Below are 57,671 nucleotides of genomic sequence, written 5' to 3'. Positions count from 1 at the left end.
CCGAGGCTGGAGGTATCGGCGACCACCGCCTTGACCTGCTCATAGGGGATGCCGAGCTCCTCCGCCGCGACCAACGACAGCGACGCGCGGGAACCACCCACATCGACCGTGCCGACGGCAAGCGAGACCGAGCCGTCCATGCCGATGTTGAGGTCGGTGCAGGTCTGGCCACCGAAATTGAACCAGAAGCCGCAGGCCATTCCGCGGCCCTGGTTCTTGCCGAGCGGCGCCTTCATGTGCGGATGGTTCTTCACCGCCTCCAGCGTCGGCCCGATGCCGATCGGGCCGTATACCGGTCCATAGGACGATCTGGTGCCTTCCTGCGCCGCGTTCCTGATCCGGAACTCGACAGGGTCCATGCCGATCTCCTTGGCCAGCTCGTCGACCGCACTTTCCACCGCAAACGCCGCCATCGGAGCCGACGGCGCGCGATAGGCCGCGGTCTTGGGCCGGTTGACCAGCACTTCGTAGCCGACCGTCCTGACGTTCTCGAGCTTGTAGCAGGCAAAGGCCGTCATGGCGCCGATCTCGGCCCACGTGCCGGCATAGGGGCCGCAGCTATAGCGCAGCGTCGCCTCGGCCGCCGTGATGGTGCCGTCCTTGCGGGCGCCGATCCGAACATCGATCGAGGTGGCGCTGGTCGGGCCGGAGGCGCGGAACACCTCGTCGCGCGTCATGACCAGCTTGACCGGCCGCCCGGCCTTGCGTGACAGCGCCAGTGCCACCGGCTCGGCCCAGACATGGGTCTTGCCGCCGAAACCGCCGCCGATCTCCGAGGAGGTGACGCGCAGCTTCGAGGCTTCCATGCCAAGCAGTTGGGCGCAGTGTTGGCGGTAGACAAAATGGCCTTGCGTACAGACCCACAGGTCGGCGGTGCCGTCGGAGCTGACATTGGCCACGCAGGCATGCGGCTCGATATAACCCTGGTGCGTCTGCTCGGTCTTGAAGGAGCGCTCGACGAGGAAGTCGGCCTGGCCGAAACCTACGTGGATGTCGCCATGGCCGTACTGGGTGCGTTTGGTGACATTGGAAGGCTTGCGGGGCTTTTGCTCGAGGCCCTCGGTGAAGATGGCGTCGTTGACCAGAGGTGCGGAGTGCTTCATCGCCTCGTCGACGTCGGTGACATGCGGCAACACCTCGTAGTCGACCTCGATCAGCTTCAGTGCCTGCCTCGCCGTGCGGGCATCGACCGCAGCCACCGCGGCCACGGCATGGCCGTCATAGAGCGCTTTCTTGCGCGCCATGCAGTTGTCGAGGATGTCGTACATGGCGGCATCGCCGTCGGTGAGGTCGGGCAGGTCGGCCGCGGTGATCACGGCCTTGACGCCGGCGAGCTTCTCCGCCTTCGACGTGTCGATCTTCCTGATCGTGGCATGCGCATGGGGGCTTCTGAGAACGCGCCCGACCAGTTGCCCGGCCATGTTGAAGTCGGCGCCATAGCGTGCGCGGCCCGTCACCTTGTCGACGCCGTCGGGACGGATGGGACGCGTGCCGACAGAGGTGAAATTGCGTCCGGAGTAACGCGGATCGAAATTCATCGTCATACTCCCTTCATCACGCTGGCGGCGTCCTGAACGGCACGCACGATCTTGTCGTAGCCGGTGCAGCGGCAGAGGTTCCCGGCGAGGCCGAAGCGGATCTCCTCCTCGGTCGGATCGGGGTTCTTGGCCAAAAGGTCCTTCGCCGCTATCAAAAAGCCCGGCGTGCAGACGCCGCATTGGAGTGCGGCGTGCTCCAGGAATTTCTGCTGCAGCGGATGCAGCCTGTCGCCATGCGCCATGCCCTCGATGGTCTCGACGTGCCGGCCCTCGGCCTCCGCGCCGAGCACCAGGCACGAGCACACCAGCCGATCGTCGAGGATGATGCTGCAGGCCCCGCAGTCGCCGGTGCCGCAGCCTTCCTTGGCGCCCGTCAGCCCCAGGCGATCGCGCAGGACATCAAGCAGCGTCTCGTCCGGCTGGCAAAGGAACTCGACATTGTCGCCGTTGATTGTCGTTGATACTGCCACACCAGCCATCATTTGCCTCCTGCGCGTGCATAGGCGGTCGTGGCGGCCCGCTTGGCCAGCACACCCGCGACTTTCCGTCTGAATTCGATAGTGCCGCGCTTGTCGTCGATCGGGCGGCAGGCGCCCGAGCAGACCTTGGCGAGCCTCTCCAGCGTGGCTTCGTCCAGCTTGGAGCCGATGAGAACCTCGGCGGCCTCCTCGACCAGAATCACCGTCGGCGCCACGGCGCCCAACGCCAGACGGGCGGATTTGACGCGACCTTGCTCATCGAGCGTCAAGTTCACGCCGGCGCTTACCACCGCTATGTCCATCTCCGTGCGCGGAATGAAACGCAGATAGGCATCGCCCGAACGCGGCAGACGGCTGTCGAGCAGGATTGCCTCGATGATCTCGCCCTTGGCCAGCGACGTCTTGCCCGGCCCAGTCGGCACCGCTTGCACGGCAATCGTGCGCCTGGTTCCCGGGCCGACGACCACAGCCTTGGCGCCAGCGGCCACCAGCGCCGGCACGCTGTCGGCGGCCGGCGAGGCGTTGCACAGATTGCCGACGATGGTGCAGCGTCCCTGCACCTGCTTCGAGCCTATCAGCTTGGCCGCTTCGACGACGCCGGGCCATGCCTTCTGCAGGGCCGTGTTCTCGCCCAGCACGGCGCAGGGGACCGCCGCGCCGATGCTGAAGCCCTCGGCTGTTTCCCTGATCTCGCCAAGCCCGTCGATCGCCTTGATGTCGACGATCAGGTCGGGTTCGATAAAGCCGCCTTTCATTCGCACCAAGAGGTCGCTGCCTCCGGCGAGGATGGCGGCCGTGCCGGCTGAACCGGCCAACAGGCCGGCGGCGTCTTCAATTGAAAGCGGACGTATGTAACGCATCGTCTCCCCTTAGTGGTCATAGTCACACCAACTGATATAACCGTCTCTCCACAATGGCCATCCTGTTCGTGCATTCGCGGATTGGGCCAGGCGCCGCAATTTCATTTTGCTCGTCCAACTGGACGCACCGCCAGCCACTAATGCTCGATCGGTCCCTTCGGCATGACGAGCGCCGTCCCTGCTGTCGTCGGGCGCTCGATCATGCGGCGGACGCGCGGTGGCTCGTTGCCGCTATGCAGCGCCCTTATGCGCTCGCCGATGACGGCGTCGGCGTAGGTGGCGCGCCGATTGTGGCGGATATATTCTACCCAGGTCGGCGTGTGGTAGTGCTCGATCCATATCGAGGGATTTTCGAGATCGCGCGCCAATGTCCAGTTGCGGGCGCCGTCACGGCGGCGGATGCGGCCGCGCTCGGCCATGGTGGCGAGGAATTCCGGCACGTCCTCGTTGCGGATGACATATTCGATCATGATGGCGATTGGACCGCTGCGCGGCTTGAGATCAAGGGCCAGATGCGGCTCCTGAAAACGGTTGAGCGGATCGAGGTTGAGCACAGCCTGCTGCGGCAGCGGCAGCAGCAGGCCGATGGCGCCTCCCGCCAGCATGGCGACGCTGGCCGCCATCAGGGCGACTTCGGCGCCATGCGCGTCGGCAACGACACCCCAGACCCAGCTGCCGAGCGCGATGCCGCCGAAGGTCGCGGTCTGGTAGACCGAAAGCACGCGGCCGACCACCCAGCGCGGCGTCGACATCTGCACGGTGACGTTGAAATGCGAAAGCGCCGTCACCCAGCAGGCGCCGCCGAGCAGCAGGCCGAGCGACGTCTGCCAGGCATGATTGCTGACGGCGGCGTTGAAGGCGCAGACGGCGAAGCCGGCGAATGCCATGCGCACCATGGTTTCGCTGGACAGCAGCTGCCGCAGCCTGACGCTGGTCAGCGCGCCGCCGACGGCGCCGATGCCGAAGGCGCCGAGCATGATGCCGTAGCTCAAGGCATCGCCCTTGACGACGTCGCGCGCGACCAGCGGCAGCAGCGCCAGGACCGCGCCGGCGCTGAAGCCGAAAGCCGAGCTCCTGACCAGCACCTTGCCGATATTGGGCGACATGGCGACATAGCGCAGGCCGGCACCCATGGCGGCGCCCAGCGTCTCGCGCGGCAAGGTCGATGCCGGCAGTTCCGGCTTCCAGCGGGCCAGCACGACGATGAGGCCGACATAGCTCAGCGTGTTGACGGCGAAGGCCGCGGCAGCGCCTGCCGCGGCAACGATGATGCCGCCGATCGCCGGGCCGACGCTGCGCGTCAGGTTGAAGCCCATCGAGTTGAGCGCGATCGCCGCCGGCACCTTGGTGCGAGGCACCATGTCGCCGACCGAAGCCTGCCAGGACGGACTGTTGAGCGCGGTGCCGCTGTCGATCAGGAAGGTGAAGGCGAGCAGCGTCCACGGCGTCATCAGGTCGAGATAGGTGAAGACGGTGAGAAGAGCCGAGACGACGAGCATGAAGATCTGGGCGATCAGCATGACTTTGCGCCGGTTGAAGCTGTCGGCGATGGCGCCGGCCAGCAGCGCGAAGAGCATGATCGGCAAGGTGGTCGAGGCCTGGACCAATGCCACCTGGTAGGACGAGGTGGCGATCGTCGTCATCATCCAGGCGGCGCCAACGCCCTGGATGAGGCCACCGAAGTTGGAGACGAGGCTGGCGGACCACACCGCCCGGAAGATGCCGTGCCGGAACGGCGCCAGCGCCGAGGCGCTTTCGCTTTCCGGTGTGTCGTCGTTCATAAATGCTTTCCCGGGCTCAAATGCGTTTGTTCTTCCGATCAATAGGCCCCGCAAGCCGTGGGTTCAAAAAATAGAACATCATCTCGCAAAGGGCGAACGCATTCTGGAAAAACATCATGGTCCAACAACAAGATAGCGGGCGGGTCAGCGCGTGCCGCCGCAGGCTGAACGATCGGTCAGGCAGGCGGTACCGCTTGCCGAGCGCTGCCATCTGATTGGCAGGCACCGGCGGCACTTCTAGCGGTCCTCGAAGCCGGTCAGCACGCCGACGGCGTTGATGCCGATCTCCTCGACGGCGTAGCCGCCTTCCATGACGAACAGCGTCGGCAGGCCGAGCCTGGCGATGCGGCGGCCGATCCTGGGGTAGTCGGAGGTCTTCAGCTTGAACTGGCTGATCGGGTCCTTCTCGAAAGTGTCGACGCCGAGTGAAACCACGACGACGTCAGGAGCATAAGCCGAAAGCCTCGTGCAAGCGTCCTCGAGCGAGGCGTTCCACACGTCCCAGCCGGTGCCGAAGGGCATCGGGTAATTGTCGTTGAAGCCTTCGCCGTCGCCCTCGCCGCGTTCGTCGGCATGGCCGAGGAAGAAGGGATATTCCGTCATCGGATCGCCATGCAGGTTCAGCACCTGAACGTCACCGCGGCGATAGAAGATCTCCTGGGTGCCGTTGCCGTGGTGATAATCGATGTCGAGGATCGAAACGCGCCCGGCGCCATGGTCGCGGAACCATTGCGCGGCGACGGCGGCGTTGTTGATGAAGCAATAGCCGCCCATGAAGGCCGCCCCTGCATGGTGCCCTGGCGGGCGGCACAGCGCGAAGGCGGAAGGCTCACCGGCCTTGACCAGCGCGGCGGCGGTCAACGCGACGTCATAGGACGACTTGATCGCATCCCATGTGCCTTTGACGAACGTCGCGCCACCGTCGAAGGAGTAGAAGCCGAGCAGCGCATCGATGCCTTTCGGGCGCACGTCGCCGCGAAGGCCGCGCGTCGGCCAGGTGAAGGGAATGGCCGAACCGCTGCGGCCCGATGCTTCCCAGAGCGGCCACACGGTCGGCAGGAAATCGATGTAGTCGCTGGCATGCACCTTCCTGGCGGCGGCGAGGTCGTGGCTTTCCGGCGGCAGGATCGGACCGAGCTTCTCGCTCTCCACCCGCGCCCTGATGAACTCGGCGCGCGACGGCTTTTCAAAGGCCGGCACGATGGCGCCGGCGATCAATTCGACATTGCCGGAATGGCCGGCATGGAAAGGCGAAAAAACAGTCTTCATGAAATTGTTCCGTGGTGAGACGCGGCGACCCTAACCGTCCTGCACTGCCTTTCACAAGGCGCTGGGCCAACCAGCCATGGCTTGCTGGCCCGGCAGCCGGTCGTCTAGCCTGCCGGCAGCGCAACCGACCTGCGGGTAATCATGAGTTCAAATGCCGACCTGATCGTCACCAATGCCCGTGTGCTGACCATGGACGAAGGCAATCCGACAGCCGAAGCGGTGGCGATAAAGGACGGCAACATCCTGGCGGTTGGCGATCGCCGGACGATCGAGACGCTGAAAGGGCCGGCCACGAAGATCATCGATGCGCAAGGCGGTTCGGTGGTGCCGGGCTTCATCGAAGCGCATATGCACCTTTTCGGCGGCGCCGCCGAACTGGACAATCTGCACCTTCAGGGCGTGCATGGCTTCGACGCGCTGAGCGACGCGATCCGCGCCTACGCTGCGGCACGGCCGAACGCCAAATTGCTGCTTGGGGCCGGCGTCGACTATACCATCCTTTCCAAGGAAGAGCCGGTCACCCGCCATCATCTCGACCGCATCATCGCCGACCGGCCGTTCGCCATGTCGGCTTCCGATCACCACACGATGTGGGCCAACACCAAGGCGCTGAAGCTGGCCGGCATCCTGCACGGCAAGCAACTCGGCCCCGGCAACGAGATCGTCATGGGCGCCGACGGCCTCGCGGCCGGCGAATTGCGTGAGGGCGAGGCGTTTGGGCCGATCCTTGAGCTTTCCGGGCAGAACCGCGTGCGGCTCGGCCTTGCGACAGGCGGCGAGCCCGAACCGTACCCTTCCGCAGCCGAAGTCGCGGCCGATCGCGACCTGATGCATCGCGGTCTGGAATGGTGCGCCCGCCACGGCATCACCTCGATCCAGAACATGGACGGCAATCTCTACCAGCTCGAACTGCTTGCCGGTTTGGAGCAGGAAGGGCGGCTGCTCTGCCGCACCAAGATACCTTTTCATTTCAAGAACTTCATGACGCTCGACAAGCTGGAAAAGGCATCGAGCATGGCCAACTCCTATCGATCGGAATGGCTGTCGTCCGGCATGGTCAAGATGTTTTACGACGGCGTGCTGGAAGGCTGGACCGCGGTCATGGTCGACGACTATGCCGACCGGCCGGGCTGGCGCGGTGAGCCGCTGTTCACGCCAGAGCATTTCGCCGAGGTGGCAGTGGAGGCCGACCGGCGCGGCCTGCAGATCGCCGTGCATTCGATAGGCGACGGCGCTGTGCGCGCGGTCCTCGACGGTTACGAGGCGGCGCGGCGGAAGAACGGCAGGCGCGACAGCCGTCACCGGGTCGAGCACATCGAGGTCACCACTGCCGCCGACGTGCCGCGCTTTGCCGAACTCGGCGTCATCGCCTCGATGCAGCCGCCGCACCCGCCCGGCGCCATGGACTTCCCGCTGGAGCCGACGCTCTCGCGCATCGGCCGCGAAAGATGGCCGCTCAGCTATGCCTGGCGGACGCTGAAGCAGGCGGGCGCGCATGTCGTTTTCGCTTCCGACTGGCCGGTGTCGCGGGTCGACCCGATCCTGGGCATTCGGGCGGCGGTGCTGCGCAAGCCTTGGGCAGAGGGCGACCCCGACCAGAGCTTCTCGCTGCTGGAAGCGCTTGCGGGCTATACGGTCGAAGGCGCCTATGCCGAATTCATGGAACACCGTAAGGGCCGGCTGAAACCAGGCTATCTGGCCGATCTGGTGGTGCTGTCGGCCGATATCGAGGCAACTGAACCGGCTTCCTTGCACAAGGTGCGTCCGGTCAGCACCATCTGCGGCGGCAAGATCACTTACCGGGGTTGATGATGGCGCTGACTATGGCATGGGGCTTGCGTTCTGAACCGAGATCCAGATGCATGGTTGCCAAGCCGACCGGCATATGCTGACAATCGAATGGGAACTGGATCCGCCATCAAGAGCGGACATGAAAATGGGGTAATGCGTGCCGGATCAACCGGGTAAGAGTGCAATCGAGGTCCGCGGCGTCCGCAAGGTGTTCGGTACCGGGGACGCACAAGTCGCCGCTCTCGACACGGTTTCGGTGTCGATCCGCGAGAACGAGTTCTTCACGCTGCTCGGGCCGTCGGGCTGCGGAAAGACGACGCTGCTCAGGCTGATCGCCGGCTTCGATTTTCCCAGCGAAGGCGAAATCCTGCTGCACGGCCACGACATCGCGCCGCTGCCGCCGTTCAAGCGGCCGGTCAACACCGTCTTCCAGTCCTATGCGCTGTTCCCGCACATGACAGTGGCCGAGAATATCGGCTTCGGGCTGGAGATGCTGGGCAAGCCGAAGACCGAAATCAAGGCGCGCGTCGCCGAGATGCTGAAGTTGGTCAAGATGGAGGCGCTGAGTGCCCGCCGCACCAGCCAGATCTCCGGCGGCCAGCAGCAGCGCGTCGCACTGGCCCGCGCGCTGGCGCCGCAGCCGAAAGTGCTGTTGCTCGACGAGCCGCTGTCGGCACTCGACTACAAGCTGCGCAAGGAAATGCAGATCGAACTGAAACGGCTGCAGCACCAGACCGGCATCACCTTCATCTTCGTCACCCATGACCAGGAAGAAGCGCTGACCATGTCCGACCGCATCGCCGTGATGTCGGCCGGCAAGATCCTGCAGGTCGGCACGCCCTGGGACATCTATGACAAGCCGGCCGAGCGCTTCGTCGCCGACTTCATCGGCGAAACCAATTTCCTGACCGCGGCCATCACCGGCATCGGCAACGGCAAGGCGCGCGCGACACTAAAATCCGGCGCGACGATCGACGCGACGGTGGCTGAGGGCTTCCAGCCGAAGGAGAATGCGACGCTGGTGGTCAGGCCGGAACACGCCAAGCTGACCGGCGGCAAGGGCGATCTTTCCGGAACCGTCGAAAACATCGTCTATTTCGGCACCGACACGCATATTCATGTCCAACTGGACAGCGGCGAAGCCTTCACCGTGCGCCAGCAGAACACGCGCAGCGCAGGCTGCGGTTTCGAGCGGGGCGACAAGGTCGGCGTCTCGATCGGCAACGACGCCGCGCAAGTGCTGAGGGATTGATGGCGAGCGCGGAAGAAGTCGCCAAGGCGGCCGAACGGCGCGACATCCGCGACCGCTGGCTGCTGTCGGCGCCGGCCCTGCTGATCATCTTCCTTGCAGCAACCGGTCCCTTGCTGATCGTGCTGGTTTATTCGTTTTTGACGCCCGGCCCTTATGGCGACGTGAAGTGGCAATTCTCGCCCGAGGCCTGGACATCGGTGTTCATGGAACGCGACATCTTCGACGACACGCTTTCCATTGCTGCCGCCCATGTCACTATCTTCTGGCGCTCGATCAAGCTTGCCATCGTGACCACGATCGCTACTTTGGCGCTTGGTTTTCCTACTGCCTATTTCATGGCGACGCGCAGCGAGAAGACGCGCGATCTCTGGCTGTTCCTGATCACCATACCGTTCTGGACCAACTTGCTGATCCGCACCTTCGCGGTGCTGCAGATCATCCGCAACGAAGGTCTGATCAACACGGTGCTGCTCAAGCTCGGCATCATCTCGGCGCCGATCCAGATATTGTTCACCGATACGGCGATCCTGATCGGCATGGCCTATGTCTATCTGCCGCTGATGGTGCTGCCGATCTACGCCAGCATGGAAAAACTCGATTTCCGGCTGGTCGAAGCCGGCTACGATCTTTATGCGACACGCTTCCAGGTGCTCAGGCGTATCATTTTCCCGCTGGTCAAGCCGGGCGTCATCGCCGGCTCCATCCTGGTGTTCATTCCGGCGCTCGGCGCCTATGTCACACCGGTCCTATTGGGCGGCGGTAAGACCATGATGCTTTCCAACCTGATCGAGCTGCAGTTCGGGCAAGGCCGCAACTGGCCGCTCGGCTCGGCGCTGTCGATCGCCGTCATGGTCATCGTCATGGTGGCGCTGCTCGCCTATGTGCGTAACACCGGCCGGTCGGAGATGCGTCATGGCTAGCAGCTTCGCAATCAAGCATCAGCCGGGATTCACCGCGATCGCCGCGACCTGCTTCGTCGTCCTCTATCTGCCCATCGTCGTGCTGGTCGTCTATGCCTTCAACGCCGCGACCTCGACGTCGGAATGGGGCGGCTTCTCGCTCAAATGGTTCCAGTCGGCGTGGCAGAACACGCAAGTCATCGACGCCACCGTGCGCTCCTTCCAGATCGGCGCCATCGCGGCGATCCTGGCCACGATCTTCGCCACCATGGCGGCGCTCGCCACCACGCGCACGCCGCCCTATCCCGGCCTGACCTTCAAATATGCCGCCATCAACCAACCTCTGATGGTGCCGGAGATCGTCACCGGCGTGGCGCTGCTGATCTTTTTCTCGCGCATCAAGATATTCACCGGCTATTCCGGACTCGGCTACCTAATCGCGGCGCATACGGCCTTTTGCATTCCGTTCGCCTACCTGCCGATCCGGGCGCGGCTGGAGAACATGGACCTGACGCTGGAACGGGCCGCCGCCGATCTCTATGCGACGCCGTGGAAGACGTTCCGCCGCATCACCCTGCCGCTGCTTTGGCCCGGCATCCTGGCCGGATTGATGCTGGCCTTCGTAATCTCGCTCGACGATGTCGTCATCACCGAGTTCGTGAAATCGGGCGGCCAGGACACGCTGCCGACCTACATGCTTGGCCAGATACGTCGAGGGATAACGCCGGAGATCAACGCGATATCGACCGTGTTCCTGCTCTTGTCGGTCGCCATCGTGACGTTGTTTTTCTTCATCAGCAGGAAACGGGACTGAAAATCGAAAATGGGAGCTAAAACATGAACTGGAAGACATCAGCGACCGCCGTCGGGTTGGCGCTGCTCGCCTCGACAAGCGGCGCTTTCGCGGACGGCGTTTTGAACATCTACAATTGGGGCAACTACACCAGCCCCGACGTGATCAAGAAGTTCGAGCAGAAATACAACATCAAGGTGACCATCACCGATTACGATTCGAACGATACGGCGCTGGCCAAGGTTCGCCAGGGCGGCACCGGCTTCGACATCGCGGTGCCTTCGCAAACCTTCGTGCCGATCTGGATCAAGGAAGGCCTCGTTCAGGAGACCGATCCCGGCAAGATGGAGAACTTCAAGAACGTGGCGCCGGAATGGGCCAATCCCGATTTCGATCCGGGCCGCAAATATTCCGTGCCATGGGCCTGGGGCACGGTGGGCATCGTGGTGAACACCGATGTCTACAAGGGGCCGTCGGACAGTTGGGGCATCATCTTCAACACGCCCGACGAACTGAAGGGCAAGGTCAACGTCGTGCCGGAAATGAACGACGTCATGTTCGCGGCGACCAAATATGTCGGCGCCGCGCAATGCGCCAGCGACAAGGAAACGCTGAAGAAGGTGCGTGACACGCTGGTTGCTGCCAAGCCGAACTGGATCGCAATGGAATACAATACCATCGAGAAAATGGGCGCCGGCGATTTCAAGGCGACCAGCGACTGGAACGGCTCAGCCCTGCGCCAGCGGCTGGCGAACCCCAAGATCCACTATTTCTATCCCAAGGAAGGTTTTGGCCTCTGGAGCGACAATGTCATGGTCCTGAAGGAAGCCAAGAATGTCGAGAACGCCAAGCTGTTCCAGAACTTCATCATGGATCCGGAAAATGCCGCCGGCCTATCCGCCTTCCACCGCTACGCCAACGGCATTGCCGGTTCCGACAAGTACATGCCGGCCGATATGAAGGATGCGCCGGAAGTCATCATCCCGGAAGACGTCAAGGCGCATGGCGAGCTGCAAAAATTGTGTTCCGAGGACGTGCAGGCAATCTACAGCAAGATCTGGACCGAACTGCAGAAGTGACCGCATCGTGATGGACCCGGCGGCAGGCGCCGGCCGGGTCCGTTTTGTCCGCATTTTTTTAACGTCGCCTATCGGTGGCGACATTGAAAGCCGTGCACGCCATCGCCGCGGCGCTCGCCTAGAACGCCAAAGACCCGGAAGGAAGCGGCTATGGCCGGCAAGACCGCGTTCGAGACTAGGTATGGCTTTGCCCGCAAGGAGGTGCTGCTCGGCAATTGGCGGGAAAGCCCGTTCAGCCGGTGGTCGTTCCAGAATGTCGGCGAGCTGGTGCCGAGCGCTGCCGTGGCGGCACAGCCGGGCAGCAGCGAAGCGTCGGCCCAGGATTTCGGCGGGCTACTTGGCGAAAAAGTCGCTCTTGCAGGCGGCGCGGAGACTGTCGCGGCGTTTCTCGCGCGCTCCGATACCGACGCGCTGACGATCATGAAACGCGGCAAATTCGTCGGCGACTGGTTCGCGCCGCATATGGAGTTTGGGGCGCGCCACATCGTCTTTTCGATCAGCAAGTCGCTGACCGCCATTGTTGCCGGCATATTGGAAGGCGAGGGGATTTTCGATCCGCAGGCTCCGGTAAGCCGCTATCTGCCCGAAGCCGCCGGCTCGGCCTATGGCGATGCGCGTGTGCGGCACGTGCTCGACATGAGTGTCAGCCTCGATTTCGAAGAGGCCTATCTCGATCCGGAAAGCGCCTTCGCCCGCTACCGCCGCGCCATGCTGTGGAATCCAGGCGGGGGCATCGAGAGCCTGGCCACTTTCCTCATGACGCTGCAGGGCCTGGCCGAGCCGCATGGCCGGACTTTCCGCTACCGCTCGCCCAATTCCGACCTGCTCGGCATCCTGCTCGAACGTGCGTCGGGCCGGCGCTTCGCCGATCTGATGCGCGAAAAATTATGGGCGCCGCTCGGCGCCGTCGGCGATGCCTCGGTGACAGTCGACACGGAAGGAACGGCGCGCACCGCCGGCGGCATTTCGGTGACACCGCGCGACCTCGCGCGCGTCGGCGAGATGATGCGGCAAGGCGGCGTGGCCAATGGCCGCCGCGTCGTGCCGGAAGCCTGGATGCGCGACACGACCGAAACTGGCGGTGATGCCGAGGCCTGGCGGCGCGGCACGATGGCGTTCCTGTTTCCGCGTGGCCGCTACCGCAACAAATGGTACCAGACGGGCGCGGCAAGCGGCGCCTTCTGCGGCATCGGCATCCACGGCCAGTGGCTTTACGTCAATCCGAAGGCCGAAATGGTAATCGCAAAGATGTCGTCGCAGCCGGTACCGGTCGACGATCCGCTCGATCTGGATATGGTTTCCTTCTTCGAGGCGCTGAGCCGGATGGTCTGATCCATCCAGACAGCCCGACCTTTCCTGTGGACCTCTCGCCGGGTTGAAAATGGCGCAGTTGGCGCGGCAGTGCTCTGCGCCTATGGTCGCCGCTCGTTTCGACTAGCGACAGGTACGACATGGCAGCCGACATCAAGCGCATCGCAACCATCATAGCCGCCGAAATCGGCGCGCGGCCCGAACAGGCCGCGGCGGCGATCGGCTTGCTCGACGACGGTGCGACCGTGCCGTTCGTGGCGCGCTACCGCAAGGAGGTCACCGGCGGCCTCGACGACACGCAGCTGCGCGACCTCGCCGAGCGGCTCGCCTATCTGCGCGAACTCGACGCGCGCCGCGACACCATCCTTGGTTCGATCCGCGAGCAGGGCAAGCTGACCGAGGAGCTCGAGGCAAAGATCGCTGCGGCCGGCACCAAGGCCGAACTCGAAGACATCTATCTGCCGTACAAGCCGAAGCGCCGGACCAAGGCCGAGATCGCACGCGAGCGCGGGCTCGGGCCTCTGGCGGAAGCTATTCTCGCCGACCGTACGGCTGTACCCGCCGAGCTGGCGCTGGCCTACATCGGCGAAGACGTGGCCGACGCCAAGGCGGCGCTCGAGGGTGCGCGCGATATCCTGTCCGAACAGTTCGCCGAGAATGCCGATCTGGTCGGCAGATTGCGGACCTACATGAAGGAACGCGCCTTTCTGCGCTCGCGCGTCGTCGACGGCAAGCAGGAGGCCGGCGCGAAATTTTCCGACTATTTCGACCATGTCGAGCGCTGGGCCAACGTGCCGAGCCATCGCGCGCTGGCCATGTTGCGCGGCCGCAACGAGGAGGTTCTGTCGCTCGACATCGAAGTCGATGCCGATGACGCCTCTCCGGTGAAACCGGTTGAGCGGATGATTGCCGACGCCTACGCCATCGGCCGCCAGTTGCCGGGAGACCGCTGGCTGATGGAGGTCGCCGGCTGGACCTGGCGCATAAAGCTGTCGCTGCACCTGACGCTCGATCTGATGCGCGATCTGCGCGAGCGGGCCGAAGAAGGAGCCATCCATGTCTTCGCCCGCAATCTCAAGGATTTGCTGCTTGCCGCCCCTGCCGGCTCACGGCCGACGATGGGGCTCGATCCGGGCATTCGCACCGGCGTCAAGGTGGCGGTGGTGGACGGCACCGGCAAGCTGCTGGCGACGACAACGGTCTATCCGTTCCCGCCGAAGAACGATGTCCGCGGCACGCAGGCCGAACTGGCCAAGCTCATCCGGCTGCACAAGGTCGAGCTGATCTCGATCGGCAATGGCACCGGCAGCCGCGAGACCGAAAGGCTGGTGGCCGACATGCTGGCTGATATGCCTGCCGGGTCCGGGCCGAAGCCGCTCAAGGTGATCGTCAGCGAAGCCGGTGCCTCGGTCTATTCCGCCTCGGCAGCGGCGGCAGCTGAATTTCCAGGCCTCGACGTGTCGCTGCGCGGGGCAGTGTCCATCGCGCGGCGCCTGCAGGATCCGCTCGCCGAACTGGTCAAGATCGAGCCCAAGTCGATCGGCGTCGGCCAGTACCAGCACGACGTCGATCAGTACCGCCTCGGCCGCTCGCTGGAAGCGGTGGTCGAGGATGCGGTCAATGCCGTCGGCGTCGATCTCAACACGGCCTCAGTGCCGCTTCTGGCGCGGGTTTCGGGTCTCGGCGCATCGCTGGCCGAGGCGATCGTTGCGCATCGCGATGCCTCCGGTCCGTTCGCCAGCCGCCGCGAACTGTTGAAGGTCTCCCGCCTTGGACCCCGCGCGTTCGAGCAATGCGCCGGCTTCCTGCGCATTCCAAACGGCAGCGAACCCCTCGATGCCTCGGCCGTGCATCCGGAAGCCTATGGCGTTGCCAAGAAGATTGTTGCGGCCTGCGGGCGCGACGTCCGCTCGCTGATGGGCGACAGCGCCGCACTCAAGGCGCTCGATCCGCGCGTCTTCGTCGATGAGCGCTTCGGCCTGCCGACGGTGCGCGATATCCTGGCGGAGCTGGAAAAGCCCGGCCGCGATCCGCGCCCCGGCTTCAAGACCGCGACCTTCGCCGACGGCATTGACGACATCAAGGATCTGAAGCCCGGCATGCAGCTTGAAGGCACCGTCACCAATGTGGCGGCCTTCGGCGCCTTCGTCGATATCGGCGTGCACCAGGACGGATTGGTGCACGTCTCGCAACTGGCCGATCGGTTCATCAAGGACGCGCATGAGGTGGTCAAGGCCGGCGACGTGGTCAAGGTGCGTGTCGTCGACGTCGATATCAAGCGCAAGCGCATCGGCCTGTCGATGCGCAAGGATGGTGACGGTGGCGTACCGAAGCCGCGCGACAATGGCGGCAGGCCGGTGCCGCGCGCGCCGACGCCCCAACGCCAGCCGGAGCCGCCGGCGCAGCAGGGCGCGTTCGGCGCCGCGTTGGCCGATGCGTTGAAGCGGAAATAATTTTCGCGAGCCGGCTGTGGCAGGTCAGACGACGGCGCTCGACATTGATGATCCATCACCAATGCTCATGGATTGGCGAAGCTATTTCGTTTGATTTTTTCAGGACGGGAGCCGATAAGCCGCGCGTTTCAAGATTTCTGTTTCGATGCATGTCGTTATCCCCAAGCTGCCGAACACCCTCGGGTCAGGCCCGCGGGCAAGCTTTGGGCGACATGGATGAGGTTGGGAGACCGAGAGCCATGGCCGCCGACAAGAACGCATTCGTCTGGGATGATCCTTTCCTGATCGAGGACCAGCTTTCGGAGGACGAGCGCATGGTGCGCGATGGCGCCGCGGCGTTTGCCGCCGACAAGCTCGCTCCTAAGATCGAGGAAGCCTATCTCGAGGAGAAGACCGACGCCGGGATCTTCCGCGAAATGGGCGAGGCCGGTCTGCTCGGCATCACCATCCCCGAGGAATATGGCGGGCTCGGCGCCAACTACGTCACCTACGGGCTGGTCGCGCGGGAAGTGGAGCGGATCGACTCGGGCTATCGCTCGATGATGAGCGTGCAGTCGTCGCTGGTAATGTATCCGATCCATGCCTATGGCTCGGAAGAACAGCGCAAGAAATACCTGCCGAAGCTGGCTTCGGGCGAATGGATCGGCTGCTTCGGCCTGACCGAGCCGGATGCCGGCTCCGATCCGGGCGGCATGAAGACGCGGGCCGAGAAGACCGCGAGCGGCTACAGGATCTCCGGCTCGAAGATGTGGATTTCCAACGCGCCGATCGCAGACGTGTTCGTCGTCTGGGCAAAGTTGTCCGACGAAAGTGGGGGCGCGCATGACAACCAGATTCGCGGCTTTGTGCTGGAAAAGGGCATGAACGGGCTGTCGGCGCCGAAGATCGGCGGCAAGCTGTCGCTGCGCGCCTCGATCACCGGCGAAGTGGTGATGGAAGGCGTCGAGGTCGACGAGGACGCGCTGCTGCCCAATGTCTCGGGTCTCAAAGGACCGTTCGGCTGCCTCAACCGGGCGCGCTACGGAATTTCCTGGGGTGCCATGGGCGCGGCGGAAGATTGCTGGCACCGCGCCCGCCAGTATGGCCTCGACCGCAAGCAGTTCGGCAAGCCGCTGGCCGGCACGCAGCTTTTCCAGAAGAAGCTCGCCGACATGCAGACCGAGATCGCGCTCGGCCTGCAGGGCAGCCTGCGCGTCGGGCGGCTGATGGACGAAGGCAAGATGGCGCCGGAGATGATCTCGCTCGTCAAGCGCAACAATTGCGGCAAGGCGCTCGACATCGCCCGCCAGGCCCGCGACATGCATGGCGGCAACGGCATCCAGATCGGCTACCACGTCATGCGCCACGCCCAGAACCTGGAAACCGTCAACACCTACGAGGGCACGCATGACGTGCATGCGCTGATCCTCGGACGGGCGCAGACCGGGTTGCAGGCATTCTTTTAGGGTTCAGGCTCCGCTTCCAGGATGCCCGTGCCTGGTATCTCCCCTCGCAAAGCGGGAGATCGGCAACTTTCGTCGACCATGCCACATTTTGTTCTTGCTTTGTGCCGGCAGCTATGCTACTAATCTGGGTATGGTGCTAATTGGCTCCAACGACCCGCCCGCCGAGGCGGGTTTTTTCTTTTCCGCTCTTTTCGACGAAGCATCGCGTGTGCTGCCGATCATCGATATCGGCGGGAAGCGCCCGGTGCTGACCCGCCGGACTTCGGCTCTGCAGCGTTGCAACGTCTTGCCGCCACACTGCGGAATCCCGGGGTCGGCGCTCCGTTTCGTGAAGCTGTGAAAGCTGCTTAATTTAGGTGCAGCGCAACATCTCTGCTTGGAGAATGGTCAGCATTCGTGTCAGGGTTCAGCGAACTCCTTTTGAAACGCCGACTTCAGGGGCACCATGGCAATTCTGGCAGCCGTCTATCACCTGACCCACTACAAATACGACCGGCCGGTCGTCTTGGGCCCGCAAGTCATAAGGTTGCAGCCTGCGCCGCATTCCCGCACCAAGGTGCTCAGCCATTCGCTGAAGGTCGGGCCGGCAAATCACTTCGTCAATCTGCAGCAGGACCCCTACGGCAATTTCCTGGCCCGCTTCGTCTTTCCCGAGCCGGTGACGGAACTGAAGATCGAGGTCGATCTCGTTGCCGACATGACGGTCTACAATCCGTTCGATTTCTTCGTCGAACCGTCGGCCGAGACGTTTCCATTCGCATACCCCGAAGAGATCCGGGACGATCTGACCATCTACCGAACGCCGGAACCGGCGGGGCCGCTGTTGGAGGCATTCCTGAAAACCATCGCGCGCCACCCGACCAACACCGTCAATTTTGTCGTCGACCTCAATGCGCGGCTACACCGCGAGATCGCCTATATCGTGCGCATGGAAACCGGCGTCTTCTCGCCCGAGGAAACGCTGGCCGCCGGCAAGGGGTCGTGCCGGGATTCGAGCTGGCTCCTGGTGCAGATACTGAGGAACCTCGGCATCGCCGCGCGTTTCGTCTCCGGCTACCTGATCCAGCTCAAACCCGACCTCGTTGCGCTCGACGGGCCGCCCGGCACGGCGACCGATTTCACCGACCTCCATGCCTGGTGCGAGGTGTATCTGCCGGGCGCCGGCTGGATCGGCTTCGACCCGACCTCCGGCCTGCTCACCGGCGAAAGCCATGTGCCGCTCGCGGCAACGCCGCATTTCCGCAATGCCGCGCCGATCTCCGGCATGGCGAGCTTCGCCAATGTCGAATTCGGCTTCGACATGCGGGTAGACCGCATCGCCGAGCATCCGCGCATTACCAAGCCGTTCTCCGACGAGAGCTGGCAGGCGCTCGACGCGCTGGGGGTCGAGGTCGATGCCGCGCTCCAGGCCGGCGATGTGCGGCTGACCATGGGCGGCGAGCCGACCTTCGTCTCGATCGACGATTTCGAGGCTGCAGAGTGGAACACCGCCGCCGTCGGGCCGACCAAGCGGGAAAAGGCCGATGCCCTGATCCGCCGGCTGCGCGAACGCTTCGCGCCGGGCGGCTTCCTGCATTACGGACAGGGCAAATGGTACCCCGGAGAAAGCCTGCCGCGCTGGACGTTCTCGCTCTACTGGCGCGCCGATGGCGAGCCGGTGTGGAGCGATCCGTCGCTGATCGCACGGGAAAACAGCGAGGCGGATGTCGGACCGCAGCAGGCCGAAGGCCTGCTGACGGCGATTGCCGACGAACTCGGCATCGACAAGACGATGGTCAGCGAAGCCTATGAGGATCCGGCCGAATGGCTGCTCAAGGAAGGCAAGCTGCCTGACAACGTCGATCCCTCCAATTCGAAGCTGGAGGATCCGGAGGAGCGCAGCCGCATGGCGCGGGTGTTCGAACGCGGGCTGACCAAGCCGTCGGGCTATGTGCTGCCTGTCCAGCGCTGGAACAGCCAGGCGTCCGGACCGCGCTGGCGCTCAGAGAAGTGGAAGACGCGGCGCGGCCGGCTGTTCCTGGTGCCCGGCGATTCGCCGGTCGGCTACCGCCTGCCGCTTGGTACGCTGCCGTATGTGCCGCCGGCACAGTTTCCCTACATCGTGCCGGTCGATCCATCGCTGCCGCGCGGCCCGCTGCCGGCGCGCGAGGCGATCTTGCCCGGTTCTGTTTCTTCGCCGGCTACGGCCGAACTGGAAGGCGCCGACGAAATGGCGCGACGCCAGCAGGCCGTTTCCTTCACGGCCGCCACCGGCCAGCAAGACCGCGTCGAACAGGAGATCACCGAGATCGGCGGCGCCGTGCGCACGGCGCTTTCGGTCGAGCCGCGCGACGGACGGCTTTGCGTTTTCATGCCGCCGGTTGAAGCGCTGGAGGACTATCTCGAACTGGTCGCGGCGGCGGAGAACGCTGCCAGGGCGATCGGACTGCCTGTGCATATCGAGGGCTACGGCCCGCCGCACGATCCGCGCCTCAATGTCATCCGTGTTGCACCCGATCCCGGCGTCATCGAGGTCAATATCCACCCCGCCGCGAATTGGCAGGACTGCGTGGCGACGACCACGGCGATCTACGAGGAGGCGCGGCAGACGCGGCTTGGCGCCGACAAGTTCATGATTGACGGCCGCCATACCGGCACCGGCGGCGGCAACCACGTCGTCGTCGGCGGCGCAACGCCCAATGACAGTCCGTTCCTGCGCCGCCCCGACCTGTTGAAGAGCCTGGTGCTGCAATGGCAGCGGCATCCGTCGCTGTCCTACCTTTTCTCCGGCCTGTTCATCGGCCCTACCAGCCAGGCGCCGCGCTTCGATGAGGCGCGCCACGATACGCTCTACGAACTCGAAATCGCGATGGCGCAGGTGCCGCATCCGGACAAGGGCGCGGCACCCCTGCCGTGGCTGGTCGACCGGCTGTTCCGCAACCTTCTGACCGACGTGACCGGCAATACCCATAGATCGGAAATCTGCATCGACAAGCTGTTTTCGCCGGACGGGCCGACCGGCCGGCTCGGGCTGGTCGAATTCCGCGGCTTCGAGATGCCGCCCAACGCGCGCATGAGCCTGGCGCAGCAATTGCTGGTGCGCGCCATCATCGCCCGGGCCTGGAAGAACCCGCTCGACGGCCGCTTCGTGCGCTGGGGCACTTCGCTGCACGACCGTTTCATGCTGCCGCATTATGTCTGGGCGGATTTTCTCGATGTGCTGGACGACCTCAAGCTGAACGGCTTTGCATTCCGTCCGGAATGGTTCGATGCCCAGCTCGAATTCCGCTTCCCGTTCTGCGGCGAGGTTAGCCAAGCCGGCGTCAAGCTGGAGCTCAGGCAGGCGCTCGAGCCGTGGCACGTGATGGGCGAGCAAGGCGCGATCGGCGGCACCGTGCGCTTTGTCGATTCCTCCGTCGAAAGGCTGCAGGTGAAGACCGAGGGGCTCAACCCGGAGCGTCACGCCGTCGTCTGCAACGGCCGCGTCGTGCCGATGAAGGTGACTGACAACCGCGAGATCGCGGTGGCCGGCGTGCGCTTCAAGGCCTGGCAGCCGGCGTCCGGCCTGCATCCGGCGCTGCCGGTCAACACCCCGCTGGTCTTCGACATCTATGACCGCTGGTCGGGCCGCGCGGTCGGCGGCTGCGTCTACCATGTGGCGCATCCCGGCGGGCGCAGCTATGACACCTTCCCGGTCAATGGCAACGAAGCGGAGGCGCGGCGGCTCGCCCGCTTCGAGCCGCGTGGCCATACGCCGTCCAGCTATGTGCTGCGCAACGAAGAAGCCTCTGAAGATTTCCCGATGACGCTTGACCTTCGGCGGCCGCAAAGACTCTGATCAGCCATGGCGAAGGGGAATCACAAAAGGCTGCGCAGCAAGCCGCAGACCCACAGTCTGCTGGAGCACTATCAGCCGATCGACGGCGTCGTCGACGAGATGGTCGATGCGTCGGGCAATCCGCGGCCGGCCTGGCGGCACTTCATCGAGGCGCTGGAGGACCTGGGTCCGGAAAAGCTTGCCCAGCGTTTTGCCCGCGCCGACCAGTACCTGCGCGATGCCGGCGTCTATTACCGCGTCTACGACAAGGCCGGCGCCAACGAGCGCGAATGGCCGCTGGCGCATGTGCCGCTGCTGATCGAGGAGCAGGAATGGGCTGACATCAGCGCCGGCCTGGTCCAGCGCGCCGATCTGTTCGAGGAGACCATCGCCGACATTTACGGGCCGAACCGGCTGGTCGAGAAAGGCATTCTGCCGGCCGGATTGATCGCGGCCAGCCCGGAATATTTGCGGCCGGTCGTCGGCACCAGGCCGGCCAGCGGCCATTTCCTGCATTTCTGCGCCTTCGAGCTCGGTCGTGGCCCAGACGGCCGCTGGTGGGTGCTTGGCGACCGCACACAGGCGCCGTCGGGCGCCGGCTTTGCGCTGGAAAACCGCGTCGCCACCACAAGGGCGCTGTCCGACATCTACGGCGAAATGCATGTGCACCGCCTGGCCGGCTTCTTCCGTCGCTTCCGCGACGCGCTGATCGGCATGGCCAGGCAAGCCGGCGGCCGTGTCGCCATCCTGACGCCGGGACCGCTGAACGAAACCTATTACGAACATGCCTATATCGCCCGCTATCTCGGCATCATGCTGCTCGAGGGCGAGGACCTGACCGTCTCCGGCGGCAGGCTGATGGTGCGCACGGTTTCGGGGCTGATGCCGGTGAGCGTCTTGTGGCGGCGGCTCGACGCCGCCTTCGCCGATCCGCTTGAATTGCGGCCGGACTCGCAGATCGGCACGCCGGGGCTGGTCGAGGCGGTTCGGCAAGGGGTGGTTTCGGCCGTCAATGCACTGGGCTCCGGCCTGATGGAGACGCGCGCGCTGCTCGCCTTCCTGCCGAAGATTTCGCGCGCCCTGCGCAATGAGGAACTGCTGCTGCCGACGGTCGCGACATGGTGGTGCGGGCAGGAGACGGAGCGTGAACATGTGCTCGCCAATATCGATAGCATGGTGATCGGCCCGGCGCTGTCGACGCGGCTTGCCTTCGAGGACGACGGCTCGACCAAGCTCGGGTCAGCGCTGTCGGTCGAGGAACGGGCCGAGCTCGTCGCCAGGATCGAACGGGACGGCGGCGACTTCGTCGGCCAGGAAGCGGTGACGCTGTCGACCACGCCTGTCTATGTCGGCGGCTGGCTGGAGCCGCGGCCGGCAAGCCTGCGCGTCTATCTGGCGCGGACGCCGGAAGGCTGGACGGTGATGCCGGGCGGTTTTGCCCGTGTCGGCTTTTCGCTCGACCCGACGGCCATTGCCATGCAGCGCGGCGGCCAGGCGGCGGATGTCTGGGTGGTCAGCGACAGGCCGGTCGAGCGCGAGACGCTGCTGCCGCAGGAGCACGACAGCTTCACCCGAACCCTGCCGGGCAGTCTGCCCAGCCGCGCGGCTGAGAACCTGACATGGCTCGGCCGCTATATCGAGCGGTCGGAAGACACGGTGCGCATCCTGCGCGCCTACCATGTGCGGCTGGCCGAGACATCCGATCCCGAGATGCCGCTGCTCGCCGATATCAGCGACTATCTCGCGCCGTTCGGCATCGACGTCGAGACGGCAATCCCATTGGGGCTCATCGGCATGCTGGACAGCGCCGTTTACAGCGCCGGGCAGATCCGCGACCGCTTCTCGCCCGATGGCTGGCTGGCATTGAAGGATCTGTCGAAGACCATCCATCAATTTGCCGCGACAGTGGCGCCGGGCGACGACGCGACAAGGGCAATGACGGTCATCCTGCGCAAGCTGGCCGGGTTTTCCGGCCTGCTGCACGAGAACATGTACCGCTTTGCCGGCTGGCGTTTCCTGGAAATCGGCCGCAGGCTCGAACGCGGCATCCAGATCGCCCGCACGCTCGCCCGGCTGACCGGAGCCCAGGCGCCGGAAGGTGCGCTCGACATGATGCTGGAGATCGGCGACAGCGTCATGACCCACCGTCGGCAATATCCGGTGCAGGCGGGGCGGCGCACCGTGGTCGACCTTCTGGCGCTCGATCCGCTCAACCCGCGCTCAATTCTTTTCCAGCTCGAACGGCTGAAAGCCGAAATCGCGCTGCTGCCCGCTGTCGGCGCTGAAGGCCATATGTCGCCGGCGGCCAAGGAAATCCTGCAGCTCAACACGTCGATCGCCATCAAGGAGCCCTCGGACATGACCGCCAAGGCCCTCGGCGATCTCGCCAATGAAATCGGCGGGCTCTACAACAGCCTCGCCAAAGCCTATTTCGGGTAGAGACAGCATGCTCTACGACATCAGGCTTCACCTGCGTTACGACTATGATGCGGCGGCCGGCGGCGGCCGCCATCAGGTGCGCGTGCTGCCGCCGACCATCCCTGGCGTGCAGCGCGTCATTGCCGCTTCACTGTCTTTTGTGCCGGCCCCCAGCGAACGTTCCGACTTTTCCGACTTTTTCGGCAACAGTGTCACCTCGATCGCCTTTCGTGACGCGCATGATGCGCTCGACATCAGGATGAGCGCGCGTGTTTCAGTGTCGCGGCCCGAACCCGGGCTCGACGTATCGCCGGACATACGCCGGCTGAGGGAAGAACTCGGCGCAGTGCACTCGCTGGCGCCGGCTTCGCCGCATCACTTTCTGGCCGCCAGCGATCATGCCGGCATCGACGCGGCAATCACTGCCTATGCGAAAGGCAGTGCCGGCAGTTCGACAGTCGGCACGGCCATGGCTCTGTGCAACCGCATTCACCGCGATTTCACCTATGACGGCGAGGCGACCACCGTGCAGACGCGGGCCAGCGACGCCTTTGGCCTGAAGCGCGGCGTCTGCCAGGATTTTTCCCACATCATGATCGCCGGCCTGCGCGGCCTCGGTATTCCCGCGGGCTATGTCAGCGGGTTCCTGCGCACCATCCCGCCGCGCGGGAAGCCGCGGCTCGAAGGCGCCGACGCCATGCACGCCTGGGTCAAGGTGTGGTGCGGGCGCGATGCCGGCTGGCAGGAATTCGATCCGACCAATGGCATGCGGGCAAGCAACGACCATATCACGGTCGGCTACGGCCGCGATTACTCCGATGTGGCGCCGATCGTCGGCGTGCTGAAAACCACCGGCGGGCAGGTCGGCGAGCAAGCGGTCGACGTCATTCCGGTCGTGCTCGAAAAGGCGTGACGACGCACGTCTTCGTTGCACGGCGACGTCGATAGGCTGTTCTGGAACCAAGAGATCAAGAGGCGTTGGAACCCGCAGCCGGCAAGCGGCTTATCTACGGAAATTCCGTGGAGAGGACATGCTGGACAAATCCGGGTCGTCGTCTGGCCAATCGGTTGTGAGGAAAGCTGCACCAAAAAACGCGGTGCCGCACAACCGAGCGCTGGAGAACGGCGCGCAAGCCTCGGCCGTTCGGGCCTCGCTCAACTATGTCACCGACACTGAACCCGGTATTCGCCGGCTGCGTTCGGGCAAGGGGTTCTCGTACAAAGGACCCGACGGGCGGATTGTCGACGGGGAGGCGCTGGCACGCATCAAGGCGCTCGCCATTCCACCGGCCTGGACGGATGTGTGGATCTCGCCGGATGCCGACGGTCACATCCAGGCGACCGGTCGGGACCAGCGCGGCCGCAAACAATACCGCTATCACCCGCACTGGGCGGAGGAGCGTGACGGCGTCAAATATTCGAGCCTGATTGCCTTCGCCGAAAGCCTGCCCGAACTGCGGCGGCAGATCGACGTCGATTTGCGCCGTCACGGCCTGCCGCTGGAACGCGTCGTTGCGGCTATCGTCTGGCTGCTCGACAACACGATGATCCGTGTCGGCAATGCCGCCTATGCCCGCGACAACAAGAGTTTTGGGCTGACCACGCTGCGTGACCGCCATGTCGACATCAAGGGCTCGAGCCTGCGTTTTGCCTTCATCGGTAAATCCGGCAAGGAATGGAGATTGAAGCTTGTCGATCGCCGGATTGCCAAGGTCGTGCGTGGAGCGCAGGACCTGCCGGGGCAGAAGTTGTTCCAGTATCTCGACGAGGACGGAAACAGGCGTCCGGTGCGCTCAGACGACGTCAACCGCTATATCAGGGAAAACGCCGGAGCGGAGTTCAGCTCCAAGCACTTCAGAACCTGGGGTGGCACCATCCATGCGGCGTCGCTGTTTGCGCAAACCGAACGTCCGGAAAGCCAGGCGCAGCAAAAGCGGGTGATGAACAATATCATCGACAAGGTTGCCGAGCGGCTCGGCAATACGCGCGCGGTTTGTCGCCAATGCTACATCCATCCGGAAGTGTTCCGCGCCTGGCCCGAAGGACGGCTGCTGGACGAAATGGCGGATGCCAACCAAGGCAAGCGCTCGATCGCCGGGCTCGACGACGAGGAGGCCTTGGTCTTGAGATGGCTGAAGGCGAGGGAATGACGCCGGGACCGGAGCGTATTTTTTTGTCGACGCCATGTCGGCATCGGCCCTAGTGTTTCGTCCTTTGACAGAGAAAAGGACGACCCATGCTCTACGCGATCCTCTGCTATGCCTCCGAAGACGTCGTCTGCTCCTGGAGCAAGGAGCAGGACGACGCCGTCATGGAAAAACTTCTGGGTGTGCAGGAAAAATATGCCCAGGCGGGCCGGCTTGGCCCGGTGGCGCGGCTCTTGCCGACGACCGCGGCGACGACGCTGAGGAAGGTCAAGGGCGAATCGATCGTCATCGACGGCCCGTTTGCCGAAACCAAGGAACAGTTCCTCGGCTTTTACACGCTCGAATGCGCCGACCTCGATGAGGCCGTCGACTTCGCGCGCGAGCTTTCCGAGGTCAACCCGAGCGGCGGCTCCTACGAAATCCGGCCGGTCTCGCTGTTCAATCCCGCCAAGGTTTCCACATGACCGAACTCGCCTGGATCAGCACGGCAATCAGCACCGCTCGCCCGCAGGCGATGGGGGCATTGCTGCGCTACTTCCGCGACCTCGACGCGGCGGAGGAAGCATTCCAGGACGCCTGCCTGAGGGCACTGAACAACTGGCCGAAAAACGGTCCGCCGCGCGATCCGGCAGCCTGGCTGATCTTCGTCGGCCGCAACAGCGGCATCGATGCGGTGCGCAAGCGCGCCAAGCAGGCGCCGCTGCCGGAGGAGGACCAGATCTCCGATCTGGAGGATGCCGAGAGCGACGTCGCCGAGCGGCTGGACGGGGCGCATTACCGCGACGATATTTTGCGGCTGCTGTTCATCTGCTGCCATCCCGACCTGCCGGCCACACAGCAGATCGCGGTGGCGTTGCGCATCGTCTCCGGCCTGACGGTCAAGCAGATCGCCCGCGCCTTCCTCGTCGGTGAAAGCGCAATGGAGCAGCGTATCACGCGCGCCAAGGCGCGTATCGCCGACGCCGGGGTGCCGTTCGAGACGCCGGGAGCGGTCGAGCGCTCCGAACGGCTCGCCGCCGTCGCCGCCATGGTCTACCTGATCTTCAACGAAGGCTATTCCAGCAACAGCGGCGAGGCTTCGGCGCGTGCGCCGCTTTGCGAAGAGGCGATCCGGCTGGCCCGGCTGCTGCTCAGGCTGTTCCAGACCGAGCCGGAGATCATGGGGCTGACGGCGCTGTTGCTGCTGCAGCATGCACGCTCGCCGGCTCGCTTCGACGAGAACGGCGAGATCGTGCTGCTCGAAGACCAGGACCGCAGCCTGTGGAGCCGCAAGATGATCGATGAAGGCCTGGCGCTGGTCGATAAGGCGTTGCGCCATCGCAAGCCGGGTCCCTACCAGGTGCAAGCGGCGATCGCCGCACTGCATGCGCGGGCGGAAAAGCCCGAGGACACGGACTGGAACGAGATCGACCTGCTCTACGGCCTGCTCGAGCAGATGCAGCCGTCGCCGGTGGTGACGCTCAACCGCGCCGTCGCGGTCTCCAAGGTGCGTGGACCGGAAGCCGCACTCGCCATGATCGAGCCGCTGGAGGGAAGGCTTTCCGGCTATTTCCATTTCTTCGGCCTCAAGGGCGGACTGCTGATGCAGCTTGGCCGCGGCGAGGAGGCGCGCGTCGCTTTCGACCGCGCCATCGCGCTTGCCAATACGGCCGCCGAGGCAGCGCATATCCGCATGCATATCGACCGGCTGATGAAAGAAAGCGCCGTGCGGGAAACCGCCAAGACGGCACACTGATTCGCTCTATCTGGCTGGTTCAACAGTCGGACGCCGGCTTGGACCATGCCGGGGTGGCGATTTCTCCCTGAAACGCGTAATGCCACGCCATGACAGCGCCTGGTGTGCCGACCGGCAGGGAGTGGGTATGGCGCAAGGCTCGGACCGACGCCATATGAGCGACGGGATCTGAAAGGGATGAAAATGACGATTGCGAAGGAAACGGCCGGGCTTCTGGCGAAACTGGGCGTTGCCGAGCGCGCGCTTACGGGCGGCGATCTTATCGTGCGCAGCCCGGTGACCGGCGAGCAGATCGCCGCGCTGAAGACCATCTCGCCGGCCGATGCGGCAACGACCATCGACAATGCCCACAGAGCTTTCCTGGCGTGGCGGCAGGTGCCAGCTCCCAAGCGTGGCGAACTGGTGCGGCTGCTCGGCGAGGAATTGCGCACACACAAGGCCGAGCTTGGCCGGTTGGTATCGATCGAAGTCGGCAAGATCCCATCCGAAGGTCTTGGCGAAGTGCAGGAGATGATCGACATCTGCGATTTCGCCGTCGGTCTTTCCCGGCAATTGTACGGCCTGACCATCGCCACCGAGCGTCCCGGCCATCGCATGATGGAGACCTGGCATCCGCTCGGCGTCGTCGGCGTCATCTCGGCCTTCAACTTTCCGGTCGCGGTGTGGTCGTGGAACGCAGCACTTGCGCTGGTCTGCGGCGACGCGGTGGTGTGGAAGCCGTCGGAGAAGACACCGCTGACGGCGCTCGCCTGTGAGGCGATTTTTGCACGCGCGGTAAAGCGTTTCGGTGCTGACGCGCCGCAGGGACTGGCGCCCGTGCTGATCGGCGATCGCGCCGTCGGCGAGATCCTGGTCGATCATCCCAGGGTGCCGCTGGTCTCGGCCACCGGCTCGACGCGCATGGGCAGGGATGTCGGCCCACGGCTGGCGAAGCGCTTTGCCCGTGCCGTGCTGGAGCTCGGCGGCAACAATGCCGGCATCGTCTGCTCGACGGCCGATCTGGACATGGCGCTCCGCGCTATCGCCTTCGGCGCCATGGGCACGGCCGGCCAGCGCTGCACGACGCTCAGGCGCCTGTTCGTGCATGAGAGCGTCTATGACCAGCTCGTTCCGCGCCTGAAGAAGGCTTATGAGAGCGTCTCGGTCGGCAATCCGCTGGAGACAAGCGCTCTGGTTGGCCCGCTGATCGACAAGGCTGCCTACGAGAATATGCAGAAGGCGCTGGAGGAGGCGGCTTCGCATGGGGGTAAGATAACCGGCGGAATGCGGGTCGAGAACGGTCACCCCGACGCCTACTATGTGCGTCCGGCGCTGGTCGAAATGCCGCGGCAGGTTTCGCCGGTGACAGAGGAAACCTTCGCGCCCATCCTCTATGTGATGAAATATTCGGACTTCGACACCGCGCTAGAAGAACACAATGCGGTGGGAGCGGGGCTGTCATCCTCGATCTTTACCCGCGACCTGCAGGAATCCGAGCGCTTTCTTAGCGTCGACGGATCGGACTGCGGTATCGCCAACGTCAATATAGGCACGTCAGGGGCCGAGATCGGCGGTGCCTTCGGTGGCGAGAAGGAAACCGGCGGCGGCCGCGAGAGCGGCTCCGATGCCTGGAAGGCCTATATGCGGCGCGCCACCAATACGGTGAATTATTCCAAGGCGCTGCCGCTTGCGCAGGGCGTGTCGTTCGACATCGATTGACATGCCGGACCTCCGTCGCGGCGGCGCCAAGGCTGCCACGACGGCGGTCGGCTCGCGGTTCAGCTGGCTTGCGAAGTTACAACACAGTTATCGAAGGCTGCATCGATGATGGCGAGCTTGACCGCCTGGGCGGTCATGTATTCCTGATAGAACTCGCTCGACACCCACGTGACCGAGTGACCGCGCTGGCCCAACCAGCCGACGCTGCCGAGTTCTTCGGCATCGCCCAATTTGCGTGACAGGTGGGTCCGGGAAAGCTTGAGCCAGTTCGCGAAATCTCCGATTGAGACGACACCGGTCGGGATTCGGCCCAGGTCGGCATGATCGGGGTCGACGCCGGACATCAGCCAATCCATGACGATGCCGCCATTGTCGAGCCAGGTGAATAAGGAAAAGGTCTGTCTCGGCTCCCGCACGGCATGCGACGAAAGCAGGCCGTCGGCCACCAGCGGCTGCAGTTTGGCGAGCATGTCCGGTTGTGCGACGAATGCAGCCAGTCGAAATCCGCTGTCCAGGCTGTCCAGCGTTCTGAGATGAGCCATGACCCAGCCGGCAACCGTCTCCAGAGTGCCCGCGGTCGGCTCAAAGGGGCGGATGCGCCCATATTTGATCGGCAGATGCCGGATGAAGCCGTAATGCAGCATCTCCTTCAGGAAGGCGTCGGCGGTGTTGCGGCTGGCCACCGAATGCCGGCAGATGTCGTCCATGAACCGTGCGGACGTAAGTCCCTTGCGATGATCGTCCGGCTCTCGATTGAAATACAAGGCAAGGCCGATATGGGCCATCAGCCAACGTTGTTGGGTGGCGAATACGGAGGCCAGCCGCGGGTTCGCTTCATAGGTCTGGAGAAGCGTCCGCGACTGAGCCTGGACATGGCGACGCAGCGCCGGATGGCGGGCAATGTCTTCAGAAACCAGCGCCATCCCCGCCGAGCCCAACCAAATTTGCAACTGGAAATACGATCACAATTTCAGCCTTCGCGGGTCGTGTCCAGAGCCGGCGCATCAGGATACGAGCCGAATCCCGCCGGCTGGTGGCTGAATTCCGCCACTTGATCGCCGAGGCTGATCTCGCGAGGCGCTGATCTCGCTGCAGAAGGCCAGCCTGCTCGAACCCGCCAATGATGGCCCCGCCCCGTCCAGCCCGTGCTCCCGCCGATGGCGACGCGGAACCAACACAAGCTTTGCTCGTTGAAGAACGCTGATTTGGACTGAGACTGTGAGGAACTACAAAATGGAGAATGGCCTTTTCGCCACGCCGCCTGCAGCGTTCCGGAAAACAGAGTCGGTTTGGCTACGGGCGCTGAAAGGGCTGTTGCGCCGGGTGCGCAGCGCCTCCGACAGCTCCGGAACCATGTTGAAGCCAATCCTTTCCGGACCTGAGGATGATAGCGGGCCTACTCCGCCTCGACGGGCTTGAGGCTGATTGCACTGCGATCCTGACGCCAAAATAACCGGTCGCATGTCTTTTCATCACTGCCGCGACGGCGACAGCCATGACCGCTTCGAAGGCCTGCGACGGCGATGTGTTCGCCTGATGCAGCGGCGGGAGCGGCAGTACCGCGTAACGGCGGGAACCATCGGGCGTGCTTGGCTATTAGATACAGGCGGCTGCTGGTCTGCCGGGCCAGGAGCCATTGCCATGATCATTAATCCCCCACCGGAAAGCGCCATCCCGGCATCCGTTCCGTCGGTCGATCCAAAAGCCGCCCCGACGCCTCGCAATGCCGAAGCGGAGGTCTTTTATATCGAGGCGATCCGCGAGCTTGTTACGACCGGCATCCCCTTTCTCGTCGCCGGCACCTATGCCGTAAGCGCCTATACCGGGATCACCCGCCTGACCAAGGATCTCGATATTTTCTGCAAGGCCGGCGACTGCCCGCGCATCCTCGCCCATTTCAAGCGGATCGGTTACGCTGTCGTGGTCGAGGACGACCGGTGGCTCGGCAAAGTGTTCAAGGGCACGCATTTTTTCGACGTCATTTTCGCCTCGATGAACGGCACAATGCCCGTCGACGACCTGTGGCTGGAGCACGCCCGTCAGGGCGAATTGCTGGGCAGCCAGGTGCGGATCATCGGCCCAACCGAGCTTATCTGGTCCAAAAGCTTCATCCAGGACCGCCGCCGCCACGATGGCGCCGACGTCGCGCACACCATCCTCAAGGCGCACGACCAGATCGATTGGCAAAGGCTGCTTTCCTACATGGAAGTCCATTGGGAAGTCTTGCTGATGCATCTTTTGAACTTCCGATGGATCTATCCGACGGAGCGAGACCGTGTGCCGGCGTGGCTGCTCGACGAATTGCTCGACCGGCTGGCCAAACAGCGCGAACTGCCGCCTTCCCGGATGCGGATCTGCCGCGGGCGCATGCTTTCACGAACCGACTATGAGATCGACGTCAAGGAATGGGGCTTTGCCGACGTCGGCGGTGAAGGAGAATATAGCGATGGCTGACGAACTCAAACCTGCTTCGGCAAAGGCGGAAAACGGCGGCACACTCAAGATCGCCGCCATCGGCGATCTGCATGTCGGCAAGGAGGACCAGGCGTCGTACCGCGATCTTTTCGGCGAGATGTCGCGCGAAGCCCAGGTTCTCGTGCTGACCGGCGACCTTACCAATCTCGGCAAGCCTCGGGAGGCCGAATTCCTTGCCGAGGAACTGCGTGCCTGCACGATCCCGGTCGTCGCCGTACTTGGCAACCACGACTATGAGTCAGGCGCCGTCGAGCAGGTCACCGACATTCTGCGCCAGGCGGGCGTTCATCTGCTCGATGGCGAGGCGACGGAGATTCACGAGGTCGGGTTCGTCGGGGTCAAGGGTTTCGTTGGCGGTTTTGGATCGCGCATGCTCGGCTCCTTCGGCGAACCGGCCATCAAGTCGATGGTGGCGGAAAGCGTGAACGAAGCGATGCGGCTTGAAAACGCGATGCGGCAGGTCCGCGCCAAACGCACGCTTGTCGTTCTTCACTACGCGCCTGTCGTCGAGACGGTCGAAGGCGAGCCGCTGGAGATCTTCCCGTTTCTCGGTTCGTCACGCCTGGCCGAAACGATAGACCGGTTCCAGGTCAGTGCGGTGGTGCATGGTCATGCGCATCGCGGCGCCTACGAGGGCCGTACGCCGGGCGGGGCGTCGGTCTATAACGTTGCCATGCATGTCGCCAAGCCGACTGGCCGCCCCTACGCCATGCTCGAAATCTGACAGGCAGCGCCACTGGCGCAAGCAATCGCCCGTGCACGCTGCAGAACGATCATGGCAATTGCCGGTTAACAGCCATCCGCTTCGGTGGAATGTCGTTTTCATCCGGGTTGGGAACGGGATCCTCGTCGGGGAGCCTGTCGGGGTCCGGCTCACGCACGGGCTTGGGATCGGGGATGGGAGGCGGTGGCACCGGGGTCGGTGTTGGCTCGGGTGTGGGAATAGTGGCCATCGTAATCATCTCCTCTTGGCGCAGAACAACGCAACGGGTCGGCTGGTTCCCGGCTTGCCCGTTTTTGGAACTACACCGTCGCGCCTGCGGGTCAGCCCATCTCCGGATTCGGCTGGCTGCCGCCTGACTTGCTTGACCGCAGCAGCAGCGCCAGCGGAACGAGCAGGGCGGTTGCCACCGCGCAGTAGCGGAAGACATCGACATAGGCGAGCAGCGTGGCCTGGCGAGCGATCAACTGACCAAGCCAGGCGATCGCCTGCTGCTTCGCCTCGACCATTGGCGAACCCTGGGCGACGAAATGCTCGGTCGCCTGCCGAAGCGCCTGCTGATAGGCGGGCGACGACTGCACGGTGTGGCCGACCAGATTCGTTTGATGGATCTGGGAGCTTTGCGCAATGACGGTGTTGGACAGCGAGACGCCGATGCTGCCGCCGATATTGCGTGCAACGTTGATCAGCGCAGATGCCTGGTTGGTCTTCTGCGGGGGCAGGCCGACATAGGCCGCGGTCGAGATGGGAATGAACAGGAACGGCAGCCCGACCATCAGGAAAACACGGGCAAAGGCAAAGAAGCGGAAGCTGGCGTCCGGAGTAAGCGAGGTCATATGCCAAAGGGCCACTGCGACCACCGACATGCCCATCATGATCAGATATTTGGGCTGCACGATGCTGCCTACAAATCCGGACACCGGCATCAAGATCAACATGGCGATGCCGCCCGGCATCATCGAAAGGCCCGAGAGCGTCGCGGTGTAGGCAAATGTCGTCTGCTGCAGCTGCGGCACGATCTGGGTGGTGCTGAACAGGATAGCACCGACCGCCATCATGACCAGGAAGGCTGTGCCGAACTGGCGCGTGAACAACAGACGCATGTCGACGACCGGATCGCCGCGACTGAGTTCCCATGGGATAAGCAGCAGGAACGCGATCGCGGAAATCACTGCGAAAGTGGTGATGAAATCCGAGGCGAACCAATCGTAGCGCTGGCCCCGGTCGAGAAAAATCTCCAGGCACCCCAATACCGTCGCTACCAGGACGAACCCGATCCCGTCGATCTTCAGGCCGCCTTTCAGCCGTTCCTTGCGTTCGCGTTCGAGTACGTCCGGTTCGACCAACAGCCATTGCACCAGGGCCAGCGACAGGATGCCGAACGGCACGTTGATGAAGAAGATCCAGTGCCAGGAGAAATGGTCGGTCAGCCAGCCGCCGATCGTCGGCCCGACCGTCGGTGCGACGATGACGGCAATGCCGTAAAGCGCGAAGGCCTGCGAGCGCTTTTCTGGCGGAAAGGTATCGGCAAGGATCGATTGCTCGCTTGGCGCCATGCCGCCGCCGCCGAGTCCCTGAAGGACCCTGAACAGGATGAGCAGTTCCAGGTTGGGCGCCAGTCCGCACAGCAGCGACGCGACGGTAAAGGTCGCAACGCAGAGCATGTAGTAGCGCTTGCGGCCGATGACGCTTGCCAGCCAGCCGCTGACCGGGATGATCACCGAGTTGGCAACGAGATAGGTGGTAATCACCCAGGTGCTTTCGTCCATTCCGGCCGCCAGGCTGCCGGCGATGTTGCGCAGGGCGACATTGGCGATCGAGGTGTCGAGCACCAGCATGAAAGTGGCGATGGAGACGACGACGGCGATAAGCCAGGGATTGTGCGTCCCGGCGGCGGATCGGCTTTCACCCTGATTTCTGGCGGTTTCGCCGCTCATCGCACCTTGACCGTCGGCACCACCGACAGGCCTGGCCCGAGAAGCACATCCGGCGGCTTGTCGAAGACGATCTTGACCGGCACGCGCTGCACCACCTTGACGTAATTGCCGGTGGCATTTTCGGCCGGCAGGAGGCTGAAGGCGGTGCCGCTGCCGGCCTGAATACTGTCGACGCGACCATGGAAGGACTTGTCCGGGTAGGCGTCGATATCGATGTCGACCGGCTGTCCCTGCCGCATCAGATCGAGCTGCGTCTCCTTGAAATTGGCCTTCACCCAGACCTCGTCGGGAACGAACATCATCAATACCTGGCCAGGTTGGGCGTAGGTGCCGTTAGCCGCAGAAATGCTCGTTGCCCGCCCGGCTGCGGGTGCTGTGATAGTCGTGCGTGACAGCGTCGTGCGGGCTTGCTCCTGGCTGGCCTTGGCCTGCTCGAGCTGCGCCTCGGCACTCCTGGCCTGTGCCTGCAAGACCGAAACCTGGCTTTTTGCCGAGGCGACATTGGCCTCGGCGCTGTCCAGCGCAGCCTGGTCCTGACGCAACGTCGATGCCGCCTGCTGCGCCTGCTGCTGCGTTGCCGTGCCCCTGGCCAGGAGTTCGCGATTGCGTTGATCCTCGGCCTTGGCGAAATCCAGCGCTGCCTTGGCCTGTGCAACCTGCCTCTGGGCAGCGTTTACCTTTGCTTTTTGAGCCTCGATCTGCGCGGCGACATTGACGATTTCGGCCTCGGCCGCGGCGACGCCGGCGTCGGCCTGCTTCAGGTTTGCCTGATAGTCGCTGTCGTCGATACGCAGGAGGACATCGCCCGCCTGTACGTGCTGATTGTCGGTAACCGCCAGCTCGGTAATGCGGCCGGCTATTTGCGCACCGATCGTCACTATGCGCGCATCTATGAAGGCGTCGTCGGTCGATTCGTACTGGCGAGCGTTCAGCCACCAGATCGCGATGCCTGCCACGACGAGCAACAGCGCAAGCGCGATGGCTGCGGCCGCATAGGGATGGCGCCTGAGAAAGCCGAGCAGACCGGCCTTTCGTTGCGAGGCATTCCCGTCGGGTTTTTCCTGCCGGGGCTCTGCCGATCGCTCACGAGATTCTCGAACCGGGGCCGGTTGCTCCCGGGTTTCATTTACAGGCTCGACGTCTTGCTCGACGCGTTGAGGCTTCGTGTCCAACGGAATTGCTTTCAAGATTGATATTGCAGCCGCCGAAGCGGACGCAAAGCCAAACGGCAAGCTTCCGCAAAAGTTCCTGTCCGGAAACGGGTTCGGTTAACGGGTCGACATCGAACACAGGCGGGGGCGCGTCGGAATTCGAGCGCCGCTTCACCGGGCAGGTGATCCGTACGCCTCATGTTGCGGCGGTCCGGCCTTGTCAGCGCTCCATGGCGCGATAATTGCTCATATAGGCGTGGGCGAATTCACCTGTCGACAGGAGCCGACCATGAAACATCAAACACTCGACCAACTGCAGGCCGTCGCGGAAGTTGAGTCCTTCGCGGCGTATCCGGCGATGACTCGAACCCAGCGGATTGAACGTTGGGCGGAACTTCTCGAACAAAACCCGACGCGATGCCTTGGGGCGCTTCCAGGCACCGAATATATGAACAGGGAAGCGCGCGACAGATCGCGTGGCGCTGGGACGCCGCTCACTGTCGCCTTCGAGGATCCGGTTCTGCGTGCCATGGGCCTCAGCGATGATACCTATGGTGAGGCAAAGCGCTTCTTCGAACTGAGCGACCGGCAGTTGCACCAAATCGTCTGCCATTGCCATGTCGGCGCTACGATGCAAGCGAGATGGGCCGCTGCCAGGGTGCGCGGGATAGTTCGCGGCAACAGATTTGTTGCCTGGATGAAGGGCTTGATCGTGCATTGAGGCGGTACGAGGAACGGCGGAACACGCGTTCTTTCCGCGCCGTGGAGAGCGCTTCCGAACTTGGAAGGGCTCGTGCGCCGTCGGGCCGCGCAGATTGTGAAACTCCTCGACGCTTGGCTGCGCCTTGTCGCGGCCATGCGTCCGTCTTTGATGTGAGAATTTGAGCTGGCCCGCCACAGGTGAGAGCCTTCGTCTGACCGGCGGTCGAGCGCCGTCCAGGCCTGCCTGCGCGGCTACTAACGACGAATGATCCTGCGATCGGGGAAGATCCTGCGACCTGGCTAAACTAGCGATCGATTTCTCCGAACACGATGTCGAGCGAGCCGATGATCGCGGCAACATCGGCGATCATATGGCCTCGGGACAGGAAATCCATCGCTTGCAGGTGGGCGAAGGAAGGTGCGCGGATCTTGCATCGGTAGGGAACGTTGCCCCCGTCCGACACGAGGTAGACGCCGAATTCACCCTTCGGCGCCTCGACGGCGGCATAGACTTCACCGCTCGGCACGCGAATGCCTTCGGTATAAAGTTTGAAGTGGTGGATTGTCGCTTCCATCGAGCGCTTCATCGTGGCACGCGGCGGCGGCGTGATCTTGTGGCTCGGAATCGCGACCGGTCCCTGGCCTTCTGGTGAGCGCAACTTTTCCAGACATTGCCGCATGATCCGGACCGACTGGCGCATTTCCTCCATGCGGACGAGATAGCGGTCGTAGCAGTCGCCATGCTTGCCGACTGGGATATCGAAATCCATCTCCGAATAGCATTCGTATGGCTGCGCCTTGCGCAGGTCCCAGGACGCGCCCGATCCGCGCACCATCACGCCGGAAAAGCCCCAGGCCCAGGCATCATCGAGGCCGATCACCCCGACATCGACATTGCGCTGCTTGAAGATGCGGTTCTCGGTCAACAGCTCTTCGAGATTGTCGCAGACCTTGAGGAACGGATCACAGAACTTCCAGATGTCGTCTAGGAGTTCCGGCGGCAGATCCTGATGCACGCCGCCGACCCTGAAATAATTCGCGTGCATGCGGGCGCCGGACGCGCGCTCATAAAAGACCATCAGCTTCTCGCGCTCGGCGAAACCCCAGAGCGGCGGCGTCAGCGCGCCGATGTCCATGGCTTGCGTGGTGACGTTGAGGAGGTGCGATAACAGCCGGCCTATTTCGCAGAAAAGCACGCGGATGAGCTGTCCGCGTTTCGGAACCGATATTTCGAGGAGCTTCTCGGCGGCGAGACAGAATGCATGCTCCTGGTTCATCGGCGCGACGTAGTCGAGCCGGTCGAAATAGGGCAAGGCCTGCAGGTAGTTCTTGTACTCGATGAGCTTTTCGGTGCCGCGATGCAGCAGGCCGATATGGGGATCGGCGCGTTCCACGATCTCGCCGTCGAGTTCGAGCACCAGCCGCAGGACGCCGTGAGCGGAGGGATGTTGTGGCCCGAAATTGATGGTGAAGTTGCGAACTGCAGCCTCGGCCATGACAGTCCTCCGCGATCAAGCGGGCTTTGGTTCCGTGCCGGAGCCGGCTTGTCCGCTTTCAGCCGCTCACGTCGTCGTCTGGATGATCAGCGTCAGCGTGCCGTCGCCGTCGATATTGGCTGCGACGACCTGCGTGGAATTAAGCCCGTTCGCCGCCAGCGCCGATGCCGCCTGCGGCGATGCGTCGATCGAACTTTGCAGGATGCGCAAATCCTCGGCGCTGGTCTGGGTGACGACGGCCTCCGCCTGTGCCTTGATGTCAGGAGGCAGATCCTCCATCGCCACGATTGCCACTGCGGTGAAATTCTGGGCGGAGAAGGCTTGGTCAGGTGTAGCCTGGTCGGGAGTGGTCCCTTCGGGCGTGGCTTGCTCTGGCAGGGTTTGCGGGGCCGTCGGCGGGACAGGGGCAAGCTCTGGTCCCACGGATTGCGCATAGACCGGCGAGGCAAGGGCCAGTGCCGAAAGTGTGGCAATTGTCGTCGATAGGCGCATGGCCATTCCTTCCGTTTGCTTAGCGGACGATCAATTCGGTGACGACAAAACCATCGTGTCGAAATATGGTTCCGTGAGCGAGGTGATGTCTTGGCGGAAGCCGTGATTGTCGCGGAAAGCAGGGCGCGAAATCCGGCGTTGCCTGTTTCAGGCAGCGGTGTGGCTGCGATCGGGCTGCGGCCAGCGCTGCAACGCCTCATGGCCCTGAGCGGTCAGTTCGTAGATCCCGCGATCGGTGCGTGCGAACCAGCGATACACATTGTGCAGCAGAATCTTGGGCGCGTTCGGCAGGTTGGGCTTCAAGTCACGCGGCCGCTTTGGGCCATCGGCGAGGGCTGCGGCGCATGCCAGTGCCTGCTGGCGATAGGCGGTCATGATCGGCGCACGCGAGCCGCCGCCGGCGACAGGATCTCCCTGCCGACGCCGATGTTCGTCAATTAGCTTCGAGCGGCGCCGGGGATTCCGACGCGGAGCCAATGCCGTCGGGCTGAGCAGCACCTGAACCTCGCCGTTCGGTCGCACGCCAAGCAGGCCAAAGCCGAGCCGACGGCAGAGATTGCGGTATCTCACATCGCTCTCACGGCCCTTGCCACGGGCCGACATGCATGCCGCTAGCCAGACCTCGTCGCTCGCCGCCATACGGTCGACGCCCTGGAGCACCAGTTCGAGGTTGAACTTCAGCTTCAGCTCGCAGATGACGACGATCGGCGGAGAGTCGGCACTCAGCGCCAGCAGATCGCAGCCGCCGATCTCGCCCTTGACCATAAATCCCAGGCCTTCCAGGAAGGTCTTGACCGGGCTGTAGAGTGAAGTTTCGAGCATGGGCCTTTGTCGGCTGCGAATCATTCCGCCGATCGGCGGTTCAGCGCGATGATCGCTCCTTGCCGTTGAACAGGAGGTAAACGACGGCCAAACAAGTGGTCAGAGCCGTGCCATGGCCGCTTGCCAATTTGGTATGCTGGTATAATGTGTACCTAAGATAGCATGCTCCGCGTAGCTGCGCTGTGCTGGACATCCGGGGGCCCGAGACACCGTCCATGGCATCGTCATTTGAGCGGCGGCTCCCCTGCGTTCTCTAATCCGCCGACCGGCGGCAATGTGCATACAAGTCAATGGGATGACGATCGGCAGGGCCGTCGTTGGAATTCAGGAGTAACGGACACATGACAACGATTGCGCTGTTTGGTGCGGGCGGCAAAATGGGTTACCGTCTGTCGACCAATTTTCGCGGATCTCCCTATACGATACGCCATGTCGAGGTCAGCGACGCCGGCCGCGAGCGGCTTAAGTCGGGCCTCGGCATCGATGCCGTCAGCGCCGATGAGGCGCTTGATGGAGCCGATGTGGTGATCCTGGCGGTGCCGGACACGCACATCGGCAAGGTCGCGGCGAGTATCGAGAGCAAGCTTGCATCAGGCACGATGGTCGTCGTGCTCGACGCCGCGGCACCTTTCGCCGGGCATTTGCCGAAGCGGCCGGACCTGACCTATTTCGTCACCCACCCGTGCCATCCGCCGATCTTCAACGACGAGACCGACATGGCGGCTAAGAAGGATTATTTCGGCGGCGTCAAGGCCAAGCAGCACATGGTCAGCGCCTTGATGCAGGGACCGGAGGAGGATTTCGCCAAGGGTGAGGCGATCGCCAAGATCATCTGGGCGCCGGTCATGCGCTCGCATCGCGTCACCGTCGATCAGATGGCGCTTCTCGAGCCCGGCCTTTCTGAAACGGTGTGCGCCTCGCTGCTCGTCATCATGAAAGAGGCCGTCGACGAGGTGGTGGCGCGCGGGGTCGACAAGCAGGCGGCGCTCGATTTCCTGCTTGGGCATATGAACGTGCTTGGCGCCGTCATCTTCGGCGAGACCAAAGGCGTGTTCTCCGACGCCTGCAACAAGGCGATAGAGTTCGGCAAGCCGGTGCTGATGCGCGACGACTGGAAGCGGGTGTTCGAGCCGGAGGAGATTGCCGCGAGCATTCAGCGCATCACTTGAGGGCAGCGACGCGTTCTTCGGAACATGTCACCTGAAATTGTCATTGACTCATTATACCAGTTGGCTTAGCTGTTCGATGGATCGGACGTCAAGCTTCGCAGCAGGATCAGGCGCTGGATGAGTGGAGGATAGGGGGAGCGATCCGTCGCTGTGAAGCCGGCCAAGGGCTTGTGAATCTGACGCGACCCGCCGCCTACGGCCGGCTAACGAAATCGAATGCATATAGCCTTGGGACAAGGCACGGATTTTCAACGGGAGGAATACATGAAACTGACACGCAGAATGACGCTTGCGGCTTTTGCCGGCATGCTGGCGCTTGGCACCGCCGCACCCGCCTATGCGGCGGATTTGATCGCCATCATCACGCCCTCGCATGACAATCCGTTCTTCAAGGCGGAAGCTGTCGGCGCGGAGGCGAAGGCCAAGGAACTCGGCTACGAGGCGTTGGTGCTCGTCCATGACGACGACGCCAACAAGCAGTCCGAATTGATCGACACGGCGATTGGCCGCGGCGCCAAGGCGATCATCCTCGACAATGCCGGCGCCGACGCCACCGTCGCCGCGGTGCAGAAGGCCAAGGACGCAGGCGTTCCTTCCTTCCTGATCGATCGCGAGATCAATGCCACCGGCGTTGCCGTCGCGCAGATCGTCTCCAACAATTATCAGGGCGCCCAGCTCGGCGCGCAGGAATTCGTCAAGCTGATGGGCGAGAAGGGTAATTTCGTCGAGCTCGTCGGCAAGGAATCCGACACCAATGCCGGCATCCGCTCCAAGGGTTACCACGACGTCATCGACGACTATCCGGACCTGAAGATGGTGGCGCAGCAGTCGGCCAATTGGAGCCAGACCGAGGCCTATTCAAAGATGGAATCGATCCTCCAGGCCAATCCCGATATCAAGGGCGTGATCTCCGGCAACGACACGATGGCGATGGGCGCTCATGCGGCACTTGCCGCTGCCGGCCGCAAGGACGTCATCGTCGTCGGCTTCGACGGGTCGAACGACGTGCGCGACTCGATCACCTCCGGCGGCATCAAGGCGACAGTCCTGCAGCCGGCCTTCGCGCAGGCGCAGATGGCGGTCGAGCAGGCCAACGACTTCATCAAGAACAAGAAGTCCCCGGCTGAGGAAAAGCAGCTGATGGACTGCGTCCTGGTCAATGGCGACAATGCCGCCAAGCTGGAGACGTTCGCGCTCACCAACTGAGCCGGCGTAACATCAAGCAGCAAGGGACGAGCCTCCGGTTCGTCCCTTGCTTCCATTTCGCCCTTGCCTCCATTTCTCTGGGTGCTCCTGACCGCCATGCCGAACGAGCCGACATGTTCAACACGCTGACCCGGCCGATCCTTGTCGCGTTGTTCCTCGCAGCAATAGGCAGCCTGACCGCCTGCAAGATCCTGCCGACGCCGTCGGCGGAAAACGGCGGCACTGGCTCCGCATTCGATCCCGACAAGATGGTCGAGGACATCTGGGCGGCGAAAGTCATACCCTATCTGCAGCAGAAGGCCGGGCCGTTTGCCGAGGTTCACACCTTGGCCAAGACCGATCCCGCCGCTGCCGGCGCCAAATACGGCAACCCGAAGAAGCAGGCGAATTCGCCATGGACCTTCGCCGTTCGGCTCGAGGGCAAGGTCGTGGCAGCCAACACACAGTCACGCGCGGCGACGATGGACGTCGATGCCGACGGCGACGGCAAGGCGGACGCGCGGGTGCAGATCGGACCCGCAATGCGCGGAACCGCGCTGCGCGACAGCCTCGACTTCATCCAGTTCAACGATTTCACCAACCAGATCGACTTCGCCCAGTTCGGCAAGGCTTTCAACGCCTATGCCGACAAGACCGTGCTTTCCAAGCTGCCGCGCGAGGCACTCGAGGGCCGCAGCGTCGAGGTACTTGGCGCCTATACGCCGGGCAGTGGCCAGGACCTGCCGCTGGTGACGCCGGCGGAGGCAAAGATCGGGCCGAAGTCATGAGCGGCGATCAAGATGTCATCCTGAAGCTGGAGGACGTCTCGAAAGTCTATTCCGGCACCGTCGCGGTCAAGCGGGCGAATTTCGAGGTGCGCAAAGGCGCGGTCAACGTGCTGGTCGGCGAAAACGGAGCCGGCAAATCGACGCTGATGAAGATCATCGCCGGCGTCGAGCAACCGACGCTCGGGCGCATCCTGCTGGACGGCGAGGAGGTTTCATTCTCGTCTTCCGGTGATGCCGTGAGCCGCGGCATCGGCATGGTTTTCCAGGAGCTGAATCTGTTCGGCAATCTGACTGTCGCCGAAAATATTTTCGCCACCCGCGAGATCACCAACCGCTTCCGCAAGATCGACCGCAAGGAGCAGGAGCGCCGCGCGGCGGAGTTCCTTGAACGCCTGGAAGCCGGCATCCGGCCCGACATGCTGGTCGAGGATCTGCGCATCGGCCAGCAGCAGTTGGTCGAGATCGCCAAGGCGGTTTCGCTCGATGCGCGCATCCTGATCATGGATGAACCGACCTCGGCGCTCAGCGCGGCGGAAGTCGAGATACTGTTCAAGGTGATTGCCGACCTCAAGGCACGCGGCGTGGCAATCGTCTACATCTCGCACCGGCTCGAGGAACTGATCCGCATCGGCGACACCATCACGGTGCTGCGCGACGGCCGCATCACCGGCCAGGCGGAGATGAAAGACGTCGACACCCAGTGGATCGTGCGGCAGATGATCGGCTCGGATGCCAAGGACTTCGCCAAGGCCGACGGCCATGTGCCGGGCGAGGAAATATTCCGCGCCGAGGACATCTGCCTGCCGCGCGTCACCGGCGGGCTTGCGGTCGATCACGTCTCGCTGTCGCTGCGCGCCGGCGAAATTCTCGGCATCTATGGCCTGATGGGCGCCGGACGCAGCGAGCTGTTCGACTGCATCATGGGCCGCCACGGCCATTCGACGGGCACGATATTCATTGCCGGCAAAAAAGTGCACGAGCGCGACACGACGCGGCGCATCCGGCGCGGCCTGGCGCTGATCCCCGAAGACCGCCAGCGCGAAGGGCTGGTGTCGATCCTCTCCGTCGCCAGCAATCTGACGCTGGCCAGCCTGTCGCGGTTCGTGCGCCTGTTCCACATTCGTGGTGCCGCCGAACGACAGGCGGTGACCCAGACGGTGCGCGAACTGGCGATCAAGGTCGCCGATCCGGCGCAGGAAGCCTCGTCGCTGTCAGGCGGCAACCAGCAGAAGGTGGTGATCGGCAAGGCGCTGCTCACCGGGCCGAAGGTGCTGTTGATGGACGAGCCCAGCCGCGGCATCGACGTCGGCGCCAAGGCCGACGTGTTCCGCACCATGCGCAAGCTGTCGCGCGACGGCCTGGGGATTCTGTTTGCCACCTCCGATCTCGACGAAGTGATGGCGTTGTCCGACCGCATCGCGGTGATGAGCAATGGAAAACTGACCGGCATGTTCGACCGCGCCGAGGCGACGGAGGCCGCACTCGTCGCTGCCTCCGCCTTCGGCCACGGACCGGTCCCGCACGGAGAGCAAGACGCATGACTGACATCCCAGCCAAGGCGGCGGTCAACTCCATGTCGGGCGGCTCGGTCCTGCTGACGCTGATGAAGGCGAGGACGTTCATCGCGCTGATCGCCGTGCTGTTATTCTTCTCGATAGCCGCCCCCAATTTCCTATCGGCCGCCAATCTTATCCTGATGTCGAAGCATGTGGCGCTGAACGCATTCCTCGCAATGGGCATGACCTTCGTCATCATCACCGGCGGCATCGACCTGTCGGTCGGCTCGATCGTCGGCCTGTGCGGCATGGTGGCCGGCTATCTCGTGCTCAACGGCATCGACCTGCAGGTCGGCTATACCATCTATTTCAACGTCTTCGAGATCGCGCTGATCACGCTTGCCGTCGGCATATTGATCGGCGCCGTCAACGGCTTGCTGATCACCAGGCTCAACGTTGCGCCGTTCATCGCCACGCTCGGCGTGCTCTATGTCGCGCGCGGCCTGGCGCTGCTGTCGTCCGACGGCCGTACTTTCCCCAATCTCGTCGGCAAGCCGGAGCTCGGCACCACCGGATTCGGCTTTCTCGGCGCCGGCCGGTTGCTCGGCCTGCCGGTCGCGCTCTGGATTTTGCTCGTCGTTGCGCTAGGGGCGGCCTATCTCGCCAAATACACCCCGCTCGGCCGCCACATCTTCGCGGTTGGTGGCAATGAACGGGCGGCGCGGATTTCGGGCGTCCGCGTCAATATGGTGAAGATGTTCGTCTACATGTTCTCCGGCTTCTGCGCGGCGATCGTCGGCTGATCATCTCGTCGGAGCTGATGGCGTCGCATCCGGCGACCGGAGAGAGCTTCGAGCTCAACGCCATTGCCGCGGCGGTGCTCGGCGGCACCTCGATGTCGGGCGGTCGCGGCACGATCGGCGGCACCATTGTCGGCGCCTTCGTAATCGGCATCCTTTCGGACGGGCTGGTGATGATGGGAGTGAGTTCGTTCTGGCAGATGGTGATCAAGGGCCTCGTCATCATCGTCGCCGTCGTCGTCGACCAGGCACAGCGCCGGCTGCAGAGCCGTGTCACGCTGATGCAGATGGCAAAGGCCGGCTGACATGGCGGAACTGCGTGGAGCGCTGATCGGCTGCGGCTTCTTTGCCATCAACCAGATGCATGCCTGGCGCGATATAGAGGGCGCCTCGATCACCGCCATCTGCGACCGCGATCCGGACCGGCTACGGATCATTGGCGACCAGTTCGGGGTCGCACGGCGCTATACCGACGCGGCAGCGCTGTTTGCCGGCGAAAGGCTGGATTTCGTCGACATCGCCACCACGGCACCAAGCCACAGAATGCTCGTGGAGATGGCGGCGCAGCACGGCGTTCCGGCAATCTGCCAAAAACCGTTTGCGCCGACGCTTGCCGACGCCAAGGCGATGGTAAAGGCCTGTGCTGACGCCGGCGTGCCGCTGATGGTGCATGAGAATTTTCGCTGGCAGTCTCCGATCCAGGCGGTGCGTACCGTGCTCGACAGCGGCGAAATCGGCACCCCCTTTTTCGGACGGATCTCGTTCCGCTCTGCCTATGACGTGTTTTCCGGCCAGCCTTATCTGGCGACGGGAAAGCGCTTCATCATCGAGGATCTGGGTATCCACATCCTCGACATCGCCCGCTTCCTGCTGGGCGACGTCTCGACCGTCACTGCGCGAACGGCGCGCATCAATCCCGGCATTGCCGGCGAGGACGTTGCGACGATGCTGATGGACCACACGGGCGGCGCCACTTCCGTGGTCGACTGCAGCTACGCGAGCAAGCTCGCTACCGAGCCGTTTCCGGAGACGCTGATCGAGATCGACGGCAGCGACGGCACGATCCGGCTGGCGCAGGGCTACCGGCTCACCGTCACCGGCAGGAGCGGGACAGCTGTGAGCGACGTCTCGCCACCGCTGCTGGCCTGGGCATCACGGCCGTGGCACAACATCCAGGAAAGCGTCGTCGCCATTCAAAAGCATTGGGTCGACTGCCTGACCAAGGGAACCGAGCCCGCGACCTCGGGCGCGGACAACCTCAAGACATTAGCGCTGGTCGAGGCTGCGTACGCTGGCGCCGCAAGCCGGGAGCCGGTGCAACTCGACGCCTTGCTGAAATGACAGCCGACGCCTTCCTCCTCTACGGCACACGTGCCGTTGAAGCCGAACCGGTCAGGCTGCGCGCCGGCGCGCTGACGGCGGACTTCGTCAACGGCAATCTGCGCACCATCCGGCATGGCGGCACCGAGGTTCTGCGCGCCGTCGCCTTCATCGTCAGGGATCGCGACTGGGGCACCTACGAGCCGGCGCTCACCGATTTAATCATCGACCAGGGCGATGACGCTTTCTTCGTCAGCTATTCGGCAGGTTGCTTCGGACCAGAGGGAAGCCGGCTCGACTTCCGTGCGACCATCAAGGGCTCGGCCGATGGCCAGCTGATCTTCGACGTGAGCGCTCTTCCCGACAACGATTTCGAGACCAATCGCTGCGGCTTCTGCATCCTGCATCCAATTGCCGGGCTGGCCGGCAGCCCGGTCACGGTCGAGCATACCGATGGCAGCGTGGTCGCGACGCGGCTTCCAGAGCTGATCGATGCCTGGCAGCCTTTCAAGGATCTGCGGGCGATCACCCATGAGATCCGGCCGGGCGTCACCGCCGAATGCCGGATGCAAGGCGACATTTTCGAGATGGAGGACCAGCGCAACTGGTCGGATGCCTCCTACAAGACCTATGTCCGGCCGCTCGCGCTGCCATGGCCCTATGTGCTGCCTGCCGGCAAGACCTTCCGCCAGACCACTAGTTTGCGGATAGAGGGTCGCGGGAAAGTGCCGGCCGCTGCGGCAATCGCGGACCCAGTTCGCGTCACGCTCGGCCAAGCCGGACCGGCGCTGCCGGATGTTGGCGTGATCATCTACCCGGATGAGGTCGAGGCGGCGCTGGGCAAGCTACCGATGCTGTGCGAGCTTGGTCCGCAGCAATTGATGTTCCACTACGACCCGACGCGTGGCCATGGGGTCGACGCCTTGCGATCCTACGCCCGGCTCGCCGCCGCCTATCCGGTCCGGACAACGCTCGAATGTGTCATTGCCGGCGACGGCGATCTCGACGCCGAGCTTTCAGGCGTCGCCGACAGGGTGCGCCAGGCCGGGCTCAAGCTTTCGGCCATTGCCGTCTCGCCCTCGGTCGACCGGCAGTCGACGCCGCCGGGCAGCGCATGGCCGCAATGCCCGCCGCTCGAAGACGTCTACGCCGCGGCGCGGCGCTCCTTTCCCGACAGCCGCCTCGGCGGCGGCATGTTCAGCTATTTCACCGAACTCAATCGCAAGCGTGTGCCGGCCGACCCGCTCGATTTCGTCACGCATTGCACCTGCCCGATCGTGCACGCCTCCGACGATCTCAGCGTCATGCAATCGCTGGAGGCATTGCCTTTCATCGCGGCGTCAGTACGAACGATCTTCGGAACAATACCTTATCGGATCGGGCCGTCGACCATTGCCATGCGCCAGAACCCTTATGGCGGCGCGACCAAGGCTAATCCCGACAGTCAGCGCATTGCCATGGCCAACCGCGACCCTCGCCATGCCGGGCTGTTCGGGGCCGCATGGACGATCGGCTATGCGGCGCGCGTTGCGCCGGCCGGGCTCGAAATGCTGACGCTCTGCAGCTTCACCGGACCATTCGGCGTGCTGGCCTCGTCGGGCGAACCTGTCAAAGAAGGTACACCCCGGCCGATTTTCCACGCGGTGAAAGGACTTTGCGATCTGGCCGGCCATGCGCATGTGGCGGCGACAACGACCGATGAGACGCGGGTGCTGGCACTGGCCGGCCACTCCCAGACAGGCAAGATCATCGTCTGGCTGGCGAACCTTACTCCGGACGACCTTCCAGTCGATGTTTCCAGGCTCGGTTCCGATCAGGGTTTTCTGAATATCTGGGATGGACGAACGTCACGCCAGATTCAGCGCGACGCGTCGGGCCGAGACCGTCTTGTCATGACGCCCTACGCAATCGTCCGGATTGGCTGAAGTCACACCGGGGTTCATGAATCGCCGCAGTTCCGCAGCGGTTGCCCGTAGCCGCAGCACTTCCGCTGCCGACTTGTCACCGGACTTGCTTTCGAAACTCGCCTGGTGCCATTCCAGTTGTCTTGGAAAAAAGACGGCTGAACGAAGCGACGTCCTGATATCCCACCCGATAGCAGATTTCTGAGACGCTCAGTTTCGTTTCCTCAAGCATGGACCTTGCCAACTCCAGCCGCCTTTCCTGGATCCATTTTCCCGGCGTTGTCTGGAGCTCGTCGAAAAACCTGCGAGACAGGGTTCGCGAAGACATTGCCAATTCGGTTGCAAGAAATTTCAAATCGATTTCTGACATCTTGTCTTTCGAGAGCTCGCGCAGCTTGTTCTCGAATGGGCTGGCGTCGTTCGAAATTTTGTCGAGAGGAAATTCGTAGGGACTCTGGAATTTGCGCGGCGGAGGAAGAACCAGAAGTTTTCGAATGATCCGCTCTTCCTTCTCGAAGCCCAGATCGATCAGCAAAGCCCTGGCGAGTTCGAGTCCGGAAAACCCGCCTCCACATGTGTAAAGGCGGTCCTGGCGAATGAGCAGGCGGGAAGCGTCCCATCGCACTTGCGGAAACCGGCGGCTTGCCTCGTTCTTCAGCCACCAGGATATCGTTGCGCGCTTGCCGTCCAACAATCCCGAAGTGGCGAGCAGATAACACGCGCCGCAATGTGCTGCGATGATTGCGTCCTGCTGCTGCGCGAGCGCGATCAGCGGTTTTGAATGCTCACTCTCCTCGTCGAGCGAGCGCAGAAGCTCCGGAATCTCGACACCCGGCATGGCAATGAGAATCAGGACATCCATTTTCCGGGATGGTTGAGCCTTTGTCGGGAAGGAAATTCCGGTGCTCGATGCCGACGGCGCGCTCCTTGAAACGAACTCACAGGAGAGAACCTGCGAACGGCAGACGTCATTCACAAGCTGAAACATTTCCACGAGCGTCGAGACGACGGCCGAATAGAAATTCGACGGCAGCCAGATCACAACGTGGAGGCCCCTGTCAGCCATTGCGGTACTCCAGTATCGTTCTCGGATGGCAAGCTTAGCATAGTCTTTGCAAGAATTGCCAATCCCAGAACAAGCGCGGCGCCTCCAGGAGGGCCTATGCGGGCTTGCTGACGAAAGCGGGCCGCGGAAATCCATGGCTGGGAAGATGCAAATGCCGAAATCGTTGAATGAAAACACGCGGCACATACATCGGATTCAGACGCAACAGAAAACTGCGTCGGTCCGGGCTCAGGCTGATCTGTGGTCAGTCAGTAGGCCGAGAGCAAGGTGCCGGCCGCTGCGGTCGGGACCTTGCTCTTGATTTTCAGCTGCCGGAGTTCATCACGTAAAGCGCACGCGAGCGTTCGAGGTGCTTGATCATCGCCTTCTCGGCGCCATCCGCATCCTTGGCCTCGATGCGTCCGATGATCTCTTCGTGCTCGGTCAGCGTGAACTTTTCCTTGCCGGTCCAGATCAGCATTTCGGTGTGGTATTCCTTTAGCCAGCCAAGCATTGCCTCGCTGACGGCGACATAGATCGGGTTGCCGGATATTGCCGCGATCTGGGTGTGGAATTTCATGTCGGCGGATATAAAGGCTTCCGAGTCGCCACGATGGCTGCGCTGCTCGGCAACCGTTGCGCGCAACCGCTGCACGTCCTCGGCGGTTGCCTTCTCCGCGGCTTCCCTGACCATGCCGCGCTCGAAGAAGATACGCGCGTTCTTGAGGTGCTCCAGCGTGTCCTTCGACGACGACAGGATGATCTTGGCGGCGCCGTCGACCTGTTTGATGATCGACTTGGCGGTCAGCTGCAGCACTTTCGCCCGCTCGCCATGCGAGATCGCGACGAGGCCCATATTGCTCAATGCCTGCATTGCCTCGCGGATCGCCGGCCTGCCGACCTCGAAGCGCTCCATCAATTCGCGCTCCGACGGCATGTCGTCACCCGGCAGCAATTCGCCGCTGGTGATCAGGCGCTTCAGTCTCAAGAATACTTCGTCGGAAAGCTTGCGCCGGACGATCGGCTCCGAACGGTTCATCGTCGCGAATCACTCCTTTGACCGGCCCCTATCTAGCATTTCCGCCGTGAATTCCGGAACGCCTGCTGCCGGCTCGCCCTTACCGCCAAGCCGGATAGGGCTTGCAAAGCTTATGTACTCATTATACCAGATTTCAAGGGCCAAGGAACCTTTTTCGAACCACCCGGCAGGCCGCGCGAATATGATTGTTCTCACCTATCGCATCGAAACGCCGGGCAATATCGAGGCGCTGGCGGCCAAGATCGCAAGCGACCAGTCGACCGGAACCTTCGTCGCGCTGGCCGGCGAGACCGAAGAGCTCAAGGCCAGGGTCGCAGCGCGAGTCCTGGCGATACGGCATCTGCCGGATGCGGATCGGCCGTCTCTTCCCGAAACCGGTCCCGAAGCGCGCAACGGCCCGGTCAAGCGCGCCGACGTCGACATCGCCTTTCCGCTGGACGCCATCGGCACCGACCTGTCGGCGCTGATGACCATCGTCATCGGCGGCACCTTTTCGATCAAGGGCCTGTCCGGCATTCGTGTCGTCGACATGAGGCTACCCGAGGAGTACCGGGGCGCGCATCCGGGCCCGCAATTCGGCGTCACGGGCAGCCGCAGGCTGACCGGTGTCGTGGATCGTCCGATCATCGGGACCATCGTCAAGCCGGCGCTGGGACTCCGCCCGTACGAGACGGCCGCAATGGTGCAAGAGCTGATTGCGGCCGGCGTCGACTTCATCAAGGACGACGAGAAGCTGATGAGCCCGGCCTATTCGCCGCTGTCGGAGCGGGTGAGGGCAATCATGCCGCTGATCCTCGACCACGAGCAGAAGACCGGTAAGAAGGTCATGTATGCCTTCGGCATTTCACATGCCGATCCCGACGAGATGATGCGAAACCACGATCTGGTGGCAAAGGCCGGCGGCAATTGCGCGGTGGTCAATATCAATTCGATCGGTTTCGGCGGCATGGCTTACCTTCGAAAACGCTCCAGCCTTGTGCTCCATGCCCACCGCAATGGCTGGGACATTCTCACCCGTCATCCCGGCCTTGGCATGGATTTCAAGGTCTGGCAGCAGTTCTGGCGCCTGCTCGGCGTCGACCAGTTCCAGATCAACGGCATCGCCTCAAAATACTGGGAACCCGACTGGTCCTTCGTCGAATCCTTCAAGGCGGTGACCACGCCGATCTTTTCGCCGGCCGATTGCGCATTGCCGGTCGCCGGCTCCGGCCAGTGGGGCGGGCAGGCGCCTGAAACCTTCCAGCGAACCGGCCGGACGGTCGATCTTCTCTATCTCTGCGGCGGTGGCATCGTCAGCCACCCGGACGGGCCGGGCGCCGGCGTGCGCGCCGTGCAGCAGGCCTGGCAGGCGGCGGTCCAGGACATTTCGTTGGCGGATTATGCCTTGAGCCATGTCGAGCTGGCGCGGTCGATCGAGAAGTTCGGCGGCGGCGAGGCGGCCTGACGCCATGCAAAACCTGCTTCTGAGTTACTATGGCGACGACCTGACCGGCTCGACCGACGTTATGGAGGCGCTCGAGCTCGGCGGCGTGCCGACCGTCCTGTTCATGCGCCAGCCGGACGAGGCGCTGCTTTCGCAATTTGCGCATTGCCGCGCCCTTGGGCTGGCCGGCACCAGCCGCAGCGAGACGCCGCAGTGGATGGACACGCATCTGCGAGATGCCTTCGCCTGGCTGAAGACCGTCAACGCCGAGATCTGCCACTACAAGGTCTGCTCGACCTTCGATTCCAGCCCGGCAATCGGCAGCATCGGCCGGGCGATCGAAATCGGCCGCTCGGTTTTCCGGCAAGAGGGCGTGCCGCTGGTGGTCGGCGCGCCGCAGCTGAAGCGCTACACCGCCTTCGGTCATCTGTTCGCGGCCTATCGCGAAAAATATTTCCGCATCGACCGCCATCCCGTGATGAGCCGCCATCCGACCACGCCGATGGACGAATCCGACCTGCTGATCCATCTGTCGCGCCAGACCAGCCTCGCCTCGGGCCTGGTCGACCTGGCGACGCTGCAGTCTGCGTCGCGGTCGAAAGCATTCGACCGGCTTGTGGAGAATGGCTCAGGTATTGTGCTTGTCGATGTCGATAGCCTGGAAACCCAGGCACTTGCCGGCAAGGAGATTTGGCGCGCTCGCAAGCCGGGCGGTTATTTCGTCGTCGGCTCTTCAGGCATCGAATATGCCTTGCTGGTCGAATGGGCAGCGAACCGGATCGTGGATACCAAATCCGCCTTTTCGCCGCCGGCCGCTGCCGACAGGATCGCCGTGGTCTCGGGGAGCTGCTCGCCGACGACGGAACGACAGATCCGTTATGCTCTGGCCGACGGCTTCGACGGGATCGAGCTCGACCCAGTCGAACTGGTTTCTGAGGCTTCGAACGACGCGATTGCGCGCGCGGTGGCAACCGGCCGCTCCAGCCTACGGGCCGGGCGCAGCGTCATCCTCTACACCGCGCTCGGGCCTGCGGCCGACCGCGGTGCAGAAATCGATCTCCGGGAAGGCGCCCGCCATAAGCTCGGCCACGGCCTTGGCGAGGTTCTCCGCGAACTGACGCTTCAAGAGAAGCTACTGCGCGTGGTCATCGCCGGCGGCGACACGTCGAGCCATGCACTTGGCCAGATGGGCGTAGACGCGCTGACTGTGCGAATGCCGCTGCCGGCATCGCCGGGCTCGCCACTTTGTGTGGCGCATTCAAGCATTAAGGCGATCGATGGGCTGGAAATTGCCCTCAAGGGTGGGCAGGTCGGAACCGACCGCTATTTCTCCGCTATTCGCGATGGGGTCGGCGGTTGAGAGCGGGGAATGTCAGGTCAAATCGGTGATGCTCGATCGGGATCGAGGATACTAGCCGGCAAACCAGAAATCTCAGGCGTTCAGATCAGCGGCAATGCCACTCATCACGCTATCTGCCCATTGTCCTGCCTGGATGATACTGACGGGCGTAGGCGACACAGGCGTCTACCGTGCTGACACAGAGCGCATCGCGGTTGTTCGGCAGGTTGTTGTCGCCGGCGTAGGCAACCTCGGCAACATGACCGTCAACCATTCGAATTTGCGTGTTGCAATAGCCGCCGGGGGCGACGTTGACGGAACCCCCCAGCGCCGGGACGGGGCCAATGGCCACGGTCGGAACGACAATGTTGAGATTGCCGCGTTGAACGACGCGCTGATAGGTCCAGATCTGGCCGGATTTGCCGACATCGGCAGTGGCGGTAGGAAAGCCGGCGCACATTCGAACGTCCGCCTCGCTAAGGCCGACCATCTCCCTGCGGGCTGCCGCCGCCGTGGCGTCTTCCTTCGCAGTGCTCGACGTGTCGTCGGGCATGACGCAGGAAGACAGGATGGCGGCGCTTGCCGATAGAAGGAGAAGGGCAAGCTTTCGGGTGTGGAAAGATGTCATACCAACTTCGGATTGCACGGGAGCCCCGAATGCCAACCTAGGAAGTGGGCCAATCGAGTCAACCGGCAGAAAATTCACGAAGTCGTTGGTCCGCCATTCCGCCGCACGCATCTGCTGGAAGAGGTTAGGCTGCCGCCGTGACCCTCGCGCCCTATCTTCCGCCTGGGCATCGGATTTCCAAATTCGACCCCTTCTTGTCAGATGTACTGGCGCACGGTGCTGTGACTTTGGTTCGGCCGACGGTGTGCTAGTTTCCAGCCAATTGCTCCGGAGACGTCATGCCTATCAAGCTGCAAGAAATCGCCCTCGCGCTTCTGCTGTTGGTTGCCGGAACTGGGTTCGGTCATGCGGAGACGGCCCAGCGGCCGCCGCCCACAGGCGGGGTTCTCTCGCTCCTGCCACCGCCGCAGACTTCCGATCATTCGATCGTCATTGCCGGACGCACGCTCGATTACGAGGCCAAGGCCGGCACGCTGTCATTGCCGTCCGGCAAAGGCGATATCACCGCCGAGATTTTCTATGTCGCCTATGCTCTGCACGCAGGGAAAGAAACGGGACCGGATCCGCGTCGCCCGATCACCTTCGTGTTCAATGGCGGTCCGGGAGCAGCTTCCGCCTATCTCCATCTCGGCGCGCTCGGTCCGCGGGTTCTGGCGACAGCGGCCGATGGAAGTTTCCTGCCGTCGCCGCAGAGGCTGTTCGATAACCCCGACACCTGGCTCGACATGACCGACCTGGTCTTTGTGGACCCTGTCGGAACCGGTTACAGCCGTGAAGCGCCCGGCACGGAAGCACACAGCTTCTGGGGCGTCAGCCAGGACGCCGCGTCGATAGGCGCGTTTATCCGACTCTATCTGGCGCAGACGAACCGTACGGCATCGCCTGTCTTCCTGGCTGGCGAAAGCTATGGCGGCTTTCGAGCAGCATTGCTCGCCAGGAAGCTTCAGGAAGACATCGGCATCAGCCCGAGTGGTGTCGTGCTGATTTCGCCGGCGCTCGAATTCACGCTGGTGCGCCCGGACGAGTTCCAGCCGCTCCACTGGGCGCTGGAACTGCCGTCGCTGGCGGCAGTGCGCCTACACAGCGAAGGCGTTTCCGGCCCGGCCCTGCAGGAGCGGCTGGCGGAAGTCGAACGCTATGCGCTCGGCGATTATCTGGCCGCGCTGGCCGGTGGGCTGGAGCAGGGTGGACGCCTGGCGAGCCAGCGTGTCGCCGCAATCACCGGTCTGCCGCTCGATCTCGTCCAGCGGCACTTTGCACGCATTCCCATAGGGCTGTTCGCCAAGGAGTTTGCACGGGCAAAGGGCAATGTTCTCAGCGCCTATGACGGCAACATCGCGACTGCGGACGTGGCGCCAGAGAGCCTGGGAGTCGAGGGTCCCGATCCGGTGCTCGACCGAAGCGTGCCGGCGCTCACCTCCGCTTTCGTCGGCTATGTGCGTGATGAATTGAACTTCCGCACGGATATCAGCTATCGGCTTCTCAACCGTGAAGTCAGCGGCAATTGGGACTATGGGACGAGCGCGACGCGTCAGGGCTATGCGGGTGTCATGGACGACCTTCAACAAGCGCGCGTGCTAAACCCCAGCCTCGGCGTGCTGATCGTCAACGGCTACAGCGACCTGGTGACGCCGTACATGGGCTCGCGCTACCTGCTTGGTCAAATTCCTTCGCTTGCCGGCGCAAAGCCCATTCGCACCGAGGTGCTGGAGGGCGGGCACATGATGTATCTGAGGCCGGATGGACGGGCGGCACTGAAGCAGGCCGCGTCCGAGCTTTACCGAACGACGCAATGAGACGGTTTGGCCAAAAAAGCGCCGGATACGCTGTTCGCCCTCTCATCAGGCCCTAGTTCCATCCCGATTGATCGGTTACACACCTAGGATGGCGTCTTTCAGCGACGTTCGACAACGGATTAGCCGGCTCTCCAGAATCGCGCCACTGGTGCGGCGTGCTGCCGAGCGGGCCATTCGGAACACCAAGCCACACAGGCTGACAAGCCTTGTTGACCGTTGGAATGCGCTGTCGCTGGCAACGCAGTTCCTGCTCGCGGGCGGTCTATTTTCCCTGTCAGCCATGGTGGTGGTCGGGATTTCCGTCACGAACCATATAGAAACCGTGGTCACGCAGAATTCGGCTTCCGCAACGGCTCTTTACGTGGACAGCGTCATCGCGCCGCTGCTTCCGGATATGCGCAAGAGCGAAGTGCTCGACGAGAGCGTCGCCCACGCGCTCGATGAAACGCTGGGACAAGGGGCACTCGGCACAAGGCTCGAATCCTTCAAGCTCTGGCGTCGCGACGGAACCATCCTGTATTCGACCGACAAGACATTGATCGGCAAGCGCTTTGAACCCAGCGACAATCTCCGGGCGGCATTCGCAGGCCAAATGGTCTCGGAGTTCGACAAGCTGGACGATTCGGACAGCGAGGCCGAAAGGGCCAGCGGCTTGCATCTTCTCGAGATCTACAATCCGGTGCTGCAGCCATGGTCAGGGGAAGTGGTGGCCGTTTCAGAATTCTACGAGGTCGCCACTGATTTTGAAAGAAACCTGCATCAGGCACTCATTCGAACCTGGCTGGACGTTGCCGCCGTCACAGCGGCCTTCTTTCTCGGGCTGTCGGCAATCGTGTTCCGTGGCAGCCGCATGATCAGTTCGCAGAGCCGCTCGTTGAAGCAGCGCATTGCCGAGCTTTCCGATCTGCTTGCGCAAAACAGACTGTTGAGGCTGCGGGTGCAGCGTGCCTCGCAGCGTGCCACCGCACTTAACGAACGCTATCTCAGGCGCATCGGTGCGGACTTGCACGATGGCCCGGCGCAATTGGTTGCTCTCGCGGCGCTGGGGATCGACAGCCCCGTCATTGCCGATCCCGCTACGTCGCAATCGAAGCGTGCACAGGAATTGCTGGCCATCAAAGCACATCTGGACGATGCCATGCGCGAGATCAGGAGCATCAGCAAGGGCCTTGTCCTGCCGCATATCGAGCATGCCGAACTGGGTGAAATTCTCCAGCTTGCCGTACGGGCGCACGAAGAACGAACCGGCGTCAAAGTGATGCTATCGATGACCGGCGGCCATGCGCCATTGTCGCCGGCGGCCAAGATCTGCATCTTCCGCTTCGTCCAGGAGGCGCTGAACAATGGATTCCGTCATGCCGGAGGTGAAGGTCAGTCGGTCGAGAAACATTTCGACGGCGAGCGCGTTTGTATCGAAGTGGCTGACGCCGGCGCCGGCTTTGACCCGCAAATCGTGCGTCCCGAGAGGCTGGGACTCGTAGGGCTGCGCGAGCGGGTGGAAAGCCTCGGGGGCCAGTTTACCGTAACTTCCTCACAGAGTGGCACAGTCGTAAGAATGGCCCTCAACATCGTTGAAATGGGGCAGACATGACAGCAGCCATCAAGCTCGCCATCGTCGACGACCACCCGCTGTTCAGGGAAGGCGTTGTGCGCACGCTCGATCAGATTGGCGGGTTCGAGATCGTCGGTGAAGGGAGCAGCAGAGACGATGCCCTGCGGATAATCGAAGACCAGCGGCCCGACATTCTGCTGATGGACATCTCGGTTCCTGGAGGTGGCCTTGGCGTGATCGGACCGGCCCTTGAGCGGCATCCGGCACTGAAAATTGTGATGCTGACCGTTTCGGAAGAAAACCAGCACGTGATGACCGCGTTGCAGAGCGGGGCAAGGGGCTATGTTCTGAAGGGGGTCGGGTCGAGGACGTTGGCTGCGATCCTGCGCACGGTAGCGTCGGGCGAACGATATGTCTGTCCACAATTGTCGGCGCGCCTGTTGGCCGATCTCTCGGCTCAATCAAAAGAGCCGGCGAAAGCTGACGGACTTGCCGACCTCACCAGCCGCGAAAGGGAGATCCTGACGCTGGTTGCCGCGGGACTGAGCAACAAGCGGATCGGGCTTCGGCTGAACCTCCATGAAAAGACGATAAAGCACCACATGACGCGAATCCTGGCCAAGCTCAACGTCAGCAACAGGACCGAAGCTGCCATGACCTTGCGCGACGCGACTGAGCGCCGCCATCCGCCTGTTCGCGATCATGCTTGAGCCGAAAATGCCGCACTGCGCGGCCATGTGAACTGGCCCTCAGTTGATCATTCCAAGCAACCTGTCCCGATCGGAACGCGTCGCCAGGCGCCGAATGATGATGCGGCCCTCGGCATCCCGCATTTCATATTGGTCGCTGTCGATGCGCTCACTGAGTCCGTTCGAATGCACCACGCCAATGCTCGGGCCGCTCACCTCGACCCGGTCTCCTGTGGATGCGTTGACAAAGAGTTTTGGCTTGCTATCGGGGTTTACCGCAGGGGCGGGATCAGGGAGATTGTCGTCCTGCGACTTTGCTTTGCCCTTGCCGGCACCAGCGTTCGAGTTCGAATTGCCGGAGTTTCCACCCGAATTGCCCGAATTGCCGTTCCCATTCCCGTTCCCGTTCCCGCCATTGCCGTTCCCGCCATCTTTGGCCCAGGCAGCCTGCGGGCCGAGCGGCTGCGATGATCCATCGAACACGACGCGATAGGGGCTCACGACGAGAATGAAGGTCAAGACGACTACAGAAATGCCGACACGACGTCCTCGTGAAGATCCGGTCCTTCGTTTCCGGGTCGTCATCAATGAACTTGCCAGTCGCATGTCGGAACTCCCCTTAATCATACGGCTCTGTCGTACTGCCTCCTGTTCGAATTCGTGTGATGCTTAAAACAATGGTTTGCGTCCGGAACGTCAAGGCCCACCAGTCCCACGATGGTAACTGGTGGGTCTCGCTAGCGCAGGAAGGGACTATTTACTGCGCAAGTCTTTTGCCTTCCCGTGGTTGCGTCTCTCCGCGATAGCGCCGAGTTCCCACTGTCAGCCAACAATAAATCCAATGGCCGCGATCCCGAAACACAGGCCAAATAACGGAAAAAGCAGCCAACGTGCCTGGTGAATGCTCGGGTCCATGGCGGCCTCCTGTAACAGTCGGCATCGCAACGGGGCTCCTCGG

At 63.1% G+C, this 57,671-nt stretch carries 45 protein-coding genes and 1 pseudogene (1 of these 46 running past the window's edge); 30 read left to right on the top strand and 16 right to left on the bottom strand.

Features of this window, described 5'->3' with window-relative positions; genetic code table 11:
• The 6 genes from NKI08_RS05235 to NKI08_RS05210 all read right to left on the bottom strand — a co-directional run.
• A protein-coding gene (locus tag NKI08_RS05235; RefSeq protein WP_352767629.1) for a xanthine dehydrogenase family protein molybdopterin-binding subunit crosses the window boundary here: on the bottom strand, positions 1 to 1,538 show its 5' portion. 727 nt of this gene lie to the left of the window's left edge; 1,538 of the gene's 2,265 nt are visible here — the first part of the coding sequence; its start codon is at positions 1,536 to 1,538; the stop codon falls past the left edge of the window.
• A gap of 2 nt (positions 1,539 to 1,540) precedes the next feature.
• Positions 1,541 to 2,017 carry a (2Fe-2S)-binding protein gene (locus NKI08_RS05230; RefSeq protein ID WP_352767627.1) on the bottom strand — a complete coding sequence of 159 codons (477 nt, stop codon included), beginning with the start codon at positions 2,015 to 2,017 and terminating at the stop codon, positions 1,541 to 1,543.
• A complete protein-coding gene (locus NKI08_RS05225) occupies positions 2,017 to 2,877 on the bottom strand; it encodes an FAD binding domain-containing protein (RefSeq protein ID WP_352539333.1) in 861 nt (286 codons plus the stop codon). The genes NKI08_RS05230 and NKI08_RS05225 overlap by 1 nt, the downstream gene beginning before the upstream one ends.
• Positions 2,878 to 3,014: 137 nt before the next feature.
• The gene (locus tag NKI08_RS05220) at positions 3,015 to 4,658 is read right to left on the bottom strand and encodes an MFS transporter (RefSeq protein ID WP_352767625.1); all 1,644 of its coding nucleotides are present in this window, start codon (positions 4,656 to 4,658) and stop codon (positions 3,015 to 3,017) included.
• A 16-nt stretch (positions 4,659 to 4,674) separates the two neighbouring features.
• Positions 4,675 to 4,893: a hypothetical protein gene (locus NKI08_RS05215; RefSeq protein WP_352767623.1), complete on the bottom strand. Its 219-nt coding sequence runs from the start codon at positions 4,891 to 4,893 to the stop codon at positions 4,675 to 4,677.
• A 2-nt stretch (positions 4,894 to 4,895) separates the two neighbouring features.
• The gene (locus NKI08_RS05210; protein ID WP_352767621.1) at positions 4,896 to 5,927 is read right to left on the bottom strand and encodes a histone deacetylase family protein; all 1,032 of its coding nucleotides are present in this window, start codon (positions 5,925 to 5,927) and stop codon (positions 4,896 to 4,898) included.
• A 141-nt stretch (positions 5,928 to 6,068) separates the two neighbouring features.
• Between NKI08_RS05210 and NKI08_RS05205 the strand changes: the two genes are divergently transcribed.
• The 15 genes from NKI08_RS05205 to amaB all read left to right on the top strand — a co-directional run bounded on the left by NKI08_RS05205 (position 6,069) and on the right by amaB (position 28,744).
• Positions 6,069 to 7,736, top strand: coding sequence for an amidohydrolase (locus NKI08_RS05205; RefSeq protein ID WP_352767619.1), 1,668 nt, complete (start codon positions 6,069 to 6,071; stop codon positions 7,734 to 7,736).
• 139 nt (positions 7,737 to 7,875) lie between these two features.
• Entirely contained in the window at positions 7,876 to 8,970 is a 1,095-nt protein-coding gene (locus tag NKI08_RS05200; RefSeq protein ID WP_352682561.1) for an ABC transporter ATP-binding protein, read from the top strand.
• Positions 8,970 to 9,890 (top strand): ABC transporter permease, encoded by a 921-nt coding sequence (locus NKI08_RS05195; protein WP_352469566.1) that lies wholly within the window; start codon positions 8,970 to 8,972, stop codon positions 9,888 to 9,890. The genes NKI08_RS05200 and NKI08_RS05195 overlap by 1 nt, the downstream gene beginning before the upstream one ends.
• Positions 9,883 to 10,683 carry an ABC transporter permease gene (locus NKI08_RS05190; protein ID WP_352469567.1) on the top strand — a complete coding sequence of 267 codons (801 nt, stop codon included), beginning with the start codon at positions 9,883 to 9,885 and terminating at the stop codon, positions 10,681 to 10,683. The genes NKI08_RS05195 and NKI08_RS05190 overlap by 8 nt, the downstream gene beginning before the upstream one ends.
• A 23-nt stretch (positions 10,684 to 10,706) precedes the next feature.
• Positions 10,707 to 11,741 carry an ABC transporter substrate-binding protein gene (locus NKI08_RS05185; protein WP_352539328.1) on the top strand — a complete coding sequence of 345 codons (1,035 nt, stop codon included), beginning with the start codon at positions 10,707 to 10,709 and terminating at the stop codon, positions 11,739 to 11,741.
• A gap of 150 nt (positions 11,742 to 11,891) precedes the next feature.
• Positions 11,892 to 13,073, top strand: a complete 1,182-nt coding sequence (locus NKI08_RS05180) for a serine hydrolase domain-containing protein (RefSeq protein WP_352767616.1) — start codon at positions 11,892 to 11,894, stop codon at positions 13,071 to 13,073.
• 119 nt (positions 13,074 to 13,192) lie between these two features.
• Positions 13,193 to 15,505 (top strand): Tex family protein, encoded by a 2,313-nt coding sequence (locus NKI08_RS05175; RefSeq protein ID WP_352767614.1) that lies wholly within the window; start codon positions 13,193 to 13,195, stop codon positions 15,503 to 15,505.
• A gap of 239 nt (positions 15,506 to 15,744) precedes the next feature.
• Positions 15,745 to 16,950, top strand: a complete 1,206-nt coding sequence (locus NKI08_RS05170; RefSeq protein WP_352767612.1) for an acyl-CoA dehydrogenase — start codon at positions 15,745 to 15,747, stop codon at positions 16,948 to 16,950.
• Between the two features lie 445 nt (positions 16,951 to 17,395).
• Complete coding sequence (locus NKI08_RS05165; protein ID WP_352767610.1) at positions 17,396 to 20,767, top strand: transglutaminase family protein; 3,372 nt, start codon at positions 17,396 to 17,398, stop codon at positions 20,765 to 20,767.
• Positions 20,768 to 20,773: 6 nt separating this feature from the next.
• Positions 20,774 to 23,185: a circularly permuted type 2 ATP-grasp protein gene (locus tag NKI08_RS05160; protein ID WP_352767608.1), complete on the top strand. Its 2,412-nt coding sequence runs from the start codon at positions 20,774 to 20,776 to the stop codon at positions 23,183 to 23,185.
• A 7-nt stretch (positions 23,186 to 23,192) separates the two neighbouring features.
• Positions 23,193 to 24,077, top strand: a complete 885-nt coding sequence (locus tag NKI08_RS05155) for a transglutaminase family protein (RefSeq protein WP_352448166.1) — start codon at positions 23,193 to 23,195, stop codon at positions 24,075 to 24,077.
• 118 nt (positions 24,078 to 24,195) lie between these two features.
• A complete protein-coding gene (locus NKI08_RS05150) occupies positions 24,196 to 25,314 on the top strand; it encodes a DNA topoisomerase IB (RefSeq protein WP_352767606.1) in 1,119 nt (372 codons plus the stop codon).
• 86 nt (positions 25,315 to 25,400) lie between these two features.
• Positions 25,401 to 25,775 (top strand): YciI family protein, encoded by a 375-nt coding sequence (locus NKI08_RS05145; RefSeq protein ID WP_352767604.1) that lies wholly within the window; start codon positions 25,401 to 25,403, stop codon positions 25,773 to 25,775.
• Complete coding sequence (locus NKI08_RS05140) at positions 25,772 to 27,046, top strand: RNA polymerase sigma factor (RefSeq protein WP_352448164.1); 1,275 nt, start codon at positions 25,772 to 25,774, stop codon at positions 27,044 to 27,046. Before NKI08_RS05145 ends, NKI08_RS05140 begins: the two co-directional genes overlap by 4 nt.
• Positions 27,047 to 27,229: 183 nt before the next feature.
• Positions 27,230 to 28,744 carry an L-piperidine-6-carboxylate dehydrogenase gene (gene amaB / locus NKI08_RS05135; RefSeq protein WP_352682656.1) on the top strand — a complete coding sequence of 505 codons (1,515 nt, stop codon included), beginning with the start codon at positions 27,230 to 27,232 and terminating at the stop codon, positions 28,742 to 28,744.
• A 59-nt stretch (positions 28,745 to 28,803) separates the two neighbouring features.
• Here amaB and NKI08_RS05130 read toward each other — a convergent pair whose 3' ends face one another.
• Positions 28,804 to 29,667: a hypothetical protein gene (locus NKI08_RS05130; protein ID WP_352767601.1), complete on the bottom strand. Its 864-nt coding sequence runs from the start codon at positions 29,665 to 29,667 to the stop codon at positions 28,804 to 28,806.
• Positions 29,668 to 30,385: 718 nt separating this feature from the next.
• Between NKI08_RS05130 and NKI08_RS05125 the strand changes: the two genes are divergently transcribed.
• Positions 30,386 to 31,198 (top strand): nucleotidyltransferase family protein, encoded by an 813-nt coding sequence (locus tag NKI08_RS05125; protein WP_352539322.1) that lies wholly within the window; start codon positions 30,386 to 30,388, stop codon positions 31,196 to 31,198.
• Positions 31,191 to 31,943 (top strand): metallophosphoesterase family protein, encoded by a 753-nt coding sequence (locus NKI08_RS05120; protein WP_352767599.1) that lies wholly within the window; start codon positions 31,191 to 31,193, stop codon positions 31,941 to 31,943. The genes NKI08_RS05125 and NKI08_RS05120 overlap by 8 nt, the downstream gene beginning before the upstream one ends.
• A 320-nt stretch (positions 31,944 to 32,263) precedes the next feature.
• Here the strand turns inward: NKI08_RS05120 and NKI08_RS05115 are convergent, their stop codons facing one another.
• Both NKI08_RS05115 and NKI08_RS05110 read right to left on the bottom strand, forming a co-directional pair.
• Positions 32,264 to 33,877 (bottom strand): DHA2 family efflux MFS transporter permease subunit, encoded by a 1,614-nt coding sequence (locus tag NKI08_RS05115; RefSeq protein ID WP_352767597.1) that lies wholly within the window; start codon positions 33,875 to 33,877, stop codon positions 32,264 to 32,266.
• Complete coding sequence (locus tag NKI08_RS05110; protein WP_352539320.1) at positions 33,874 to 35,049, bottom strand: HlyD family secretion protein; 1,176 nt, start codon at positions 35,047 to 35,049, stop codon at positions 33,874 to 33,876. Before NKI08_RS05110 ends, NKI08_RS05115 begins: the two co-directional genes overlap by 4 nt.
• Positions 35,050 to 35,317: 268 nt before the next feature.
• On the opposite strand from NKI08_RS05110, the gene NKI08_RS05105 reads away from it, so the two are divergent.
• Positions 35,318 to 35,749 carry a hypothetical protein gene (locus tag NKI08_RS05105; protein WP_023675469.1) on the top strand — a complete coding sequence of 144 codons (432 nt, stop codon included), beginning with the start codon at positions 35,318 to 35,320 and terminating at the stop codon, positions 35,747 to 35,749.
• A gap of 286 nt (positions 35,750 to 36,035) precedes the next feature.
• On the opposite strand, the gene NKI08_RS05100 is transcribed toward NKI08_RS05105, so the two are convergent.
• The 3 genes from NKI08_RS05100 to NKI08_RS05090 form a co-directional block, all read right to left on the bottom strand.
• Positions 36,036 to 37,226 carry an NADH-quinone oxidoreductase subunit D gene (locus NKI08_RS05100; RefSeq protein ID WP_352501918.1) on the bottom strand — a complete coding sequence of 397 codons (1,191 nt, stop codon included), beginning with the start codon at positions 37,224 to 37,226 and terminating at the stop codon, positions 36,036 to 36,038.
• Between the two features lie 66 nt (positions 37,227 to 37,292).
• Complete coding sequence (locus NKI08_RS05095; protein WP_352767594.1) at positions 37,293 to 37,718, bottom strand: hypothetical protein; 426 nt, start codon at positions 37,716 to 37,718, stop codon at positions 37,293 to 37,295.
• A 147-nt stretch (positions 37,719 to 37,865) separates the two neighbouring features.
• Positions 37,866 to 38,540, bottom strand: a complete 675-nt coding sequence (locus NKI08_RS05090; RefSeq protein ID WP_352767592.1) for a DUF2161 domain-containing phosphodiesterase — start codon at positions 38,538 to 38,540, stop codon at positions 37,866 to 37,868.
• Between the two features lie 341 nt (positions 38,541 to 38,881).
• Between NKI08_RS05090 and NKI08_RS05085 the strand changes: the two genes are divergently transcribed.
• From NKI08_RS05085 to apnL, 7 genes and pseudogenes are all read left to right on the top strand, one after another.
• A complete protein-coding gene (locus NKI08_RS05085) occupies positions 38,882 to 39,709 on the top strand; it encodes a phosphogluconate dehydrogenase C-terminal domain-containing protein (RefSeq protein WP_352586635.1) in 828 nt (275 codons plus the stop codon).
• A 264-nt stretch (positions 39,710 to 39,973) separates the two neighbouring features.
• Positions 39,974 to 40,915: a D-ribose ABC transporter substrate-binding protein gene (locus NKI08_RS05080; RefSeq protein ID WP_352469588.1), complete on the top strand. Its 942-nt coding sequence runs from the start codon at positions 39,974 to 39,976 to the stop codon at positions 40,913 to 40,915.
• 113 nt (positions 40,916 to 41,028) lie between these two features.
• Positions 41,029 to 41,682, top strand: coding sequence for a DUF2291 family protein (locus NKI08_RS05075; protein WP_352767589.1), 654 nt, complete (start codon positions 41,029 to 41,031; stop codon positions 41,680 to 41,682).
• Entirely contained in the window at positions 41,679 to 43,223 is a 1,545-nt protein-coding gene (locus NKI08_RS05070; protein WP_352767587.1) for a sugar ABC transporter ATP-binding protein, read from the top strand. Before NKI08_RS05075 ends, NKI08_RS05070 begins: the two co-directional genes overlap by 4 nt.
• Positions 43,220 to 44,283, top strand: a pseudogene (locus NKI08_RS05065) (ABC transporter permease). Before NKI08_RS05070 ends, NKI08_RS05065 begins: the two are co-directional and overlap by 4 nt.
• Before the next feature lies 1 nt (position 44,284).
• Complete coding sequence (locus NKI08_RS05060) at positions 44,285 to 45,319, top strand: Gfo/Idh/MocA family protein (protein ID WP_352767585.1); 1,035 nt, start codon at positions 44,285 to 44,287, stop codon at positions 45,317 to 45,319.
• A complete protein-coding gene (apnL, locus tag NKI08_RS05055) occupies positions 45,316 to 47,223 on the top strand; it encodes a D-apionate lactonase (protein WP_352767583.1) in 1,908 nt (635 codons plus the stop codon). Before NKI08_RS05060 ends, apnL begins: the two co-directional genes overlap by 4 nt.
• 76 nt (positions 47,224 to 47,299) lie before the next feature.
• On the opposite strand, the gene NKI08_RS05050 is transcribed toward apnL, so the two are convergent.
• Both NKI08_RS05050 and NKI08_RS05045 read right to left on the bottom strand, forming a co-directional pair.
• Positions 47,300 to 48,268: a GlxA family transcriptional regulator gene (locus NKI08_RS05050; RefSeq protein ID WP_352469593.1), complete on the bottom strand. Its 969-nt coding sequence runs from the start codon at positions 48,266 to 48,268 to the stop codon at positions 47,300 to 47,302.
• Positions 48,269 to 48,572: 304 nt separating this feature from the next.
• Positions 48,573 to 49,286, bottom strand: a complete 714-nt coding sequence (locus NKI08_RS05045) for a transcriptional regulator NanR (RefSeq protein ID WP_292663135.1) — start codon at positions 49,284 to 49,286, stop codon at positions 48,573 to 48,575.
• A gap of 181 nt (positions 49,287 to 49,467) precedes the next feature.
• Here NKI08_RS05045 and oiaX point away from each other — a divergent pair, with 181 nt between their 5' ends.
• Both oiaX and NKI08_RS05035 read left to right on the top strand, forming a co-directional pair.
• On the top strand, positions 49,468 to 50,730 hold the full coding sequence (oiaX, locus tag NKI08_RS05040) for a 3-oxo-isoapionate-4-phosphate decarboxylase OiaX (protein ID WP_352469595.1): 1,263 nt from the start codon (positions 49,468 to 49,470) through the stop codon (positions 50,728 to 50,730).
• A gap of 4 nt (positions 50,731 to 50,734) precedes the next feature.
• A complete protein-coding gene (locus tag NKI08_RS05035; RefSeq protein ID WP_352767580.1) occupies positions 50,735 to 52,069 on the top strand; it encodes a four-carbon acid sugar kinase family protein in 1,335 nt (444 codons plus the stop codon).
• 109 nt (positions 52,070 to 52,178) lie between these two features.
• On the opposite strand, the gene NKI08_RS05030 is transcribed toward NKI08_RS05035, so the two are convergent.
• Positions 52,179 to 52,676, bottom strand: coding sequence for a hypothetical protein (locus NKI08_RS05030; protein WP_352469597.1), 498 nt, complete (start codon positions 52,674 to 52,676; stop codon positions 52,179 to 52,181).
• A gap of 278 nt (positions 52,677 to 52,954) precedes the next feature.
• Here NKI08_RS05030 and NKI08_RS05025 point away from each other — a divergent pair, with 278 nt between their 5' ends.
• The 3 genes from NKI08_RS05025 (at position 52,955) to NKI08_RS05015 (ending at position 56,734) form a co-directional block, all read left to right on the top strand.
• The gene (locus NKI08_RS05025; protein WP_352469598.1) at positions 52,955 to 54,472 is read left to right on the top strand and encodes a S10 family peptidase; all 1,518 of its coding nucleotides are present in this window, start codon (positions 52,955 to 52,957) and stop codon (positions 54,470 to 54,472) included.
• A 148-nt stretch (positions 54,473 to 54,620) separates the two neighbouring features.
• A complete protein-coding gene (locus tag NKI08_RS05020; RefSeq protein ID WP_352767578.1) occupies positions 54,621 to 56,063 on the top strand; it encodes a sensor histidine kinase in 1,443 nt (480 codons plus the stop codon).
• A complete protein-coding gene (locus tag NKI08_RS05015; RefSeq protein WP_352469600.1) occupies positions 56,060 to 56,734 on the top strand; it encodes a LuxR C-terminal-related transcriptional regulator in 675 nt (224 codons plus the stop codon). The genes NKI08_RS05020 and NKI08_RS05015 overlap by 4 nt, the downstream gene beginning before the upstream one ends.
• 39 nt (positions 56,735 to 56,773) lie before the next feature.
• On the opposite strand, the gene NKI08_RS05010 is transcribed toward NKI08_RS05015, so the two are convergent.
• Complete coding sequence (locus NKI08_RS05010; RefSeq protein WP_352767575.1) at positions 56,774 to 57,232, bottom strand: hypothetical protein; 459 nt, start codon at positions 57,230 to 57,232, stop codon at positions 56,774 to 56,776.
• Positions 57,233 to 57,671: the final 439 nt, after the last annotated feature.

Source organism: Mesorhizobium sp. M0768 (genome assembly GCF_040320195.1).
In the GTDB taxonomy this organism is placed as follows: domain Bacteria; phylum Pseudomonadota; class Alphaproteobacteria; order Rhizobiales; family Rhizobiaceae; genus Mesorhizobium.
Note: the sequence above shows the minus strand (reverse complement) of the source record. Positions and strands in the feature narration are given on the sequence as shown.

Excerpts from the sequence above, each read along its gene's own strand:
- NKI08_RS05180 (WP_352767616.1), top strand. The coding sequence starts at position 11,892 with ATGGCCGGCAAGACCGCGTTCGAGACTAGGTATGGCTTTGCCCGCAAG.
- amaB (WP_352682656.1), top strand. The coding sequence starts at position 27,230 with ATGACGATTGCGAAGGAAACGGCCGGGCTTCTGGCGAAACTGGGCGTT.
- NKI08_RS05100 (WP_352501918.1), bottom strand. The coding sequence starts at position 37,226 with ATGGCCGAGGCTGCAGTTCGCAACTTCACCATCAATTTCGGGCCACAA.
- NKI08_RS05115 (WP_352767597.1), bottom strand. The coding sequence starts at position 33,877 with ATGAGCGGCGAAACCGCCAGAAATCAGGGTGAAAGCCGATCCGCCGCC.
- NKI08_RS05095 (WP_352767594.1), bottom strand. The coding sequence starts at position 37,718 with ATGCGCCTATCGACGACAATTGCCACACTTTCGGCACTGGCCCTTGCC.
- NKI08_RS05105 (WP_023675469.1), top strand. The coding sequence starts at position 35,318 with ATGAAACATCAAACACTCGACCAACTGCAGGCCGTCGCGGAAGTTGAG.
- NKI08_RS05045 (WP_292663135.1), bottom strand. The coding sequence starts at position 49,286 with ATGAACCGTTCGGAGCCGATCGTCCGGCGCAAGCTTTCCGACGAAGTA.
- NKI08_RS05120 (WP_352767599.1), top strand. The coding sequence starts at position 31,191 with ATGGCTGACGAACTCAAACCTGCTTCGGCAAAGGCGGAAAACGGCGGC.
- NKI08_RS05205 (WP_352767619.1), top strand. The coding sequence starts at position 6,069 with ATGAGTTCAAATGCCGACCTGATCGTCACCAATGCCCGTGTGCTGACC.
- NKI08_RS05210 (WP_352767621.1), bottom strand. The coding sequence starts at position 5,927 with ATGAAGACTGTTTTTTCGCCTTTCCATGCCGGCCATTCCGGCAATGTC.
- NKI08_RS05130 (WP_352767601.1), bottom strand. The coding sequence starts at position 29,667 with ATGGCGCTGGTTTCTGAAGACATTGCCCGCCATCCGGCGCTGCGTCGC.
- NKI08_RS05190 (WP_352469567.1), top strand. The coding sequence starts at position 9,883 with ATGGCTAGCAGCTTCGCAATCAAGCATCAGCCGGGATTCACCGCGATC.
- NKI08_RS05035 (WP_352767580.1), top strand. The coding sequence starts at position 50,735 with ATGCAAAACCTGCTTCTGAGTTACTATGGCGACGACCTGACCGGCTCG.
- NKI08_RS05015 (WP_352469600.1), top strand. The coding sequence starts at position 56,060 with ATGACAGCAGCCATCAAGCTCGCCATCGTCGACGACCACCCGCTGTTC.
- NKI08_RS05225 (WP_352539333.1), bottom strand. The coding sequence starts at position 2,877 with ATGCGTTACATACGTCCGCTTTCAATTGAAGACGCCGCCGGCCTGTTG.
- NKI08_RS05195 (WP_352469566.1), top strand. The coding sequence starts at position 8,970 with ATGGCGAGCGCGGAAGAAGTCGCCAAGGCGGCCGAACGGCGCGACATC.
- NKI08_RS05070 (WP_352767587.1), top strand. The coding sequence starts at position 41,679 with ATGAGCGGCGATCAAGATGTCATCCTGAAGCTGGAGGACGTCTCGAAA.
- NKI08_RS05170 (WP_352767612.1), top strand. The coding sequence starts at position 15,745 with ATGGCCGCCGACAAGAACGCATTCGTCTGGGATGATCCTTTCCTGATC.
- NKI08_RS05090 (WP_352767592.1), bottom strand. The coding sequence starts at position 38,540 with ATGCTCGAAACTTCACTCTACAGCCCGGTCAAGACCTTCCTGGAAGGC.
- NKI08_RS05075 (WP_352767589.1), top strand. The coding sequence starts at position 41,029 with ATGTTCAACACGCTGACCCGGCCGATCCTTGTCGCGTTGTTCCTCGCA.
- NKI08_RS05060 (WP_352767585.1), top strand. The coding sequence starts at position 44,285 with ATGGCGGAACTGCGTGGAGCGCTGATCGGCTGCGGCTTCTTTGCCATC.
- NKI08_RS05030 (WP_352469597.1), bottom strand. The coding sequence starts at position 52,676 with ATGACATCTTTCCACACCCGAAAGCTTGCCCTTCTCCTTCTATCGGCA.
- NKI08_RS05185 (WP_352539328.1), top strand. The coding sequence starts at position 10,707 with ATGAACTGGAAGACATCAGCGACCGCCGTCGGGTTGGCGCTGCTCGCC.
- NKI08_RS05165 (WP_352767610.1), top strand. The coding sequence starts at position 17,396 with ATGGCAATTCTGGCAGCCGTCTATCACCTGACCCACTACAAATACGAC.
- NKI08_RS05125 (WP_352539322.1), top strand. The coding sequence starts at position 30,386 with ATGATCATTAATCCCCCACCGGAAAGCGCCATCCCGGCATCCGTTCCG.
- apnL (WP_352767583.1), top strand. The coding sequence starts at position 45,316 with ATGACAGCCGACGCCTTCCTCCTCTACGGCACACGTGCCGTTGAAGCC.
- NKI08_RS05150 (WP_352767606.1), top strand. The coding sequence starts at position 24,196 with ATGCTGGACAAATCCGGGTCGTCGTCTGGCCAATCGGTTGTGAGGAAA.
- NKI08_RS05145 (WP_352767604.1), top strand. The coding sequence starts at position 25,401 with ATGCTCTACGCGATCCTCTGCTATGCCTCCGAAGACGTCGTCTGCTCC.
- NKI08_RS05080 (WP_352469588.1), top strand. The coding sequence starts at position 39,974 with ATGAAACTGACACGCAGAATGACGCTTGCGGCTTTTGCCGGCATGCTG.
- NKI08_RS05160 (WP_352767608.1), top strand. The coding sequence starts at position 20,774 with ATGGCGAAGGGGAATCACAAAAGGCTGCGCAGCAAGCCGCAGACCCAC.
- NKI08_RS05085 (WP_352586635.1), top strand. The coding sequence starts at position 38,882 with ATGACAACGATTGCGCTGTTTGGTGCGGGCGGCAAAATGGGTTACCGT.
- NKI08_RS05025 (WP_352469598.1), top strand. The coding sequence starts at position 52,955 with ATGCCTATCAAGCTGCAAGAAATCGCCCTCGCGCTTCTGCTGTTGGTT.
- NKI08_RS05220 (WP_352767625.1), bottom strand. The coding sequence starts at position 4,658 with ATGAACGACGACACACCGGAAAGCGAAAGCGCCTCGGCGCTGGCGCCG.
- NKI08_RS05050 (WP_352469593.1), bottom strand. The coding sequence starts at position 48,268 with ATGGCTGACAGGGGCCTCCACGTTGTGATCTGGCTGCCGTCGAATTTC.
- NKI08_RS05230 (WP_352767627.1), bottom strand. The coding sequence starts at position 2,017 with ATGGCTGGTGTGGCAGTATCAACGACAATCAACGGCGACAATGTCGAG.
- NKI08_RS05140 (WP_352448164.1), top strand. The coding sequence starts at position 25,772 with ATGACCGAACTCGCCTGGATCAGCACGGCAATCAGCACCGCTCGCCCG.
- NKI08_RS05155 (WP_352448166.1), top strand. The coding sequence starts at position 23,193 with ATGCTCTACGACATCAGGCTTCACCTGCGTTACGACTATGATGCGGCG.
- oiaX (WP_352469595.1), top strand. The coding sequence starts at position 49,468 with ATGATTGTTCTCACCTATCGCATCGAAACGCCGGGCAATATCGAGGCG.
- NKI08_RS05175 (WP_352767614.1), top strand. The coding sequence starts at position 13,193 with ATGGCAGCCGACATCAAGCGCATCGCAACCATCATAGCCGCCGAAATC.